A 51988-nucleotide genomic window follows, 5' to 3' on the forward strand; every position below is an offset into this window, starting at 1 on the left:
GTCGTGACGACCGGGCCCCTTCAGGGTTCCCGTGACCTGCGATGGTGCACCGATCGCGGGTCGGCGGAGGCTGACGCGAGGTCAGGCCTTCTTGGTCTCCCAGAAGATCTTGTCGATCTGGGCGATGTAGTCCAGAGCCTTCTGGCCGGTCGCCGGGTCGGTCGACGCCTTGGCGGCCGAGAGGGCCTTGAGGGCGTCGTTGACCAGCTGGTGCAGCTCCGGGTACTTCTCGAAGTGCGGGGGCTTGAAGTAGTCGCTCCAGAGCACGGAAACGTGGTGCTTCGCGAGCTCGGCGCGCTGCTCCTTGATGACCGTGGCACGAGCCTGGAAGTGCGGATCGTCGTTGGCGGCCATCTTCTCCTGCACGGCCTTCACCGACTCCGCCTCGATGCGGGCCTGGGCCGGGTCGTACACACCGCAGGGCAGGTCGCAGTGTGCGCTGACCTTGACCTTGGGGGCAAACAGGCGGGAAAGCATGGAGCATTCCTTCCTCGTGATCGTCTTCTCAGGTGCGACATTACTCCCTGGGAGAGGCGAATTCGCGAGTGCCCCCATGGGCTTAGGACAAAAGTCCGGGGTCAGACTGAGACTGGTGGACGAACGTACCGGGGAGGTGCCGGGGATGCCGGAGCTGTCGCAGGAGACCGAGCGGGGGAGGTCGTTGCTGCCCTTTCTCGGGGTGGCCGAGGTGACCGGGCCGTCGATGGTGCCCACGCTCCAGCACGGGGACCAACTCGTCGTGCACTGGGGGGCCAGGGTCGGGATCGGCGACATCGTGGTCCTCAGGCATCCGTTCCAGCAGGACCTGCTCGTGGTCAAGCGGGCCGTGGAACGCCGCGAGGGCGGCTGGTGGGTGCTCGGCGACAACGCCTTCGCGGGCGGCGACAGCACGGACTACGGCGTCGTACCGGAGGACCTCGTCCTGGGGAAGGCCAGGCTCCGGTACCGGCCGCCGGGGCCCGGTCAGCGCTCGCCGCTGGCCGCCGTGCGCTGGGCGGTGTCCGCGCTGCGCCCGGTCTTCGCCGACCGGTCGGCCTCCAGGCGTTTGCGGGCCCGGTAGGCGGCCACGTTGGCGCGGGTGGCGCAGCGGTCGGAGCAGTAGCGCCGGGAGCGGTTGGTGGAGGTGTCGAGGTAGGCGTTGCGGCAGGGGGCCGCCTCGCACAGGCCGAGCCGGTCCACGCCGTACTCGGTGAGATGGAAGGCGAGACCCATCGCGGCGATGGCCGCGTAGCCCGCCGTCACGTTGGAGGGGTGGTCCGCCAGGTGCATGTGCCACAGCGGGCGGCCGTCGTCGTCCCGGAAGTCGTGCCCGGAGATCTGCGGGCTCACCGGGAACTCCAGGAGCAGTGAGTTCAGCAGGTTCACCGCCAGGGTCTCGTCGCCCTGGTCCGCCGCCTCGAAGACCGCCCGCAGCCGCGCCCGGACCGAGCGGAAGCGGGTCACGTCGGCGTCCGTGGCCCGCCGGCCCGCCTCCTGGCCGGCACCGAACAGATCGCGGACCGCCTCGACGGAGGTCAGGGAGTCCTTGCCGCGGGCCGGGTCCTCGCTGTTGACCAGACGTACGGCGTAGTCCGAGTAATAGGCCAGTTCCACTTGTAGTCCTTACGGAGGCGTTCTATCGTCGCGGTGCGGTCGGGTAACAGCTGATCGTGCTTCCAGGGTATTACGGCAGTGACGGGACAGGGGGCTTTGATGGCGACCGGTGTCGGAACCGACTGGCAGGCCTGGCAGGAGAGCTGGGACCGGCAGCAGGAGTGGTACATGCCGGACCGCGAGGAGCGGTTCCGGGTCATGCTCGACATGGTCGAGGCCCTGGTCGGGCCCGAGCCCCGCGTCCTCGACCTCGCGTGCGGCACCGGCAGCATCACCGCCCGGCTGCTCGCCCGCTTCCCCGACGCGACCAGCACCGGCGTCGACCTCGACCCCGCCCTGCTCGCCATCGCGCGCGGCACCTTCGAGGGCGACGGCCGGGTCACCCTCGTCGAGGCCGACCTGACGGACCAGCACTGGCCCGCGCGGCTGCCGCACCAGTCGTACGACGCGGTCCTCACCGCCACCGCCCTCCACTGGCTGCGCCGCGACCCACTCGCCGCACTCTACGGGCGGATCGCCCAACTCGTCCGCCCGGGAGGCGTGTTCATGAACGCCGACCACATGAGCGACGACAGCACCCCCCGGATCAACGCGGCGGAGCGGGCCCACCGGCACGCGCTCATGGAACGGGCCCGGCGCGAGGGCGCCCTCGACTGGGCGGACTGGTGGCGACTCGCCGCCGCCGACCCGGCCCTCGCCGGCCCCACCGCCCGCCGCTTCGAGATCTACGGCGAACACGCGGAGGGCGACACCCCGTCGGCCGAGTGGCACGCGCGCGTGCTGCGCGAGTCCGGCTTCGACGAGGTCCGCCCGGTGTGGTCGTCGCCTTCGGACACGCTGCTGCTGGCGCTGAAGTAGGCCGGGAGCGCGGCAGGACCGGCCGTGTCGCCGTACGCCAGTCACCCCGCCCTGCGCGAACGCACGACGGGGTGACAGGGGCCGGAGAATCCGGTGGAAGGTCAGAGGACCTTGGAGAGGAAGGACTTGGTCCGGTCGTGCTGGGGGTTCGTCAGGACCTCGCGCGGGTGGCCGGCCTCGACCACCACGCCGTCGTCCATGAAGACCAGTGAATCGCCGACCTCGCGGGCGAAGCCCATCTCGTGGGTGACGACGATCATCGTCATGCCGTCCTCCGCGAGATCCCGCATCACGTCCAGGACCTCGCCGACCAGCTCGGGGTCGAGGGCCGAGGTCGGCTCGTCGAAGAGCATCAGCTTGGGCTCCATCGCCAAAGCCCGGGCGATGGCGACGCGCTGCTGCTGGCCGCCGGAGAGCTGGGCCGGATAGTGGCCCTTCCGGTCGCCCAGGCCCACCCGGCTCAGAAGCCGCGTCGCCCGCTCGCGGGCGACGGCCTTGGACTCGCCCTTGACCTGGACGGGCGCCTCCATGACGTTCTCCAGCGCCGTCATATGAGGAAAGAGGTTGAAGCGCTGGAACACCATGCCGATGTCCCGCCGCTGCGTGGCCACTTCCTTTTCCTTGAGCTCGTAGAGCTTGTCCCCGCTCTGCCGGTAACCGACCAGGCTGCCGTCGACGTACAGCCGGCCGGCGCTGATCTTCTCCAGGTGGTTGATGCACCGCAGGAAGGTGGACTTGCCCGAGCCGGACGGTCCGATCAGGCAGAACACCTCTCGCGGGTTCACCTCCAGGTCGATGCCCTTGAGGATGTGCGCGGTCCCGAAGGACTTGTGCACCCCCTCGGCCCTGACCATCGGGTGTCCGCTCGCGGGCTGGGCGACGTCCTTGCTGATACCGCTCATCGGGCCACCTCCGGGCGGCGGAAGGAACCGAACTGACGGAGGTTCTTCCTCAGGCGCTGCAACGGGGTCGGCGGCAGGCTGCGTGAGGATCCGCGGGCGTAGCGGCGCTCCAGGTAGTACTGGCCGATGCTGAAGACGCTGGTCAGCATCAGGTACCAGATCGAGGCCACGAAGTACATCTCGACGACCGCGAGCGAGGTGCTGGAGATGTCCTGGGCCCGCTTGATGAGTTCGTTGAACTGCACCACGTAGGCCAGGGACGACGTCTTGAGCATGTTGATGTACTCGTTGCCCGTCGGCGGCACGATCACCCGCATCGCCTGCGGGAGGATCACCCGCCGCAGCGTCTTGCCCTGGGTCATGCCCAGGGCGTGCGAGGCCTCCGTCTGGCCCTCGTCGACCGACTGGATGCCGGCCCGGACGATCTCCGACATGTAGGCGGCCTCGTTCAGGCCGAGACCCAGCAGAGCCGCCAGGAACGGCGTCATCACCTGGTTCATCTCGTCCTTGTAGAAGCCCAGGTTGAGGACCGGGAACACGAGGGCGATGTTGTACCAGATGAGCAGCTGGACCAGGACGGGAGTGCCGCGGAAGAACCAGACGTAGAACCAGGCCACCGTGCTGGTGACCGGGTTCGACGACATCCGCATGACCGCGAGGATCACACCCAGGACCAGTCCGAGCACCATGGCGAGCACGGAGATGTACAGCGTGTGCCAGGCGCCGGAGAGGATCGTCCCGTCCGTGATGTAGTCCGGGATGATGCCGTAGTTGATGTCCGCGTTGGAGAACGCGATGCCGATCAGCACGAGGATCGCGATGACCACGGCGCCGGCGACCCAGCGGCCGTAGTGGCGCACCGGGATCGCCTTGATCTGCTCCGGCGGCACCGACGGCGTCGGTACCTTGTCGACGATGTCAGTCACTGTGACTGCCCTTCAGTATTGCTTCAGGCAGGGTCAGGAGCCGCCGTTGACCTTGGCCTCGGTCACCGCACCGTCCGTGACGTTCCACTTCTCCAGGATCTTCTTGTACTCGCCGTTCTCGATGATGGCGTTCAGAGCGGCCTGGAGGGCGTCCCGCAGCTGGGTGCTCTCCTTGCTGACACCGATTCCGTACGGCCCCGCCTCGATCTGCTCGCCGACGACCTCGAAGTCCTTGCCGCCACCCGAGGTCTTCGCGTTGTACGCGGCGACCGGGAAGTCGTTGAGGTCGGCGACGGACGCCCCCTGCTTCAGGCGGAGCAGCGCCTCGGGGTCGGTGTCGAAGGTCTGCAGCTTGATCGCCTTCTTGCCGTCCTTCGTACACTTCTTGCTCTGGTCCTTGGCGATGCCCTCGGACGTGGTGCCCACCTGCAGGGCGACCACCTGGCCGCACAGGTCGTCCAGGGACTTGATCCCCTTGGGGTTGCCCTTCTGGACCAGGATCGAGGTGCCGGCGGTGAAGTAGTCGACGAAGTCGATGCCGTTGCCGACCTTCTTGCCGGTGTCCGAGTCGATGCCGTTCTGGCGGTCCTTCGTGTCGTTCATCGCGGACATGATCACGTTGAACCGCTTCGCCTGAAGACCGACGATGAGCTGCGCGAACTTGCCGTTCTGGAACTCGAACTTCACACCGAGCTGCTTGCCGAGCGCCTCGGCGATGTCCGGGTCGATACCGACGGCCTTGCCGCCCTCCATGTACTCGACCGGCGGGTAGGCGATGTCGGAGCCCACCTTGATGACGCCGGCCTTGCGTACGTCCGCGGGGAGCTTGGCGGCGAGGGGCGCGGACGACGTGGACGACTCCGTGCTGTCGCCGCCCTTGTCCGTCTGGTCGCCGCAGCCGGTGAGAATCAGGGCGCCTGCGACCGCGATCGCACCTACCGCGGCTGTCCTGGTGCGCGCGGTGGTCGTACGACGGGTGGAGCTTGCGGTCATTTTGGGTTCCTCCGGCGGATGGGTGGAGTTGCCGATGGGCGGGGCGGCTGCCGATGGGTTCGGCGAACTGCCTTCATTCCTCAGGTCGACGAGAGCACACGCCTTCGAGTGTCGCGACCTCGTGTGATTACGGCATCTTGCCATTCGGACTGGACCATTCTGGGGGCCGGTCATGTCAAAATCGGATAACGGGTGACCCCCGAACCGCACCATGTCCGTACATGGTGACCGGACCATCTGCGGGAATCTGGCATTCCGGCCGGAAGATCTCCGGCGCGGTTCGCGGTGCGGGTGACCCTCCCCGGGCGGCCCGCGGCCGTCCGAGTGACTCCGATGATCGATGATCGATTTGTGTCGCGGCATGTGACCTTGGACGTATTGGACTCGTCCTCGACGCCGGTCGTCCGGTAAGAAGGTTCTTTACACCCCTCATCCGGGGCTCAGGGCGCGTGTGCGGCGCGCCCGTCGCGTACCGGCCCGTACGCATCAGTGACCAGGGCCGTACGCGGTGCCCGCCCACTTCTCAACCAGGAGTGGCCACCCTCAAACCATGAAGACCTAAGGGGTAAGACAAAGTGGCAGCGGAGATCGTCAATCCTCGCAGCGACAGCGATACGGGCCAGGACGGAGGGGCGGAGCCCCTCGATTCCTTCGACCCCGCGTTCGCGCTGCACCGCGGCGGCAAGATGGCCGTGCAGGCCACCGTGCCGGTCCGTGACAAGGACGACCTGTCCCTCGCGTACACGCCCGGCGTGGCGAAGGTGTGCAGCGCCATCGCCGAGCAGCCGGATCTCGTCCACGACTACACGTGGAAGTCGTCGGTCGTCGCCGTCGTCACCGACGGTACGGCCGTGCTGGGGCTCGGTGACATCGGGCCCGAGGCCTCCCTCCCGGTGATGGAGGGCAAGGCGATCCTGTTCAAGCAGTTCGGCGGGGTGGACGCGGTTCCGCTCGCGCTGGCCTGCACCGACGTCGACGAGATCATCGAGACCGTGGTCCGGCTCGCTCCGTCCTTCGGCGGCGTGAACCTCGAGGACATCTCGGCTCCTCGGTGCTTCGAGATCGAGCGGCGGCTCCAGGAGCGGCTCGACATTCCCGTCTTCCATGACGACCAGCACGGCACGGCCGTCGTGACGCTGGCCGCGCTGCGGAACGCCGCGCGGCTGAGCGGGCGGGCCATCGGGGATCTTCGTGCGGTGATCTCCGGGGCGGGTGCGGCGGGTGTCGCCATCGCGAAGATGCTCGTCGAGGCGGGTATCGGGGATGTCGCCGTCGCCGACCGGCGTGGTGTCGTGTCCGCTGACCGGGACGACCTCACGTCCGTCAAGCGGGAGCTGGCCGGGTTCACGAACAAGGCCGGGCTGACGGGGTCGCTGGAGGACGCGCTGGCCGGTGCCGACGTGTTCATCGGGGTGTCGGGCGGGACGGTGCCGGAGTCCGCGGTCGCCTCCATGGCGGAGGGGGCCTTCGTGTTCGCGATGGCCAACCCGGACCCCGAGGTGCACCCGGATGTCGCGCACAAGTACGCGGCCGTGGTCGCCACCGGGCGGTCCGACTTCCCGAACCAGATCAACAACGTGCTGGCGTTTCCGGGGATCTTCGCGGGGGCGCTCCAGGTGCGGGCCTCGCGGATCACGGAGGGCATGAAGATCGCGGCGGCGGAGGCGTTGGCCTCCGTGGTCGGTGACGATCTGGCGGCGGACTACGTGATTCCGTCGCCGTTCGACGAGCGGGTTGCTCCGGCGGTCACCGCGGCGGTCGCTGCGGCGGCTCGGGCGGAGGGGGTCGCTCGCCGCTGAGTTTGTTGTGGCGTGGGGTGGCCCTGTCCGGGGGTTTTCTTCGGGCGGGGCCATTTTTTTGCCTGGGGGTTGGGCTGATCGGGTGGCGGGGCCGGTTGTTCGTCCACGGCGTGGGTGGGGGCGGGCGTTGTTGCGCAGTTCCCCGCGCCCCTGAGGGGCCTGCGGCGGCCCGTTGCGCTCCGGTGGGGGCGGGCGCGGGCGTCTGACGGCCCCGTCGTGGCGGGCGTGACTGCAACCCACCCAGGGGCGCGAGGAACTGCGCGACAAGCCACAACGGACCCGCAGCCGCCCGACAACAGGACCCGGCACCCCGGTAGGCGCCCGGCCCAAGCCCAGCGCAGCGGGGGCGCGGGGAACTGCGCGACCAGCCACGATGGACCCGCAGCCGCCCGACAACCTGACCCGGCACCTCATAGGCGCCCCAAACCGCAAGAGGGCAAGTGTCACAACGCGCCCCGGTTCCCCGCGTCGCCGACGGACCCTATCGTCAAGGTCATGTTCGCTGTCTACGCCGCCCGAATCGACCGCGACGACCCGCTCTCCGGACTGGAGTTGGGGGAGCGACCGGCTCCCGAGGTCCGGACCGGATGGAGTGTCGTCGATGTCAAGGCCGCTTCCCTCAATCACCATGACCTGTGGTCCCTGCGTGGCGTAGGCCTCGCAGAGGACAAGTTGCCGATGATCCTCGGCTGTGACGCCGCCGGTGTCGACGAGGACGGCAACGAAGTCGTCCTGCACTCCGTCATCGGACAGAGCGGACACGGCGTCGGCCCCAAGGAACCGCGGTCCATCCTCACGGAGCGCTACCAGGGGACGTTCGCGGAGCGTGTCGCCGTGCCGACCTGGAACGTGCTGCCGAAGCCGAAGGAACTGTCCTTCGAGGAGGCCGCCTGTCTGCCCACGGCCTGGCTGACGGCGTACCGGATGCTGTTCACGAACGCGGGCGTACGACCCGGTGACTCCGTGCTGGTGCAGGGCGCCGGCGGTGGTGTCGCCACGGCGGCCATCGTGCTCGGGAAGGCCGCGGGGCTGCGGGTCTTCGCCACCAGCCGGGACGAGGCCAAGCGGAAGCGCGCGCTGGAGCTCGGTGCCGTGGAGGCGGTGGAGTCCGGGGCACGGCTGCCGCAGCGGGTGGACGCCGTCATCGAGACCGTGGGCGCCGCCACCTGGTCGCACTCCGTGAAGTCGCTCAAGCCCGGCGGCACCCTGGTCATCTCGGGTGCCACCAGCGGCGACCGCCCCTCGCACGCTGAGCTGACCCGGATCTTCTTCCTGGAGCTCAAGGTCGTGGGGTCGACCATGGGGACCAAGGACGAGCTGGAGGATCTGCTCGCCTTCTGCGCCGCCACCGGGGTGCGTCCCGTCATCGACGAGGTGCTGCCGATGGACCGTGCCCGTGAGGGCTTCGAACGGGTCGCCTCCGGCGAGCAGTTCGGGAAGGTCGTGCTCACCAACGGTTGATCCTTTCTCGCTCGTGACCGTGGCCGGTTCCTTCGGGGGCCGGCCGTCGGCGTTGTCAACCATTGTTGACAGATGGGTCCTGTCAACGTAAGTTGACGTCATGACCGAAGCAACGGATCTCGCCGAACGCGCGGGCGATCGTGATCCCCGGGTCGGCCTGCGTGCCGTCGCCGCGCTCCGCAGGCTGCTGGAGCAACTGGAGTCGGTACAGGTGCGCAGTGCGCGCAATCAGGGCTGGTCGTGGCAGGAGATCGCCGCCGAACTCGGTGTGAGCAGGCAGGCCGTGCACAAGAAGTACGGGAGGCATTGATGTTCGAGCGGTTCACGAAGGATGCCCGGGCGGTGGTCGTGGGCGCGGTCGAGCACGCCGAGGCGGTGGGAGCGGGGTCCGTGGACGCCGAGCATCTGCTGCTCGCCCTGCTGGACCGGGAGGCCGGCAGGGCCTCCTTCGCCCTCGGCGCCCTTGGGCTCGCGGAGCGCGGGGACGCCGTACGGCAGGCGCTCGGGGAGGCTCGGCGGCGGGCCGGGCTGTCCCAGGCGGACGCCGAGGCGCTGGCCGGGCTCGGCATCGACGTCTCGGAGATCGTCGCCCGCGTGGAAGAAGCGCACGGAGCCGGCGCCATGGCGGACGACCGCGGCGGGCAAAGGCGACGGCCCGGACGGCGGCGCCCCTTCGGCAAGGGGGCCAAGGAGACGCTGGAGAAGGCCCTGCGCATCGCCGTGGCCCGGCGGGACCGGCACATCGGCGACGAGCACATCCTGCTGGCGCTGACGGTCAGGCCGGGGGTGTCCGGTGAGGTTCTCGCCGATCACGGGGTGACCCATGAGTCGGTGACGCGCGTCCTGTACGGCGGGGGCACGGCGAAGGCCGGCTGAAGGGGGCCACCCGCTCCGGCGGCACGCCCCCACCGGCAGCGCCGGAGCCGTCGTACCGCCGGAGTGCGGGCGGCTCACGCCTTCGGTGTCCGCAGCAGTGCTCCTATGTGCGCCGCCGCCGTCGACAGGTGGCGGCGGGCGTCGCGGAGCTGGTCGGCCGTGATGCCGTGGTCGCGGGCCGCGTCGCGGATGTCGTCGCGGAAGCGGTCCAGCAGGCGGTCCAGGTCGCGGGCCGGGCTTCCGGTGGAGTCCTCGTGGGCCCAGGACGGTTCGTGCTCGGCGGGGAAGTCCTCGGGGGTGTGGGAGTACTCCGGGCCGGGTGCCGCGCCCTCGGTCTTCTCGAACCTCTCGGCCTTCTCCGACCTCGCGCCACCCCGGCCGAAGCCGAAGTCCTTCCCGAACTCCTTGCCGTAATCCTTCCCGAACTCGCCGAACTCCTTGGCCAGTTCGGTCAGCCCCTCGCGGACCCCCGTCGGCCAGTCACCGCGCGCGAAGTGGTCCTGCACCTGCTCCTGCACGCGGCGGGCGATGCGCTGCACCTCCTCCTGGGCCTGCTCCCTCGCCCGGTCCTGGGCCTCCTTGGCCTGGCGGCGGGCCCGCTGGGCCTCCTCACGGGCGCGGCGGCTCTCGTCCTTGGCGCGCCGGGCCTGTTCCTTCCACTCCTGCTTGACGCGGCGCATCTCCTCCTTGGCGGCGCGCCACGACTCCTTGTCGGCGTAGTCCGTGAAGTCCCCGAACGGGCCTTCGTGTTCAGCGCCGGAACCCTTGGAGGTGCTGCCGGTGCCCCGGCGGGCCTCGGAGGCGGCCGCCCGCATCTCGCGCCGCAGATCGCCCGCCGCGCCGCGCACATCGGCCCGGATCTCGGCGGCGAGCTCGGCGACGGACTCGCGGATCTCCAGCTCCAGATCGGCCAGTTCGCCACTGCGGTCGGCCAGCTCGGCGCGGCCCGCGTCCGTGATGGCGTACACCTTGCGGCCGCCCTCGGTGGTGTGGGTGACCAGGCCCTCGGCCTCCAGCTTGGCGAGGCGGGGGTAGACGGTGCCCGCCGAGGGGGCGTAGAGCCCCTGGAAACGCTCCTCCAGGAGCCGGATCACCTCGTAGCCGTGACGCGGGGCCTCGTCCAGCAGCTTCAGCAGGTAGAGGCGGAGGCGGCCGTGGGCGAAGACGGGGGGCATGTCAGAGCACCTTCTTGTCGGTCGTGCCGTCGGCCGGGGCGCGGGTGGGGTCGGCGGAGGGGGCGTCGTCCTGGCCGGAAGGAGGATTGTCTCCCGAGGTGCCCCGCTCGCCGTCCACCGGGCCGGTGTCGCCCGCCTTCTCGAAGGGATCCGTCTCCCACGGCTCCTCCTCGTCCTCCCGGGGTGGGCGGCGCAGCAGGGCGATGGAGCCGGAGACGGTGGTCGCCCGGAGCTTTCCGGTGCCGGCGCCCAGCCGGCCGGTGACCTTGTGGGCGCCCCACTGGCCGTGCACCCGCAGGCCCTCGAAGGCGTTGGAGATCGTGCCGCTCGCGGTGTTGGCCTCCACCTCGGCGTCGGCCGGCTGGGGCAGCCGGATGGCGATCTCGCCCGAGACGCTGGTCAGCCGGACGTCGGTGGGGCCCTCCGGGTCGAGGTCCACGATCATCGAGCCGCTGACGGAGTCCGCCCGCACGGAGGGGCCGGAGCCCTCCACGACGGTGAGGTCCCCGGAGACCGAGTTGAAGCGCAGGTCGCCGGTGACGGCCTGGGCCTCCAGATTCCCGGAGACGGTGTCGGCGCGGACGGGGCCGGAGAGGCCGACCAGGGTGGTGTCGCCGTTGACCCCCTTGACCACCGACGGGCCACGTACGCCCGACACCACGGCCCCGGCGCTGACCACGCCCACCTCGACGCGGGTCGCGGCCGGCACCGCCAGCGAGACGACCGCGCTGCGCCGCCAGCCCTTGCGGTCGAGCCACTTGAGGAAGCCCTTCCAGGGCAGGTCCTCATAGGCGACCGTGAGGGTGCCGCCCTCCTGGGTGACGATCAGGGGTGGCCCCTCGATCTCGGAGACCTCCAGGCGGGCGGAACCTTCGTCCGTGCCCACCACGTTCACCGTTCCGTTGACGATGCGTACGTGGAGTTCGCGGACGGGCTCGTCGAAGGTGAGCTTCCTGGGCTCCGTGACGGACCACTCGGACATGGTGCAGACCTCCCCGTAGCAACGCGCCATATCGCGTCTCCTGCAATTCACGATATATCGTGGGCATGGAAAGTCAAGACACTCTTTCCGGTGACCGCGCGACCCGACGGCACACAAAAAGCGGGGCGCCCCAAGGGGGCACCCCGTGCAGAGACGGACGTACGGACTACTCGTCGTCCTCGTCGTCCAGGCGGGCCAGCCAGGTCGCCAACCGCTCCACCGGGACCTCGAAGTCGGGATTGAGGTCGACGAACGTGCGGAGCTGCTCGGCGAGCCACTCGAAGGTGACCTCCTCCTCGCCGCGCCGCTTCTCCAGTTCCTCGATGCCACGGTCAGTGAAGTACATGCCGTCAAGGATAAGTGCGCGAAAACGGCCGGGCCGCACCCCTCGGGAGAGGAGTGCGGCCCGGCTGGGCACAGCGGTTACGCCTCGAACACCTCACGCACCAGCTGCTCCTGCTCGGCCTGGTGCCGCTTCGCGGAACCCACCGCCGGGGACGAGCTGTGCGGGCGCGAGATGCGCCGCAGGCGCTCGCCGTGCGGGACATCCGCGCCGACCGCGAGGTCCAGGTGGTCGATCAGGTTGAGGGCGATGAAGGGCCACGCGCCCTGGTTCGCCGGCTCCTCCTGGGCCCACAGGTACTTCTCGGCGTTCGGGTACTTGGCGATCTCCGCCTGGAGCTCGGCACCCGGGAGCGGGTACAGGCGCTCGATGCGGATGATCGCCGTGTCCGTGATGCCGCGCTTCTGACGCTCGGCCTCCAGGTCGTAGTACAGCTTGCCCGCCACGAAGACGACCTTGCGGACCGCGGCGGCGTCCACCGTCTCGTCGCCGATGACCGGGCGGAACTGACCCGAGGTGAACTCCTCCGTCTTCGACGCGGCGGCCTTCAGGCGCAGCATCGACTTCGGGGTGAAGACCACCAGCGGCTTGTGGTGCGGGTTGTGCACCTGCCACCGCAGGAGGTGGAAGTAGTTCGACGGCAGGGTCGGCATCGCGACCGTCATGTTGTTCTGGGCGCAGAGCTGGAGGAAGCGCTCCACGCGCGCGGAGGAGTGGTCCGGGCCCTGACCCTCGTAGCCGTGGGGGAGGAGGAGCGTGACACCGCTCGTCTGGCCCCACTTCTGCTCGGCCGCCGAGATGTACTCGTCGACGATCGTCTGCGCGCCGTTGACGAAGTCGCCGAACTGCGCCTCCCACAGCACGAGCGCGTCGGGGCGGGCCAGCGAGTAGCCGTACTCGAAGCCCATGACCGCGTACTCGGAGAGCAGGGAGTTGTAGACGTTGTAGCGGGCCTGCTCCTCGGCGAGGTACTGGAGCGGGGTGTACTCCTCGCCCGTCTCCCGGTCGATCAGGACTGCGTGCCGCTGGCCGAAGGTGCCGCGCTGGGAGTCCTGGCCCGACAGGCGGACCGGGGTGCCTTCCAGGAGCAGCGAGCCGACGGCGAGCGTCTCGCCCATGCCCCAGTCGATCGTGCCGTCCTCGACCATCGCCGCGCGGCGCTGCAGCTGCGGCAGCAGACGCGGGTGGACGTGGAAGGTGTCGGGGATGTTGACCTGGGACTCGGCGATCCGCTTGACGGTCTCCGAGGAGATCGCGGTGCTCACGGCGACCGGGAACTCGGCCCGCGGGTCGGAGACGGGACCGGCGGCCGGCTGGGCCGTGACGGCCTCGCGGACCTCGGTGAAGACCTTCTCCAGCTGGCCCTGGTAGTCCTGGAGCGCCTGCTCGGCCTCTTCCAGGGTGATGTCGCCGCGACCGATGAGGGACTCGGTGTACAGCTTGCGCACCGAGCGCTTCTTGTCGATCAGGTCGTACATCAGCGGCTGGGTGAAGGCCGGGTTGTCCGACTCGTTGTGACCGCGGCGGCGGTAGCAGATGAGGTCGATCACGACGTCCTTGTTGAACGCCTGGCGGAACTCGAAGGCCAGGCGGGCAACGCGGACGACGGCCTCGGGGTCGTCGCCGTTCACGTGGAAGATCGGCGCCTCGATCATGCGGGCCACGTCGGTGGCGTACATCGAGGAACGCGACGACTCGGGAGCCGCCGTGAAGCCGACCTGGTTGTTGATGACGATGTGGACCGTGCCGCCGGTGCGGTAGCCCCGCAGCTGCGACATGTTCAGGGTCTCGGCCACCACGCCCTGGCCCGCGAAGGCCGCGTCACCGTGCAGGGCGACCGGCAGGACGGTGAAGTCCGTGCCGCCCTTGTTGATGATGTCCTGCTTGGCGCGGACGATGCCCTCGATGACCGGGTCGACCGTCTCCAGGTGGGAGGGGTTCGCGGCCAGCGAGACCTTGATCTGCTCGCCGTCCAGGCCGGTGAAGGTGCCCTCGGCGCCCAGGTGGTACTTGACGTCGCCGGAGCCGTGCATCGACTTCGGGTCGAGGTTGCCCTCGAACTCGCGGAAGATCTGCGCGTACGACTTGCCGACGATGTTCGCCAGGACGTTCAGGCGGCCGCGGTGGGCCATGCCGATGACGACCTCGTCCAGGCGGGACTCGGCGGCCGAGTCCAGCACCGCGTCCAGCAGCGGGATGACGGACTCGCCGCCCTCCAGGGAGAAGCGCTTCTGGCCGACGTACTTCGTCTGCAGGAAGGTCTCGAAGGCCTCGGCGGCGTTCAGCCGGCGCAGGATGCGCAGCTGCTCCTCGCGCTCCGGCTTGGTGTGCGGGCGCTCGATGCGGTCCTGGATCCACTTGCGCTGCTTGGGGTCCTGGATGTGCATGAACTCGATGCCGGTGGTGCGGCAGTACGAGTCGCGCAGCACGCCGAGGATGTCGCGCAGCTTCATCAGGGACTTGCCGGAGAAGCCGCCGACGGCGAACTCGCGCTCCAGGTCCCACAGGGTGAGGCCGTGCTCGGTGATGTCCAGATCGGGGTGCTTGCGCTGGCGGTACTCCAGCGGGTCGGTGTCGGCCATGACGTGGCCGCGGACCCGGTAGGAGTGGATCAGCTCGAAGACACGCGCGGCCTTGGTGACGTCGTCGTCGTGCGAGGCGTCGATGTCCTTGAGCCAGCGGACCGGCTCGTAGGGGATGCGCAGGGCCTCGAAGATCTCGTCGAAGAAGCCGTTCTCGCCGAGCAGGAGGTTCGCGACGATCCGCAGGAACTCGCCGGAGGCGGCGCCCTGGATGACCCGGTGGTCGTAGGTCGACGTCAGCGTCATGACCTTGGAGATGCCGAGCTTGTTCAGGGTGTCCTGGGAGGTGCCCTGGAACTCCGCCGGGTAGTCCATGGAGCCGACGCCCATGATGACCGACTGGCCGGGCATCAGACGCGGGACCGAGTGGACGGTGCCGAGGCCGCCCGGGTTCGTCAGGGAGACCGTGACGCCCGAGAAGTCGTCCATCGTCAGCTTGCCGTCGCGGGCGCGGCGGACGATGTCCTCGTAGGCCTGCCAGAACTCGAAGAAGTTCAGCGTCTCGGCCTTCTTGATGCCCGCGACGACCAGCTGGCGGTCGCCGTTGGGCTTCACCAGGTCGATGGCGAGGCCGAAGTTGACGTGCGGCGGCTTGACGAGGGTGGGCTTCCCGTCCTTCTCCGCGTAGTGCCAGTTCATCGACGGCATGGCCTTGATGGCCTGCACCATCGCGTAGCCGATCAGGTGCGTGAAGGAGATCTTCCCGCCCCGGGCGCGCTTGAGGTGGTTGTTGATGACGATGCGGTTGTCGAAGAGCAGCTTCACCGGGACCGCGCGCACGGACGTGGCCGTGGGCAGCTCCAGGGAGGCGTTCATGTTCTTCGCGACCGCTGCGGCGGGGCCGCGCAGCGTGATCAGCTCCGGGCCCTCCGGGGAGGCGGCGGCCGGCTTCGCTGCGGCGGGCTTCGCGGCAGCGGCGGCCGGCTTGGCGGCGGGAGCGGCCTGGGCCGGGGCGGGCGCGGCGGCCTTGGCGGGAGCCGGAGCGGCCGCGGGCTTCGCGGCTGCGGGAGCCGGCGCCGGAGCGGCCTGGGCGGCCGGTGCGGGCACCTGGGCCGGGGCGGCGGCCGGAGCCGGGGAGGTGGTCTCTGCGGCCCCCGCGGCCGCAGTACCCGCCGGAGCCGAGGCGGCGGGCGCCCCCGGCTTGTAGTCGGCGAAGAAGTCCCACCAGGCTCGGTCTACCGAATTCGGGTCCTGGAGGTACTGCTGATAGATCTCGTCGACGAGCCACTCGTTCGGGCCGAACGCGGCAGCGGGGTTCTTGCCCGCTTGGTCTGCGTCGGTCGAGATGCTCGAGTTACTGGGGGACTGTGGCGACACGGCGGCAACCGCCCTCTTCCGCTTCACAAGGTGATGGACAGCGGGAATAAAGGCTACGCCTCCAAGACCCCGAAGGTCAGGCCGGGCCCGTCCATCGTCGTGTAAGTCACATCAAAGACCGGGTTTCGGGGGTGGAAATGGCGGGAAACAAGCGGGGTTCCGTTGCGTGAGGACGCGTCCGGGAAGCGCCGAGCGGGGCTCTGCGCGACGACCGCGCGGCCCTCTGCCTGATCACACGTGTCCGTCGGTGCGGAACAGAGATGGATCTTGTGGCTCCGCTTCGAACTTTACGTCAACTTGGCAGAGATGGAAGTCCCGGAAGGGTGACAAGGATCCGGCAGCCCCGCTCGGATTCGGCCACGCCGATCCGGCCGCCGTGCAGATCCACCGCCCAGCGGGCGATCGCGAGCCCGAGCCCGGTGCCGCCGTCGCTGCCCGGACCGTGCGGCCGCGGGACCTGGCCGCGGTTGAACCGCTCGAAGACCCGGTGCCACTCGGAGCGCGGAATGCCGGGGCCCTCGTCGAGAACCTCCAGCTCAAGGGATTCCGGCAGGGCCCCGCGCCGCGCCTTGACGGTCACCCGGCCGTGCGGCGGGCTGTGCTTGACGGCGTTGTCGATCAGGTTGGCGACGACCTGGTGGATGCGCTCCGGATCGGCGTGCGTGGTCAGCTCCGGCGGCGACACGTCCAGGTGCAGATGCACGTCGTTGCGCGTGTGGCTGCCGGATCCGGAGGCGATGCCCGCGCGCGCGGTGGCGACCATGTTGGCCTCCTTCAGCACGCCGGAGAGATACGGCCACACCTCGAAACGGCGCTTCTTCAGCGGTACGACGCCGTTGTCCAGGCGGGACAGGTCCAGCAGGGTCTCCACCAGCCTGCCCAGCCGCTCGGTCTGCTTCAGGGCCGTGCGCATGGTCTCGGGATCGGCCTGGGTGACCCCGTCGACGATGTTCTCCAGCACCGCGCGCAGGCCCGCGATGGGGGTGCGCAGCTCATGGGAGACATTTGCCACAAGTTCCTTGCGCTGGCGTTCCTGGGCCTCCAGGTCGTCCGCCATGCGGTTGATGGTCTGGGCCAGATCGCCCAGTTCGTCGCGGCGGTTCTCGCGGACCCGGCGGGTGTAGTCGCCGTGCGAGATGGACCGGGCGACCGCGTTCATGTCGTCCAGCGGCGCGGTGAGCGAATGCGCCACGAACTGCGTGATGAGCAGTGTGGCGATCATCGAGAAGACCGTGATGAAACGCAGCTCGGTGGCCGTGCGCATCGCGATCATCATCAGCCCGGTGGTGATGAGGACCGCGATGACGACCAGGGCGCCCAGCTTGGTCTTGATCGAGAACGGGCTTACGCCGCCCCACGGCTCCTTGGGGTTTCTCCGGCCGGCCGGACCCTCGCTCATGGCGTCGGCGTCTCCAGGGCGTAGCCCACGCCGTGCACCGTGCGGATCCGCTCGGCGCCGATCTTCCGGCGCAGTGCCTTGATGTGGCTGTCGACCGTGCGGGTGCCGGAGGCGTCCGCCCAGTCCCACACCTCGGCGAGCAGCTGCTCACGGGAGAGCACCGCGCGCGGGGTGTTCGCCAGGCACACCAGGAGGTCGAACTCGGTCGGGGTCAGGTGGACGTCCTCGCTGCGCACCCGGACCCGGCGCTGCGCGTGGTCGATCTCCAGCTCGCCGAGTCGCAGGATGCCGCTTCTGGGGGTCGCGGCGGCCAGCGCGGCCCGCTCGACCCGCCGCAGCAGGACGTGCACGCGTGCGGCCAGCTCACGCATGGAGAAGGGCTTGGTCATGTAGTCGTCGGCGCCCACGCCGAGTCCGACCAGCATGTCGGTCTCGTCGTCACGGGCTGTCAGCATGAGCACCGGCACCGGCCGGGCGGCCTGCACACGCCGGCAGACCTCCAGACCGTCGAAGCCGGGCAGCATGATGTCGAGGATCAGCAGATCGGGCTGCCAGGCCTCGGCCGTGTCGACCGCCGACGGACCGTCGACCGCCGTTTGCACGAGGAATCCCTCGGCGCGCAGGCGGGTCGCGATGGCGTCGACGATCGTCGGATCGTCCTCGACGACCAGGACCCGACGCTGAGCGCCCGGGGTAGTCGTCGTGCCGTTCTGGGAGGTGTGTGTCTGCTCCATCGCCCGCCCCTGGGGAGTGCTTTCCGGAACCATGTGGGGTGATTCCTTGTCTGCGCATGACTGCGATTGACGCTTGAATGATCGGCGTAGGGAAGCAGAGTACGGGGAGTCATCACCCCTTTGCTATCCAGGTCGGACGGCGAGATGTACGACGTCGGGTACGCCCCGGGCAACGGGGATCTCCTCGGTACGTACCTGTTGGAACCCGGCATTTGCTAGGGATCCCTCAAATTCCGCTGAGGGCTGGGCGGACCACACGGCCAGTACCCCGCCCGGCTTCAACACCCTTGCGCAGCTTGTGAGTCCGGTATGCGCGTAGAGCCCGTGGTTGCCGTCCGTGACCGTCCAGTCGGGGCCGTTGTCGATGTCGAGGCACAGCGCGTCAAAAGTGGCGCATGTCTCATTGACGAATCCGACTAGATCCGTTTCCAGAATGTTCGTCCGGGGATCGGCCAGCGCCGCCGCGGAGAGTGCCGAGAGCGGCCCGGAGCGGTGCCAGTCGATGATGGCGGGCTCCCGCTCCACGACCGTGATCCGGCCCCAGCGCGGATTCGCGGCCGCGTGTGCGAGCGAGAACCCGACGCCGAGACCGCCGATCAGGACGTGCGGGTCCGGGCGGTCGTCGAGCGCGCCGAGCGCCGCGTCGACGAGCAGCCGCTCCGAGCGCCCGTCGGAGGTGTCCATCAGGAAGCAGCCGTTGGCGATGATCTGGAGCAACTCGCCGTGGCGCCGCAGGACGACCTCCCCGTGGGGGCCCTCGCGACGGTCCAGGACTTCGGGGATGTCGTACGAGGTGGGCATCGGCCCATCCTGGCAGGGGGGCCGGTGGGTGCCGACTGAATTACGGGTTCTTGAGAAGTCACTGTGAATGAGGCCCGGGGTGGCGCCGGTCACAGACAGCGGGTGGGCCGGGAGCGAAGGCTGGGGCGCAACGGAAGGAGCAGCCCACCTTGGAACGGACCCGTCCGCCAGCTCCTTCCGACGCGCCCGCGCCGACTCCTGCGCCGACCCCGTCGGCCGCGGACGCCTGCTTGCCGGACGCCGCCGTGCTGCTGGACGGTCTGCCCCAGCAGCGGAGCGGAGCGGCGGCGGTCACCGGCGGGTCACCGCAGCAGGCGGCAACGGCCGTCCCCGCCCGCCGGATTCGCGTCCCGCGCGCGTGGCGGCTGCTCCCCACCCCCACCGGAACGCCCTTCACCTTCGGCTACGGCGCGGTCCTGGCCGCCGTCTCGCTCGGCACGGCACATCTGGACCCCGCCCTGGTGCACACCCTGCTCCAGGGCTCCAGTACCGATGTCGTGCACCTGGTGCGCACGCCGGTGCTGGTGCTGCTCACCAGCGCGCTGTGGATCGCGGGCGGCATCCTCTCGCCGTACGCCATCGCCCTGTTGTTCGTCCTCACGGCGCTGGAGCGGCGGATCGGCGGCATGCGCACGGTCGCTGTCTTCCTGCTCGGGCATGTCGGCGCGACCCTGGCGACGGAGGTCCCCACAGGCGTCGCGGTCCTGGCCGGGCACCTCCCCGCCTCCTCACTGCACCGCCTCGACTACGGCGTCAGCTTCGGCGTCACCGCGAGCCTCGGCGCGCTGGCGGGGCTGCTCCGGCCCTGGCTTTGCTGGCCGCTGCTCGCCCTCTTCGGCTGGGTGCTGGTGACCGACCTGATCGCGTTCACCGACCCGCTGACCGACTGGGGCCATCCGATCGCCCTGCTGATCGGTGTCGCGACCTGGCCGCTGATGCGGCGGTGGTACCGGGACCGGCGGCCCGTCGCCGCCAGGTAGACCCGACGTCCCCGTGGTCCCGTGTCAGCGGGTCGGTGGTGTCCAGACGTAAGGCGTCGTCGTGGTCACCGCGTGGAAGCCGAGCCGGCGCAGGATGGGGCGCTGTCGTCCGAGGCGTCCACGTGCAGATAGGTGACCCCACGGGAGACGGCGAGAGCCGCGCGAACGGCCACCAGGGCGCGGTAGATGCCCCGGCCGCGCCACTCGGCGAGCGTGGAGCCGCCCCACAGGCTCGCGAACTCGGTGCCCGCGCGGAACGCCAGCCAGGCCGCGCACACCACCTCGCCGTCCGCCTCGGCGACGTAGACCGCGATCTCCTCCGGCGCGGAGGAGACCCTCCCGATGAGGTCCTCGGCGAGCCAGCTCCAGTCCTGGCCCCACACCTCGGACTCCATCGCGGCGATCCGGCGCATGTCCGCGTCGGCCGTGACCCGACGCAGGGTCACACCGTCCGGCAGTGCGGGCTCTCCTACGGCCATCTCGGCGGCCCGGCCGATCAGCACCGTCTCCCGTTCCTCGGGCACGAAACCGGCCGCGCGCAGCCGCTCGGTGAGGTCGGCCGGGGTGTCGCGGGCCGGGTCTTCCACTCCAGCGCCTCGCCGCGCGCCGCGAAGAAGTCACGCTGGCGGGTGATGAGTTCGTCGAGCGCGTCACCCTCGACGCCGAGGTCGCGCGGGCCGCTCACGAAGCCGCGGAACTGCCCGACGATCCGCAGCAGCGGCCCGTCCTGCTCGTAGGTCACCCCGGTGGGCGGGGTCGGGGGAGCGCCGCGCATCTGGTCGTCGTAGGCGGCGAGGAGGGTCTGTATGTCCGCGGTGGTCATGGTGGGTCGTCCCCGTGTTCTCTTGGTCCGTCGTGCCCCGGGCACCGGTCACCGGGTCCCGCCGCCGGGAAGAGCCGGCGTCGACCGGATGTTGTCCGTCATGCGGCCGGCGAGGAGCCCCGGAGGTGCCGGGGCGATCACCGGCGCAGCATGACAGAGGCCGTCCCGGGCCGCCTCCGGGTTTCCCGCGGGCGGTGACGGACAGTCACGCGACGTCCGGTCCGACGAACTTCGCACTGGTGAGCGGAGCTTCCACATGCCAGCCCAGGGACTCGTACAGCCCCCGGCCCGCGGGCGTCCCCGCCAGGACACCGGTCCTCGCGCCCGTGGCGGCCGCCGCGGTCTGGAGCGTGCGCATGACGACGCTGCCCAGGCCTCGCCGCTGATGCGCCGTCACGGTCTCGATCTGGTCGAAGACGGCGGTCGCGCCGGTCGGGGCCACCTGGCCGCGAGCGGCGAGGGAGCCGTCGGGCGCGGCGACGAGCACGCGCGTGACGCCGCCGACGGACCACACGCGCGTGCGGTAACTGTCCGGCACGTCGGCTTCCGCTCGCCCGTCCGCCAGCGGGACCGTCATCAGATACCCGGGCTCGGGATCCACCCACCAGCCCTCGCCCAGCCACTTCCCGACGATCTCCGGGTCGTGGAACACCTTCAGCCACACCCCGGCGCCCGTCACCGCGTCCGCGACCTTGCGCACGGCGCCCTCGTCCACGCCGTCGCCCAGCGCCTCGAAGACATGCCGCGAGACGTGCGCGATCTGCCCCACGTCCACGGTGAACCCCCACGCCTCACGCTGCGGCGGCGCGGCCCCGCGGGACACGACCCAGCCGTCCACCCACGCCTGCACGATGTCGTTCACCGGACCCCCTGTAATGGTCTCTGCTGTCGCTCACCTATTACGGGCGTCACGATAGGCGCCGGGTGCCGGTCGCGACGGCGGTGATCGCCCACAGCGAACAGGGAAGGGGGTGGGGAACATTCGAAGGCTCATGTGCATTGAGTCGGCATAGCTCAACTTGACTGCCGAAGGGGAGATCATGGCTTCGACGTCCACACCGCTCACTCTGCCTGTGCTGCCGCTCGACGACGAGGTCGTGCTGCCCGGAATGGTGGTGCCGCTGGACCTGAACGACGCCGACGTCCGCGCCGCGGTGGAGGCCGCCCAGGCCGCCGCCCGTTCGGAACCCGGCAAGCCCAAGGTCCTGCTGGTGCCGCGGATCGACGGGACCTACGCGAGCACCGGTGTGCTCGGCACCGTCGAGCAGGTCGGCCGGCTGGCCGACGGCGACCCGGGTGCCCTCATCCGCGGCCGGGGCAGGGTGAAGATCGGTGCGGGGACCACCGGCCCGGGCGCCGCCCTGTGGGTCGAGGGGACCACGGTCGAGCAGACCGTCCCCGAACCGCTGCCCGGTCATGTCGCCGACCTGGTCAAGGAGTACAAGGCCCTCGCCACCGCCTGGCTGCGCAAGCGCGGCGCCTGGCAGGTCGTGGACCGCGTGCAGGCCATCGACGACGTGTCCGCCCTCGCCGACAACTCCGGTTACTCACCCTTCCTGACCACCGAGCAGAAGGTCGAGCTGCTGGAGACCGCCGACCCGGTCGCCCGCCTCAAGCTCGCCACCCAGCAGCTGCGCGACCACCTCGCCGAGCAGGACGTCGCCGAGACCATCGCGAAGGACGTCCAGGAGGGCGTCGACAAGCAGCAGCGGGAGTTCCTGCTCCGCCGTCAGCTGGAAGCCGTACGCAAGGAACTGCGCGAGCTCAACGGCGAGCAGGAGGGCGAGGAGTCCGACGACTACCGCGCCCGCGTGGAGGCCGCCGACCTGCCGGAGAAGGTGCGGGAGGCCGCACTCAAGGAGGTCGACAAGCTGGAGCGGTCCAGCGACCAGTCGCCCGAGGGATCGTGGATCCGCACCTGGCTGGACACCGTTCTCGAACTGCCGTGGAACGAACGGACCGAGGACGCGTACGACATCCAGGGCGCCAAGGCGGTCCTGGACGCCGAGCACGCCGGCCTTGAGGACGTGAAGGAGCGGATCACCGAGTACCTGGCGGTGCGCAAGCGTCGCAGCGACCGGGGCCTCGGGGTCATCGGCGGGCGGCGCGGCGGTGCCGTGCTGGCCCTCGTCGGCCCGCCCGGCGTCGGCAAGACCTCGCTGGGCGAGTCCGTCGCGCACGCCATGGGCCGCAAGTTCGTCCGGGTCGCCCTCGGTGGCGTCCGGGACGAGGCCGAGATCCGCGGCCACCGCCGTACGTACGTCGGCGCGCTGCCCGGCCGGATCGTGCGGGCCATCAAGGAGGCCGGTTCGATGAACCCGGTCGTCCTGCTCGACGAGATCGACAAGGTGGGCTCCGACTTCCGCGGCGACCCCGCGGCGGCCCTCCTGGAGGTCCTGGACCCGGCGCAGAACCACACCTTCCGCGACCACTACCTGGAGGTCGAACTCGACCTCTCCGACGTGGTGTTCCTCGCCACGGCGAACGTCCTGGAGGCCATCCCCGAGGCCCTGCTCGACCGCATGGAGCTGGTCCGCCTCGACGGCTACACCGAGGACGAGAAGATCGTCATCGCCCGGGACCACCTGCTCCCGCGCCAGCTGGAGCGGGCGGGCATCGAGAAGGACGAGGTCACGCTGGAGGAGAGCGCGCTGCGCAAGCTGGCCGGGGAGTACACCCGCGAGGCGGGCGTGCGCACCCTGGAGCGCTCGATCGCCCGGCTGCTCCGCAAGGTCGCGGCCCAGCACGAACTGGGCGAGCGGGAGCTGCCGTTCACCATCGGCGCGGACGACCTGCGCGCGCTGATCGGCCGCCCGCACCACGTGCCCGAGTCGGCCCAGGACCCGGCGGAGCGCCGTACGGCCGTCCCGGGTGTGGCGACCGGACTCGCGGTCACCGGAGCGGGTGGGGACGTCCTCTACGTGGAGGCGTCGCTGGCCGACCCGGAAACGGGCGCGGCCGGGCTGACCCTGACCGGCCAACTGGGTGACGTGATGAAGGAGAGCGCGCAGATCGCGCTGAGCTTCCTCAGGTCGCACGGCGCCGAGCTGGAGCTGCCCGTCGCCGACCTCAAGGACCGGGGCGTGCACATCCACTTCCCGGCGGGCGCGGTGCCGAAGGACGGCCCGAGCGCGGGCGTCACGATGACGACGGCACTGGCGTCGCTGCTCAGCGGCCGCCTGGTCCGCACGGACGTGGCGATGACCGGCGAGGTCTCCCTGACCGGCCGGGTCCTGCCGATCGGCGGGGTGAAGCAGAAGCTGCTCGCCGCGCACCGCGCCGGGGTGAGCACCGTCATCATCCCCAAGCGCAACGAGGCCGATCTGGACGACGTCCCGGTGGAGGTGCTGGACAAGCTCGACGTCCATGCCGTCACCGACGTCCGCCAGGTCCTGGAGCTGGCGCTGTCCCCGGCTGTGAACGGGGCGGCGCCGGAGGTTCCGGTGGCGGCGTGACGGACGCCTCCGGATGAGGTGAAGGCCCGGGTTCTCGTGAGGGAGGCCCGGGCCTTCGCCGTGTCAGGGAGCGCGTCAGCCCCTGGCGAGCGCCTGGACGCGGTCCAGGGCGCCGTTGAACTTGTCGTGGTCGCCGACCGTCGGCCCGGACGAGGTGTACTGCCACATCGTGTAGCTGCTCCACCCCGCCGGCAGCGTGCCCGCGGTCGAGGCGTAGCGGGCGACCCACAGCGGGTTGGCGGAGAAGCCGGCGTAGTTGCCGGTGCACTGGGACCACCAGCTGGTGGAGGTGTAGATGACGGCGCTGCGGCCGGTGCGGGCCTTGTACTGGTTCAGGAAGTCACGGATCCAGCTGACCATCCCGCTCGCGCTCTTGCCGTAGCAGGAGTCGCCGTACGGGTTCCACTCGATGTCGAGGGTGCCGGGCAGGGTCCTGCCGTCGGCGGACCAGCCGCCCCCGTGGTCGACGAAGTAGTTGGCCTGCGTTGCGCCGCTCGTGGTGTCCGGCGTGGCGAAGTGGTAGGCGCCGCGGATCATGCCGACGCCGTAGGAGCCGGTGTACTGCTGGGAGAAGTAGGGGTTCGTGTAGTACGTCCCCTCGCTCGCCTTGTTGTAGGACCAGCGGACGCCGCTGTTCCACAGGGTCGTCCAGGAGACGTTGCCCTGGTAGCTGGCCACGTCGACGCCCTCGGTCTGGGCGGCGCGGGTGCCGGTGGGCAGGCCGCCCTGGCCGTCGTGGGCGACGACGCCCATGCCCATGCGGGCGGTGCCGCGGGCGGGGGTGGCGGGGGTGGCGGGGGCGCTGGTGGTGGCGGGCGCGGTGGTGGTCGCGGTGGCGGTGGCGTCGGGCGGTTCCGCGGCCGACGCCGGGGTTATGGGTATCAGCGCGCATACGGCTATGAGGGCGCCGGTGAGGAACAGGTGCCGTGGGCGGGGGGATCCGGGTCTGTGCGCGGGCATGGCGGGCCTCCGAAGGGCTCGGTGATGCTCGGTGGGGGACACCCGGCCGGGGTGTATGGCGTGGGCATGCCAGACATCGCCTGGTCAAGAAGCTACGCACGGGTGCGAGCTGCTGGGAAGAGGGACCGGTTGCTGCCGTTGGTCTAGCCCTGCGAAATACTTACGGAGCTGCGGCAACCGCGCAATTTGGCGGAAACTTTCAGGACCGGGAAATCCGAGGCAGGGGCTGACGTGCACGAAGACGGAAACGGCGGCGCGGGCCGGGGCGGGGCGGACGCTCCGCCGAGCGGTGTGGACCAGCCCGGATTCCTCGCACTCGAACGTGAGTTGACCGTTCTGCTGCGGCGCGCCCGGGCCAACCAGGGGGAGATGGCCCGCGAGGTCCACCCCGACCTGGAGTCGGCGGCCTACGGTCTGCTGGTCCGTCTGGATGAATGCGGCCGTCAGCGCGCCACCGAACTGGCGGGCTACATCGGCGTCGGCAAGGCCACGATGTCCCGTCAGCTGCGGGCGCTGGAGGAACTGGGCCTGGTCGCCCGCGAACCGGACCCCGCCGACGGCCGCGCCTGGCTGGTCGACCTCACCGAGGAGGGCCGCACCCGGGTCCAACGAGTCCGAGACGCCCGCCGCGCCCGCTACGCGGGCCGCCTGGCCCACTGGAACCCGAAAGAGGTCACGGAACTGGCCCGCCTCCTGCACCAACTGAACCGGGGCATGGAGAAGTAACCCGCGGTGTGCCGGTGGGACGGGCGTCCCATGCCGGCCGACCGGGGCGTGTGGTGGGGGCCGGTCGGGTGGCTCGGGGTTGCCCGGGCAGGTCGTCCGCTTCGGCCGGACGGGTGGCTCGGTGTGGGCTGTTCGGGGCATCCGGGGGCGGTGGGTCGGGCTGTTCTGTGTCGGTTCGAGTGGGGCGTCCGGCTTCGGTCAGGTCGCTCGGCGTCGGTTGGTCGGGCTGCTCGGTGCCGGCCGGTCGGGTCGCCGGTGTCGGCTGGTCAGTCGGTCGTCCGTCGGCGGTCGGTCGGGACGTGCGGCGCCGGTTGATGTCGGGTCGCCCGCGTCGGCCGGTCGGGGCGCGTGGTGTCGGCCTGTCGGTCGCTCCGCGTTGCCTGGGCGGGTTGCTCGGCGGTGGCGGTCGGTCGAGTCGGCCGCCGCACTACCTGTCGCGGTGCCGCTCGCCATCCTGCGGGGGCGCCGATCAGCTCGCCCTCTTGAAGGGCGCCGGTTGCCGCGCCCGTCGAGCCGCCCGGCCCCAGCGGCTCCCGCCGGCGCTCGCCGCGCCTGGTCGAGTCGTCCGGCCCCTGCGACTCCCGCCGGCGCCCTCCGCGCCTGGTCGAGTCGTGCGGCCCCTGTGGCTCCCGCCGGCGCTCGCCGCGCCCGATTCAGACGCCCGGCCCCAGGGCCGCCGCACCCCTCCGCGCCGCCCGGCCTCAGCGCCCGCCGCCGTCGGCCCGCCCCGCCGCCCCCGCCGCAGGCCTCACAGTTCCGCGTACACCACCGTCGCGTCGTCGTGGGTCTTGCTTCGGTGGAGATATGTTCGCGACTCCGCGTCTGCCTGTTCCAGGTCTCGGACGCGGTTCACCAGGGCCTGCGCCCCCCGCTTGTGGACGAACGTGAAGCAGTCGGTCCAGTTGCCCTCCTCGAAGCGCTCCACCCAGCGCGCCGCCCCGTCCGTGAGTGCCACCAGGGTGCGGACCTGGGCGCGGTCCAGGGAACCCGTCACCGAACGCCCCGCCACCGAAGGATCCGCCGCCGCCGTGAAGAAGCCGCCCTCCTTGTTGCGGAGGTTGGCGTCGATCAGCGCGTCCGTGGCCAGCGCGGCGCGCGGGAGCCGGGCCAGCCGGTCGTCCAGCACCGGCGTCACCACCCCGTCCGGGGACTCCACCAGCAACACCGAGTCGGACAGCACCAGGTACTCCACCGTCGCCGGCGACCACCGCGCCAGCACCACCGTCGCCTGAGGCGTGCGCGGGTGAGAAAGGTCACAACCTTCACCATGTGACCGAGCTGTGCGCGCGATGGCCCCCGACAGCACCTCCACCAGCGGAACATCCATGAGCGAAACGGCCAGTTCGGTCAGCGCCCCACCGAGCCGCGCCGTGAACCAGGGAACCGAATGCAGACACCCCGTCCCGCTCCGCGGCGGCGTGACCCCGTCGAGCGCGACCAGTACTCCGCCCCGCCCCGACGCGGGCAGGGCGACACTCGCGAAGTCCTCGTTGGGCCGTTGGACATCGCCGGGTTCCGAGACAAGTTCCGTACGCATCCGGCCAGTCTGCACGACCCCTTCACAAGCTTCGCCAAAGCCCGCCAACGGTCGCGGAATTGACGCAGTCGCGCAGGTCAGACGCCAGATTTAGGGGGGAATGGCGCACTCCGGGACGGCGTGGTGGCGAATCCTGCCACCGGTTCTCCCCGGCGTCCAACCGGCCCGCCACACCCGACACGCGCGCGTGCCTCAGGAACTTGCCCGCCAACTCCCCAACGGGGTTCACTCCTTCGGGTGGCGGCTCAGGTGATGCTCGCCCACCGCCCACCGGCGCTGGGAGGGTCGGGAATCGCACCCCGGTGTGCACACCAGTTGACGGAGCGTCACTCCGGGCCCATGGGTATCACGAGTTCAGGAATGCGAGCAGCGGTGCAGAAGACGCGGCCTCGTCGCACAGGCAAGCAGACGGCCTCCGGCCACGGCACGGAGCCCACGTCCGGCGCCCCCGAGACCCCCGTCGGCAAGGGCCGCCCCACCCACGTCCGCACCCGGCTGATCGTCGCCGTCGCCGTCGTGGCCGCCGCGATCGCCGGGGCCGGCGCCCCCTCCCTCGTCACCGCGTCCGCGGACCTCCACGAGTCCCAGGACCTGGTGACGCTCGCCGAGCAGACCCAGGACGCCCTCGACCTCGCCCACGCGCTCGCCGACGAACGCGACGAGGTCACCCCCTACATCGCGGCCGGCCGCCCCAAGTCCAAGGCCCCCGGCGAACAGTCCAGCGCCCGCGTCGACCGCCAGGTCGAGGAACTGCGCGCCGACACCGACCTCTCCCCGGCCCTGCGCGGCGACCTCGACGACATCGCCGCCGTACGACGCTCCGCGCTCACCGGGAAGTCCACCGCGCTCGAAGCGCACAACGCCTACTCGGCCGCCATCACCGAGCTGCACCGCCTCGCCGAGGAACTCGCCGCGAAGACCCCGCCCCGCGCGGGCTCCGGCGGCTACGCCCTCGCCGAGCTCGACTCCGCCGTACAGCAGGCCGCCGCCACCCGCGGACTGCTGCTCGCGGCCCTCAGCGTGCCCACCACGACCCAGAGCGTCTACGACCCGATCACCGGCCTGACCACCGCCAAGAAGGTCACCTCGGCCGCCGACGCCAAGCAGCGCGCCGCGCTCAGCGCCGCCGCCCAGCAGGCCCGGCTGCGCTCCGACGCGGCCCTCGCCGACTTCCAGGAGTCCGCGCCCGCGGCCGCCAAGAGCAGCTACGACTCCACGGTCACCGGCCCCGAAGTCAACTCCGCCGACGAGTACCTCGCGGCCCTCACCTCCCAGCCCACCCTCTCCAGCGGCGAGCTCGGCACCAGCACCACCAAGCTCGACGCCGCGCTCTCCGCCCGCGTCGACCTGATGCGCGGCGCCGAGTCGGCCCTCTTCGACCGCCGGGTCAAGACGCTGGAGCAGCTGCGCGACGACGACGTCACCGCGCTGGAGCTGCGGGTCGCGGTCCTCGGCGCGCTGATGCTGCTCGCCGTCGGCATCGCCACCGCCATGGCCCGCACCCTCACCCGGCCGCTGTCCGTGCTGCGCCGCGGCTCCGCGCGGCTCGCCGGGGCCGAGGACCCCACCACCGAGGAAGCGGTCTCCTTCACCGGCCGCAACGACGAGTTCGCCCAGGTCGTCCGCTCCGTCAACGCCCTGCACGCGCACACCGTCGCGCTCACCGAGCGGATCACCACGCTGGAGGCCGACCGCAAGCACCTGGTCGGCCAGCGCCAGAAGATGGCCGACGCCCGCGAGCAGCTCAAGGGCGAACTGGCCGAGTCCGCGGCCCAGTTGGCGCGTCTGCGGGAGACGATCGGTGCCACCTTCGTCAACCTCGCGCTGCGCACCCTCGGCCTCGTCGAGCGGCAACTCGCCGTCATCGAGCACCTGGAGGAGCGCGAGCAGGACCCCGAGCGCCTCTCGACCCTCTTCAAGCTCGACCACTTCGCCACGGTCATGCGCCGCCACAGCGAGAACCTCCTCGTCCTGGCCGGCACCGAGCACGTCCAGCAGAGCGCGGGCCCGGTCCCGCTGGTCGACGTCGTCCGCGCCGCCGTCAGCGAGATCGAGCGCTACGAGCGGGTCCGGATCGCCGCCCTGCCGCCGCACGCCCATGTCGTGGGGTTCGCCGCGGACGACCTCTCCCACCTGCTGGCCGAACTGATGGAGAACGCCACCGCGTTCTGCCCGCCCGACCTGCCCGTCGAGGTCTCCGGCTGGCTCCTGGAGAGCGGCGAGGTCATGCTCTCCGTCCAGGACGAGGGCATCGGCATGACCGCCGAGCGCATGACGGCCCTCAACTCCCGCCTGGCCGACTTCGATCCCGAGGCCGCCTACGAGTCGTACGACGAGGGCGGGGAGGGACTGGGTCTCGGCCTGTACGTCGTGGCCCGCCTGGCGCACCGGCACGGCGTCCGCGTGCAGCTGCGCGAGCAGAAGCAGGGCGGGGTGGCCGCGGTCGTCGTCCTCCCCGGGGCCCTGCTCACCGCCGCGCCCGCCTCCGCCGTACCGGCCGCCGACGCCCCGGGCACCGACGCCGGCCACTCCTTCGCCCTCCCGGGCGCGGACGCCGAGGTCAACTCCAACGTCCTGAGCGGCCGTTCCCAGGGCGACCCCCTGGTCACCCTGGCCGAGCAGGCCGTACGCGAGCAGGCGGGGGAGACCGCGGCCGAGCACGCCGTACGCGAGCAGCCCGCGGAGACCCCGGCCGAGCACGCCGTACCGGAGCAGGCGGCGGAGTCCCCGGCCGAGCACGCCGTACGCGAGCAGCCCGCGGAGTCCCCGGCCGAGACGACCATGGAGCTGCTGGCACCCGTACCGGCACAGGAACAGCCGGAACCGGTGACGCAGGACCCTGCACCAGCACCCGCCCCGCACGACCCGCAGCCGCACGAACCCGCGGCCGAGGTCGAGGCCGAGACGGAACACACCCGCGCCGACGACGAGCCCCTCACCGACAAGGGCCTGCCCAAGCGCACCCCCAGGATCACCGCACCCACCGCCCCGGCCCCGCGCCGGCGCAACACGTCCGTGGACGCCGAGGCACTGCGCCGCAGGCTGGGCGGCTTCCGTCGGGGGGCGGAGGCCGGTCACCGGGACGTGGAGGCCGAGATCAAGGAACAGACCGGCGAGACCGCGCTGCCGGCCGCAGAACACCGCACCGCATCCGAAGAAGCCACGGGGGGCACAGTCGAGGAGGCAAGCAGTTGACCGCGCCCAGTACCTTCGGACTGAGTCGTGAGGCCCGCAATCTCCACTTCCTGCTGACCAACCTGGTGGAGGAGGTCCCCGGCGTCCAGTCCGTCGCCGTCGTCTCCTCCGACGGCCTGCTCCTGCTCTCCTCGGACGCCGAGCGCAACGCGCAGGCGCGCGAGGCCCGGGAGGGGAAACCCAGCGGCCCGCGCGGCTCGTCCGCCGACCTCGCGACCATCGTCTCCGGCATCGGCAGCCTCACCCTCGGCGCCGCCAAGCTCATGGACTTCGGCTCCACGAAGCACACCATGATCGCGATGGACGAGGGCAGTCTGTTCGTGATGTCGATCAGCGACGGCTCGCTGCTCGGAGTCCACGGCTCCGCGGACTGCGACATGAGCGTGGTGGCGTACCACATGGCCCTGTTCGTCGGCCGCGCCGGACACGTCCTGACCCCCGAACTCCGCAGCGAGCTGCGGCAGTCGCTGGAGAACGAGGGGACGGGGAGCGCCCGATGACGAACCGGCCCGACCTCCCCGTCCGCGGCGGCGAGCGCAAACCGGCCCGCGTCCGCCCGTACTCCCTCACCGGCGGCCGCACCCGCTTCGGTCACATCCTCCTGGTGGAGACCTTCGTGGCGGCTCTCGAAGCCCCGGAGGAGCGCAAGGAGTTGACCAACGGCTCGCTGAAGTCGGTCATGCCGGAGCTGCGGGCCATCGTCGAACTGTGCCGCCGGATGCGCACGGTGGCCGAGATCGCCGCGCTGCTGAAGATGCCGCTCGGCGTGGTCCGGGTGCTCCTCAGCGACCTCGCGGACCAGGGAAAGATCCGTGTGTACGGCACCGGTACCGCTCACGGTACGGGCCGTCCCGACCGCGCTCTGCTGGAAAGGGTGCTGAGTGGACTCCGTCGCCTTTAGGGACCTCGCTGTCGAGGACACCGACGACAACCTCAAGTCCTGGCAGACGGACCGCACCCGGGCGCCCGTCGCCACCAAGATAGTCGTGGCCGGCGGCTTCGGCGTCGGCAAGACCACCCTCGTCGGCACCGTCTCGGAGATCGAGCCCCTCCAGACGGAGGCGCTGATGACCGAGGCCAGCGAGCAGGTGGACGACCTCACCGGCACCCCGGAGAAGGTCACCACCACCGTGGCCATGGACTACGGCCGCATCACGCTCGACGACGACCTGGTCCTGTACCTCTTCGGCACCCCGGGCCAGGAGCGGTTCTGGTTCATGTGGGACGACCTGGTGCGGGGCGCGATAGGCGCCGTCGTCCTGGCCGACACCCGGCGCCTCAAGGACTCCTTCCCCGCCCTCGACTACTTCGAGAGCTGCGGACTGCCGTACGTCGTCGCGGTCAACCACTTCGACGGCAGCGAGCTGTTCGACCCGCAGGACGTGCGGGAGGCGCTCACGGTGCCCGCGCACATACCTGTCATGATCATGGACGCGCGGCGGAGGATCTCGGTGATCGAGACGCTCCTGTCCCTCGTCGGGCACGCGCTGGACGTCACCCCCGAGTAGCACCGGTTAAGGAGCCATCACCCGCATGCGGAAGATACTCGTCGTCGGAGCCGGCCAGTCCGGACTCCAGCTCGCCCTCGGCCTTCAGTCGCACGGCTACGAGGTCACCCTGATGTCCAACCGGACGGCGGACGAGATCCGGGCCGGCCGGGTCATGTCGACGCAGTGCATGTTCCACACGGCACTCCAGCACGAGCGCGACCTCCAGCTGAACTTCTGGGAGTCCCAGGCCCCGAAGATCGAGGGGCTCGGCGTCTCGGTGGCGGCCCCCGGCTCGTTCGACCCGGGGCCCTCGCAGCGTGCGATCGACTGGCTGGGCAGGCTCGACGGGTACGCGCAGTCGGTCGACCAGCGGGTGAAGATGGCCGGCTGGATGGAGACCTTCGCCCAGCGCGGCGGCCAGCTCGTCATCCACGGCGCGGCCGTCGGCGACCTCGACTACTTCTCCCGTACGTACGACCTGGTGCTGGTCTCGGCGGGCAAGGGTGAGCTGGTCTCGATGTTCGCCCGCGACCCCGAGCGCTCCCCGTACACCGAGCCGCAGCGCGCCCTCGCCGTCTCCTACGTCCACGGACTGGGCCCGCGCCCCGAGCACCCGGACACCGAGGCGGTCCGCTGCAACCTGGTCCCGGGCGTGGGCGAGCTGTTCGTCATGCCGACGCTCACGACCTCCGGCCGGGCCGACATCCTGTTCTGGGAGGGCGTGCCCGGCGGCCCGCTCGACGTCTTCAACGGCGTGAAGGACCCGGCCCGGCACCTCTCCCTGACCCTGGAACTGATGGAGAAGTTCCTGCCCTGGGAGTACGCGCGCGCCACCAAGGTCGAACTGACGGACGCCGGTGGCACGTTGGCCGGCCGCTACGCGCCCACCGTGCGCAACCCGATAGGCCGCCTGCCCGGTGGGGGACTGGTCCTGGGCGTGGCCGACGTCGTCGTCGCCAACGACCCGATCACCGGGCAGGGCTCCAACTCCGCGTCCAAGTGCGCGGCCTCGTATCTCGCGTCGATCCTGGAACACGGGGAGAAGGAGTTCGACGAGGAGTGGATGCGGGGGACGTTCGAGCGGTACTGGGACACGGCTCAGCACGTCACCAAGTGGACCAACGCGATGCTGGCCCCGCCGCCGGAGCACATCCTCAACCTCATCGGCGCGGCAGGCCAGTTGCAGCCGGTGGCGGACCGTTTCGCCAACGGCTTCGACAACCCGGCGGACTTCGAGAACTTCTTCTACGAGCCGGAGAAGACGGGGGCCTACCTGGCTTCGGTCGCCGGGGCCTGACCGGCACCGTCCGGACGTACGGCTCCGAGGATCGGGTGGGACGCGATCGGGGAGATCTTCACCTTCTCGCCCGTCCTCGGGGCCTCGATGACCTGGCCCTTCCCCATGTACATCGCCACGTGCGTGGCCTTCGGGAAGTAGATCACCAGGTCTCCCGGGCGCAGTTCCTTCAGCTCGATCCTCGGCAGCCGGGCCCACTGCTCCTGGCTGGTCCGGGGGATCGGGGTGCCGGCGTGTGACCAGGCCTCGGACGTCAGACCCGAGCAGTCGTACGTCCTCGGGCCCTCCGCGCCCCATTCGTACGGTTTCCCGAGCTGGCGCCGGGCGTACTCCAGGGCCTTCCCGCCCACCGCGGTCGGCCTGCGTTCCGCCTCGCCCAGCGCGCCTGAGGTGGTCAGCTCCTCCTGCGCCTTCGCCACCCCCTTCTCCTCGAACTCGGCCAGCCGGGCGAGCTGTTCGGCGGTGAGGGAGGCGAGGAGCTCCTCCACGTCGGCGAGCTTCCTGCGTACGTCGTCCCGGTCCTTCTTCTGCCGGGCCGCGAGGGTGAGTTGGTCGTCCAGGGCCTTGCGGGCCACGCGGGCGAGGGCGTCGGCCCGGTGCTCGGTGCCGGTGAGGCGGCCCACCGTCTTCGCCCGCTCCCTGGCCAACTGGCCGATGACATGGCCCTGTTCGAGCGCGTGCTGGGGGTCGCGGGCGAGCAGGAGGCGGACGTAGGGGGAGATGCCGGTGACGCTCTGGTACTGCTGGCGGGCCAGCCGCCCCGCGGCACCCCGGCTGTCGTGGAGGGAGAGCCGAGCCCGGGAGAGCGCGGTGTCCAGGCGGGTCACCTCGGCGCGCTTCTCCCGCAGCTTCTCCTCGGTGGCGTTGTAGGTCTCGGTGGCCTGCTCGGCCTCCTGATACAGCCGCTGAAGATCCGTCAGCAGCTCGGCGACGGTCCGCTCACCCGGCTCCGTCACGCTCCGCTCACCGGGCTCGGCATCGGTCCCGCCCGGCTCGGCATCGGTCCGCTCCCGCGGCTCGGCCACGGTCCGCTCGCTGGGCTCCGGCACGGGTGCGGCCGCCGCCGGCAGTGGTGCGAGGACCGTGCCGGCCGCCACGGCCGCCGTACACACCAGACGCAGAAGCCTTCCTGACACGTCATCACCTCCCGTGCGGAGCAGCCCCTCTGTTCCGCACGGCGAGCATCAGGCGGTGCTCAGTTCTTCGCGCGCCGGGTGTGGGCGGTTCGGCGCAACCTCGTCACCCGTCGGTGTCGGCCGGCTTGTCGGGCTTGCCTGGGTCACCGGGCTTGCCGGGCTTGCCGGGCTTGGACCAGGGCCACTTCAGCCCGCCGTCCGCATCGCCCTCGGGTGCGTACGCGTACTTCCACCCCTTCTGGATCCCCAGTTTGGTGTGCCCCCTCGGCACCCGGTGGTACACCAGCACGGTGGGCGGGCCGCCGGCCGCGTCGGGGACTGGGATGCGGTACGTCTTCGGGGGGTGGCCCGTCGGTCCCAGCAGCACGGGCAGCACCCGGCCGTCCATGGGGCCGCCCTCGAAGGGGGTGTCTTCGCTCTTCACGGCACCAGTGTCAGCCATCCGCCGCGAGGGCCGTGACCAGCGCGGCGGTCTGCGGGTCACGGTTCGCGGTCACGGAGAGCACGGCGACGAACTGCTCGACCAGCCAGTCCCGCAGCTCCGCCACGGGGGGCTGCTTGCCCTCGTCGAGCCAGATCAGCGAGGCCGCCTCCACCGCGGTGATCCACATCCGTACGGTCATGCGGAGCCTGAGGCCGGGCTCGGCGACGCCTAGGTGGCTGAGGATGTGCTCGGCGGCGGCCCGTCGTACGCCGTCCACGATGGCCGTGGTCCGGGACGTCTCGACGACGCTGCCGCCCTGGAGCAGGGCGCTGAAACCGGCGTCGTGCTCGTCGACGAAGGCGACATAGCGGTCGAGGGCGCGGGACAGGCGGACGAGGAGGGGCCCTTCACGGGGTTCGTCGAAGCACTGCTCCAGCTCCTCGGCGGCGGACCTCAGCGCGGCCTCGTAGAGCTGCTGCTTGCCGCCGGGGAAGTACCGGTAGACCAGCGGCCGGGAGACTCCGGCCGCTTCCGCCACGTCGTCCAGGGACACGTCCTCGGGGGCGCGGTGCGCGAAGAGGCCGAGGGCGGCCTCCAGAAGCTGACTGCGTCGCTCCTCGACACTGAGACGGCGGTAGGCGGGCGCGGCAGGGGTCATGGATGCAGCGTAGTCCGGCGTCCGCGGGCGCGTCGTGGCTGGTCGTGACCGCGCTGGAAACCCGGTGGCTCCGGCGGCGGCCGCCTGAGTAGGGTCGGCCGGTGCCCGAACTGAGGCGGCTGCATGCCCGTCACGCCCCGGCGGTCCTGGCCTTCGAGCTGGCGAACCGCGCCTACTTCGCGGCCTCGATCACCGACCGGGGTGACGCCTTCTTCGAGCACTTCACCGACCGCTTCGACGCGCTGCTGGCCGAGCAGGAGGCCGGGGTCTGCGCCTTCCACGTCCTCCTCGACGAGGACGGCTCGGTGCTCGGCAGGTTCAACCTGCTCGACATGGAGGACGGTACGGCGGTGCTCGGCTACCGGGTCGCCCAGCACGCGGCGGGCCGGGGCGTGGCGACGGCGACCGTACGGGACCTGTGCCGGCTGGCACCGGCCCGGTACGGCCTGCGCACCCTGCGGGCGGCCGTCGCCCACCAGAACCCCGCGTCCCGGAAGGTCCTGACCCGCGCCGGCTTCCTCCCGACGGGCCCGGCCGGCCCGGCGGACCTCGGCGGCAAGCAGGGCACCTGGTACCGACGCGAGCTGACACTCCCGGCGGAGGAGCGGGAGGACGACAACCCTCACTGACCGGGAGCTCAGGCGCTCAGGCCAGCAATCCCGACGACCGCCACAACCGCCGCCCCGCACCCCGCAGCACGCCGATGTCGTCCAGGAAGTCGGTCAGCCGCTTCGCGCCGGTCTGCATGACCTCCTTGCGGTGGCCGCTCGCCTTCACCTGGGCCAGCGCCTCCCGCCGGTTGAGGCCCACGTTCGTGTAGACCTCGGGGTTCACGAAGGCCACCGAGAACACCCGGGCGAACTCACCGGAGGTGACCCGGGTGAACTCCTGCGACCACCGCGGGGCGGTCAGCATCTGGCGCCGCAGCTCCTCGCGGGCGTACCGCACATGGCGGGCCTCCTCCACGACATGGATCCGCGTCACGCCCCGGACCAGCGACTGCACCCGCTCGTCGGGGAAGGTCAGCCGCTGCATCCAGTCGAGGACCTCCTCGCCGAGCAGTGTCGCGGTGAAGGACCCCGGGGTCGTGGAGATCGTCTTGAACAGCCGCCCCAGCTGCTGGTGGGCCCGGCTCACCGGATACCAGGGCGTCCCGCCGCGCGAGATCAGCCGCGCGAACATCTTGGAGTGCCGGCACTCGTCCTCGATCTCGGTGAGCGCGTACCGCACATGCGCGCTCGTGGCCGCCTTGTCGTAGATGTGACGGCACAGCAGCTGCATGAGGATGATCTCGAACCAGATCCCGAGCGAGGCCAGCGCCGCCGCCTCGTGCTGGGAGAGCAGGATGCGCTGCTCCTCGCTCATCCGCTTCCACATCGGGGTGTCATAGAGCGAGACCAGTTCCGGGGGCCAGAACCACTTGCCCTCCTCGAAGGGCGCGTCCCAGTCCAGCTCCTCGTCCGGGTCGAAGGAGTGCTTCGCGGAAGAGTCGAGCAGCCGCTCGGCCACCTGCTCCCGGTCCTTGAGCAGACCGAGCGCGTCACGCAGCCCTGCGAGCGCGTCGACTTCTGTCAGACTCGTCATGGCCTTTATGAGACTGGATGTCAGCAAGGCCGTCAATCCCTTGCGCAGGACTTGTTGACCCGGCGTCTACAAAGGGGCAGCCTGCGGGACATGCCGACTTTCGACCTGTACACCACGGATCCCGGGGACCCCCACTGGCAGGTACCGGCGACGGGCCAGGCCCGTTTCAGCTGGGAGTACGACGACGGCCGCGACCGCCTGCTGGCTCTGTACCAGAAGGGCAAGGACAAGCAGTGGGACGGTCAGAAGCGCATCGACTGGGAGCTGGAGGTCGATCCCCACGACCCCCTCGGCACCCCCGACGAGTCCATCTCCCTTTACGGCACCAAGTACTGGGCGAAGTTCACCGAGAAGGACAAGGGCGAGCTCCGCAAGCACCTCGCCTCCTGGCAGTTCAGCCAGTTCCTGCACGGCGAGCAGGGCGCGATGGTGTGCGCCGCGCGGATCGTGGAGTCCGTGCCCGACCTCGACGCCAAGCTCTACTCGGCGACCCAGGTGATGGACGAGGCCCGGCACGCGGAGATCTACGGCCGCTTCCTGCACGAGAAGATCGGGATGCTGTACCCGATCAACGACAACCTCCAGTCGCTGCTCGGCGACACCCTCCGGGACTCCCGCTGGGACATGCCGTACCTCGGCATGCAGGTCCTCATCGAGGGCCTGGCGCTGGCCGCGTTCGGCATGATCCGCGACACCACCGACAAGCCGCTGCCGAAGCAGATCCTCGCGTACGTCATGCAGGACGAGGCCCGGCACGTGGCCTTCGGGCGGATGGCGCTGCGGGACTACTACCGGCAGCTCTCCGACGCCGAACTGCGCGAGCGCGAGGAGTTCGTCATCGAGGGCTGCTACCTGATGCGCGACCGGCTGCGCGGGGTCGAGGTCCTGGAGAACTTCGGCATCCCCACGGCCGAGGCCGAGGAGTACGCCGAGCGCTCCGAGTTCCTCGCCCTCTTCCGCCGGTTGCTCTTCTCCCGGATCGTCCCCTGCGTCAAGGACATCGGCCTGTGGGGCAAGCGCCTCCAGCAGGCCTACGTCGACATGGGCGTCTTCGAGATGGGCGACTCCAACCTCGACCTCCTCATGGCCCAGGACGAGGAGATCGCCGAGAAGCTGGACGCGGAGCGGTTCGCGGCGGAGGAGCGGCAGCGGGTCGCGGAGGTGCGGGAGGCGATCGAGGCGGGGGCGAGCGAGTGAGACGGGCGAGTGAGACGGGCGGCGAGTGCGACGGGCCGAAGGTCAGCGCCAGTCGTAGGCCTTGACCGGCGGTTCCAGCGGCCCGCTCTTCCTGCCGACCCACAACAGGCGGTCGCCGTGCAGGTGGAGCGTGTACGGCTCGTCCTCCTTCACCCGCAGCCTGCGCCGCGCCACCCGACGGCCGTCGGCGGGGTCGAGCACCTCGACCTCGCACCGCCACGCGACGGCCTCCTCGTGCTCGTGCTTGTAGTGCCTGAGCGCCACCACATGGCCGCGGTGGGAGGTGAGCGCGTCCAGGCCCCAGCCGTCGTCCCACGTCCACAGGTGCCGTCCCGTCGACAGCGAGAAACCCGCCGGTCGGGACAGGTGTTCGGTCGACGGCACGCTGACGAGCGTCACCAGGGTGTCCCCGGCCCAGGTGGCCCACGGCCGGCCGTCGGCGATGCGCCAGGACCCGCCCGCCACGACCGTGGAGCCGTCTCCCGCCGACGAGAACTCCGCGACCGTGTTCCCGTCCGCGTCCAGCCGGACCAGACAGTCCGTGCCCCGGCGTCCCTCGCCCTCGACGGAGACCAGCAGAGGGTCGGCGCGGACGAGATCCGCCTTCTCCACGGGACCGTCGACGGCCAGCGGCCTCTTCCAGAGCACGCTGCCGTCGGCGACGGAGACCGCCCGCACGGTCGCGGCCCCCGCGCGCAGGGTGACCACGAAGAGCCGCTCTCCCGCGGCCCGGATCCGCACGTGGTGGTCGTGGCCGGGCTGCATGACCCACACCTGTCGTCCGGTACGGCGGTCCAGCGCGACGACGGCCTCCCCCGTGGCGACCATCGCCAGCTCACCGGAGAGGGCGACAGAGCCGGGCCGGAGTCCGGAGCGGTGGTGCCAGAGCTCGTCGAGGTTCCGTGGGACCGTCCACAGCGCCTGGCCGGACGTCAGGTCGAGAGCGGTGACGCGGGCCTGCTTCTGCCCCCCGTGGGTGTCCGGCCAGTGGACCAGCAGGCCGACGCCGTCGACCGCCTCGTCGGTCATGGCCGCCAGCACGTCCCGCCCCGGCACCACCCAGCTCCAGCGCTCCTGGCCGGTCCCGATGTCGAAGGCCCGCAGCCGGTCGAAGGTGGCCCTGACCACGAGCCCCTCGTGCAGCAGGCTGCCCAGCGCCTCGGCGTCCGCCCGGCCGGTGTGCGCGGCCTGCCACACCGGCTTCAGCTTCCGCCACCGCCGCTTGGGAAGCCACACCGACTCCGGCGCCCTGTCCTCGTACACGCGTCCCCCACCCCAGAAGAACCGATGCCGAGGGCAGCGTACGGGGCCTGGTCTAGGCCGGGCAGCCCAGGTCGTCCGGGAGCTCCAGGGCCACGGCCGGCTCGGCCCCCTGCGCCGGGAACGGCGTCCGCAGGGTGAAGGCGTACGGCGTCGGGCCGTTGGTGCGCAGGTGCAGCAGGCGGGACTCGGCCTCGGCGACCGTGGGGCGGTGGCCCGCCGGGACCCACCACAGGGCCACCATGGCCTCCTGGACCCGCTCGAAGAACTCCCGGCGGCGGGCGAGCATCTCGCGGTGCCGCCCCTGGTACATGTAGGCCGTCAGCGCCTCGGCGTCCCGCCACACCGACATGTTGATGATCAGCCACTCGTCGCCGAACACGGCGATGTCCGTGGCGTCGCCCTCCTCGCTCTGCAACCGCCACACGAACCCGTCGGCGGCGTCCGCGTCGGCGTTCACGGGGTCGAGGTTGTCGACGAAGGGCTTCAACTGCGCTGAGTCCAGCGGGGCTCTGAGTCGGCCGATGTTCACCTGGGCGAGTTGGTAAGAGGCGGTTCCAGTCATGGACCGAACGTTAGGTCGGTGCGCCCGACCGCCTCAAGCCCCGTCTCACTCCTTGGAGTTGAGCACCGCCTCCATCACCGCCCGGGCGATCGGGGCCGCCACCCCGCCCCCGGTGATGTCCCCCCGGTCGGCCGCCGCGTCCTCCACCACCACGGCCACCGCCACCGCGGGCTCCACGTCCCGGTCGCCCTGCGCCCAGGAGACGAACCAGGCGTACGGCGTCCCCGCGTTGCCGATGCCGTGCTGGGCGGTGCCGGTCTTGCCGCCGACGGTGGCGCCCGGGATGGCGGCATTGGTGCCGGTGCCCTCCGTGACCACCTGCGTCATGAGCTCCCTCAGCTGTGCGGCGGTCGACGGGTACATCGCCTGCCGCGCCGGCCGCGGGCCCGCCGTCGCCACCGTGGAGCCGCCGGCCGTCGTGGTCCGCTCCACCAGGTACGGCGTGCGGATCTGGCCGCCGTTGGCGACCGCCGCCGAGACCATCGCCATCTGGAGCGGGGTCGCCCGGGTGTTGTACTGGCCGATCGACGACAGGGCCAACTGCGCCTTGTCGACGGCCGGGTCGAAGGTGGACCGGGCCACCGAGAAGGGGATCCGCAGCGCGTAGTCGTTGAAGCCGAACGCGTGCGCGGTGGCCGTCATGTCACCAACCCCCACGTCCACCCCCAGCTTCGCGAACACCGTGTTGCACGACCACCGGAACGCCTCCCGCAGCGAGAGGTCCTCACAGCCCTCGGACTCGTTGGTCAGCGAGGTCCGGGTACCCGGCAGGGTGTACGGCGCGGGCGAGTCCGTCGGCTCGTCCAGATCCGTCACGACACCCGCGTCCAGGGCGGCGGCCGCGGTGACCACCTTGAACGTCGAACCCGGCGGATAGGTCTGCCGTACCGCCCGGTTGAGCATCGGCTTGTCCCGGTCCGCGTTGAGCCGGGCCCAGGACCGGCCCACCCCCGGGTCGTTGCCCGACAGCACCTCCGGGTCGTACGACGGCGAGGACACCAGGGCCAGGATCCGGCCCGTCGCCGGCTCCACGGCCGCCACCGCGCCCTTGCGCCCGGCGAGCCCGCGGAAGGCCGCCTGCTGCGCGGCCCCGTTGATGGTGGTGACGACGTCCCCGCCCGGGTTGCGCCGCCGCGTGAAGTCGTTCCACAGCGGGAACGGCGTCAGCAGCGGGTCCGAGCCGGAGAGGACCCCGTCCTCGGTGTGCTCCAGCAGGGTCGTGCCGTACTCCTGCGAGGCGAAGCCGGTCACCGGGGCGAACAACGGCCCGTTCGCGTACGTCCGTTCGTAGCGCAGCTGCTCCCCGGTGTCCCGGGATCCGGTGACCGGCCGCCCGTCGACCAGGATGTCGCCGCGCCGCAGCCCGTAGCGGGCGATGTTCTCGCGGCGGTTGGCCGGGTTCTCGTCGTGGGCGCCGGCCTCGAAGACCTGGACCCGGGCGGCGTTGACCAGCAGCGCGATCAGCAGCAGGGCGCTGAAGCAGGCCGCGTGCCGGATGTAGCGGGTCATGCCGGGACCGCTCGCGCTCATGGGGCCTCCGTCCCGTCGTACTGGCCGCGGGCCGAGTCGCTCACCCGGATCAGCAGGGCGACGATCGCCCAGTTGGTGACGACCGACGAGCCGCCCTGCGCGAGGAACGGCATCGCCATGCCGGTGAGCGGGATCAGCCCGCCCACCCCGCCCGCGATCACGAACACCTGGAGCGCCACGATCGAGGCCAGCCCGGTCGCCAGCAGCCGCCCGAACGGGTCGCGCAGGGACAGGCCGGCCCGGTAGCCGCGCTCCACGAGCAGGGCGTACAGCAGGAAGATCGCGGACAGGCCGGCCAGCCCGAGCTCCTCGCCGGCCGTGGCCAGGATGAAGTCCGACTTCGCCGCGAAGCCGATCAGGACGGAGTGGCCGAGCCCGAGCCCGGTGCCGAGGATCCCGCCCGCCGCGAAGGAGAACAGCGACTGGGCGAGCTGGTTGGGGCCCAGGCCCGCCTCGATCGACGCGAACGGGTGCAGCCAGTCCTCCACCCGGCTGTGCACATGCGGCTCCAGCCAGCCCACGGCGAAGGCGCCGACGGCGGCCAGCAGCAGCCCCAGCGCGATCCAGCCGGTGAGCCCGGTGGCGACGTACAGCAGCACCACGAACAGTCCGAAGAACAGCAGCGAGGTCCCGAGGTCCCGCTCGAGGACCAGGACGCCCACGCTGATCAGCCAGATGGCGAGCAGCGGGCCGAGGACCCGCCCGGTGGGCAGCTGGAGCCCCCACAGCCGGCGCCCCGCGAACGCCAGCGCGTTGCGGTTCGCGGCCAGGTAGGCGGCGAAGAACACCGCGAGCAGCACCTTCGCGAACTCGCCGGGCTGGATGGAGAATCCGGCGATCCTGATCCAGATGCGGGCGCCGTTCACGGACGGGAAGAGGATCGGCAGGATCAGCAGGACCAGCGCGGCGGCCACACAGACGTACGCGTACCGCTGGAGCACCCGGTGGTCGCGCAGCGCCAGCACGACCACGATGAACAGGGCCACCCCCACCGTGGACCACACCAGCTGGGTGGGGGCCGCGCGGTCGCCGGGCGTCTCCAGGTCGAGCCGGTAGATCAGCACCAGGCCCAGGCCGTTGAGCAGCACCCCGATGGGCAGCAGCAGCGGATCGGCGTCCGGGGCCCGCAGGCGTACGGCGAGATGCGCGAGGAGCGCGAGCACGCCGAGCCCGGCGCCGTAACCGGCGGCGCCGGGCGGGAGGGTGCCCTGCCGGGCGAGGCCGACCGCGCAGTAGCCGTACACGCAGAGCAGGACGGCGAGGACGATGAGGGCCAGTTCGATGCCACGGCGCCGGGGCAGGCGTACCGCGGAAGCGGGGGTGTCCGCGGGGGCCACGGTGGTTCCGGCCTTGGTCATGTCCGGAACTTACCCAAATATCATGGGTTGTCTGCGCTGTTTCCGGGTGGTGTCAGCACCGGCGTGGCGAGGGCCCGAGGTCCCTGATGTACCGGGCCGAACCCCAGGCCCAGGTGCCGTCGGTGAGCAGGTACCACTGGCGGTTGCCCTGGACGCTCTGGCCGTCGGTCCGGCAGAAGATCGAGACGACCTCTCCCCGCTGGGCGAACCGGATGATCTGTCCGCCCCGGTTGGGCGCGCTGCGCAGGGCGAGCGAACTGGCCGTCACGACGCCTCGGTACAGCCGCTGGTTGCTGTTCTGGGGCCAGCTCTGGTTCTGGCTCTGGTTCTGGTGGCTCGCCGAGTCGCCCCGGGGGTCGCCGTCCCACTCGTCGGCCATGGCGGCGGGCACGGCGAGGGCCGAGACGGCGAGGGCGCCGGCGGTGACGGCTATGGAGAAACGAGAGCGCAGGGACATGGGGGACCTCCGTGGGAGGGGCGACAAACCTGACTGTTCGCCACGTTAGGAGGCGTGCATCCAGGCCGCCTTTCCAACTGGGCCATAGGTGAAGCGCCCCTGAAGGGGCGCGGGGAACGGCGCGAGAAGCCCCACCAGCCGTAAGCCCGCCAACTACCGCAGCACCAACGTCGCGACCGCCCCACCGTCCACCGCGTTCGAGAACGAAAGCCGCGCCCCCAACACCTCCGCCTGCCCCACCGCGATGGTCAACCCCAGCCCGTGCCCCCGAGCCCCACCCTCCGTCCGGAACCGCTGCGGCCCATGCGCGACCAGATACTCCGGAAACCCGTCCCCGTGATCCCGCACGCTCACCACAGGCCCGTCCACCGTCAAGGACACCGGCCCTCGGCCATGACGATGGGCATTCGCGACGAGATTCCCCAGCACCCGCTCCAACCGCCGCCGATCCGTCTCCACCACGACATCCCGCAGTACGACGACCTCGGTCTCCGTCCCCGACGCACGCACCACCCGCTTGGCCAGTGCCCCCAACGGCTCGGTATCGAGCTCGACCGTCTCCCGCCCGGTGTCGAGGCGCGAGATCTCCAGCAGATCCTCCGTCAGCGTCCGCAACGCCCCCACCCGGTCCCGCACCAGCTCCGTGGGCCGCCCCGGCGGCAGCAGCTCGGCGGCCGCGTGCAGTCCAGTGAGCGGCGTGCGCAACTCGTGCGCCACGTCCGCGGTGAACCGCTGCTCGCTCAGCAGCTTGCCCTGGAGGGACGCCGCCATGGAGTCCAGCGCGGCGGCCACCGCGGCCACCTCGTCCTGCGGCCGCGACGGATCCTGCGTCCGGGGGTCGTCGACCCGCGCGTCGAGGTCGCCGGCAGTGATCCGCCGGGCCACCCGGGCGGTCGTGTGCAGCCGCCGCGTCACCCGGGTGACCGCGAACGCCCCCACCATCAGCGTCGCCGTGATCGCCAGCCCCGACGACCACAGGATCGCCCGGTCCAGGCCCGCGATCGTGCGCGCACCCTGCGAGTAGTCGACCTCCACGGCCAGCGCCCGGTCGCCGTCCGCCGGACCGGCCGCCCACATCGTGGGGCGCCCGCGGTGCTCGCCGACCATCGTGCCGCGGTCCCCGGCGACCGCCAGCGCCCGCAGCGACCCGGGAAGGTCCGGCGGATCCACCCCGGCGTCCCACTTCAGCGTGTCCCCGGCCTCGTACGCCGCTGTCGCGTCCCGGAGCCGGCCGAGCGCCAGGTCACGGGCCTCGCCGACGGTCTGGTTGGTCACCGAGACATGCACCAGGACACCGAGCAGCGCGGCGAGGGCGCAGCACATCACGGTGATGAAGACGGCCGCCTTCACGGCGAGCGTGCCGGACCAGCGGGGGAGTCTCATCGCGCGCTCGCGGAAGGACCGGGGGAACGCCCCTCCAGCCCCGAGCGCAACATCTCGTCGTGCGTCAGGAGCATCGACTTCTGCTGCTGGTCCCAGGTCCACTGGAGCCGGTACTCGTATCCGGCCACCTCGGACGGCGAGCGGATGATCACGGACCGTCCGGCCAGCTCGACCCCGCTGACCGCGTCCTCCCAGCGCATGACCCGCACGAGCCGGTGCTTCTGCACGGTGTAGACGCGTACGGCGGTGACGTTCCCGGGCAGCTGCCGGAAGCCCAGCGTCAGGTCGGTGTGCCCGTCACCGGTCAGGTCGCGGTAGTACGGCTCCAGGACGGGACACCGTTTCCCGGCCGCGCCCTTCCTGCCGCAGTCCGCCATTCGCCGCAGCGTCTCGACGTACCCCCCGTTCTCGTAGTCGCTAGCGTCCTCCTTGATCTCGGCGCGTACGACGGCGACCGGGTCCACCCGGCGGATGTCGTCGTGGGGCACGGCGATGCCGGCCACGACCTCCGACTCCACCTCCCCGACCTCGAAGGCGGGACTGGCGGCGGGCGTCAGCTGCGGCCACAGCCGGTCCGGGCTGATCGCGGTCGGCGTCGAGCCCGCCCCCACCAGACCGCCCGCGTCGCCACAGCCCGCCACGGCCGCGAGCAGCAGGGCTGTGACGGCGGCGGCACGGGTCGTACGGGACGCGCGGCGGGCGGGTGGCACTGTGCTCCAGGGTGGTTCGGGGCGGTTCGGTTCGAGGCGGGGCGAGACGGGGCGGGGCGGGGTGTCGGACGCGGGGGTGTCGGGCGCGGGGGGTGTCGGCGCCCGACCACTTTATTCGTGTGGAAGTCCTTTTTGCGTCCCGGCCCGGGCGGCGCTACTCGGTCAGCTCCTCCAGCAGCCGGGCCGTCGACAGCCCTGCCTGGAGGTACTCGACGAACAGTTCGTTGTGCAGCGCCCAGGGCGAGCGGCGGCCCCGGATCAGCCGGATCGCCTCGTCGACCGCATGCCCCCTGCGGACCAGGGCGTGTGCGACGACCAGCCCCGAGCGGTTGTAGCCGTGGTAACAGCGGACGAGGACCTTGCGGCCCTCGTCCAGTGCGTCGTTCGCGGCCTGCGCCAGCCGCATCACGCCCGCGAGCTGGGTGCCGTCCAATGGGCCGTCCGGAATCGGCCACACATGGTGCTCCACGCCGGGATCGGGACCGTGCCCCGGCAGCCTGAGCAGCGTCTGCACGACATCGAACTCGTCCCGTACGACGGCGAACTCCCGCTGTCCGGACAGGCCCTGGAACTCGTGGCCGCCCATCCACAGCCCGGGCACGATCTCGTTCCACGCCCGCTCCGGAGCCGGTACATCGGGTTGCTTCCTGCGGGTCCGCAACAGCGCCTCCCCAAGCCCCTGCGCCAAGCCCTGCATCTCACGGCAACTCATTACGACTCACCCCAAAGGTAACCGGCTTCTTGCCTGCGCAGCACCCCGCCTGTTCCCATGGTCCGTGGGGTGATGGTGCATGAGCGGACTGCGCGTCGTACCGACCTGGCGCCATGGTCAGGAGCGGCTCTACGTCTGCCTCACGGATGGCAGGAACATCGCCTGGTACGACCGTGAGGCGGCCCGGATCAACCTGCTGAGCGAGGACCGCAGAGAGGATGTGCTGGACGTCCTCGGGCCCTTCCTCACCGGCCCGGTGGCGGTGGGTCCGCCCCCGGTGCCGACGCCCGCCGAACTGGCCCGGCTCACCCTCCACCCGGACGACGACCTCGCGCCGAACCGCCCCGGAGAGGCCCTCCAGATCGCCCTGGACCGCGACCCCGGGCCCGGGCACCGGATCCGCCGCGACCCGCGCCGGCGCGCCCTGGAGGCCGAACAGACGGTGGGCGAGGCGCTGGACCGTCTCGACGGGGCGGGCTGGCACACCCTGCACTCCGTGCCGCTGCCGGGCGGCGACCGCGTCCACCACCTGGTGATCGGTCCCGGCGGTCTGTACGCCGTCCACGCCCTGTACGCCCGCAAGCAGCGGGTGACCGTCGCCGACCCGATGGTCTCCCTGGGCCGCCGGGACCCCCACCCCCTGCTCCGCCGAGTCCGAGCCGACGCCGACCGAGCCTCCTACGCCCTCACAGCCGAGGTCCACCCGGTCCTGGCCCTGGTAGCCCCCTCCGACATCACCCTCCCCCTCCCACCCCGAGACCTCCAGATCCTCCCGGACACGGCCCTCGATTCCCTCTCCCGCCAGGGCGGAGTCCTGAAACCGGCGGACGTGGAGGCGCTGCACGCGATGGCAAGAGACCGCCACACGTGGGCAAAGGTCTGACGCAGGCGCCTCCGCGGCCGGAGCCGAGCCTCGAACTCGGGCTGGGGGTGAGGTGCGTGGGCGGGCTTGGGGGTGGAATGGTCTGGGCCGGGCGTAAAAGCGGGCTGGGATTGGGGCTGGACCGCGCGTGAAGGTGCAACCGGTCCGGACACAGGGGCCGGACATGAAGCGCGAGGGCCTGGGCTGTGGGCTGTGGGCTGTGGGCCTGGAGCGTGAGGGGCTGGGCTCTGGTCTGGGCTTGAGCGGGGGGCCTGGGGCTGGGCTGCGTTGGGCGTGAAAACGCGCGGGGCCCGGGGCTGGGCTGCGTTGGGAGGGAAACCGCGCGGGGGCTTGGGCCTGGGCTGCGTTGGAAAGCGCACGGAGGGGGCTTGGGGTCGGGGCTGGGGCGGGCGGGCGGGCACCTGCGCGTGTGCCTAGGGCTGGCCTGAAACTCGGGCCGGGCGTGGCGGTGCACCTGGGCATCCGGGCGTGGGCCGTGGGCCGAGGCGCCCACATCCCGACTCACGCCCCCCGCAACCCCCTAGGGGCGCGGGGAACTGCGCGACAAGCCCCCACCAACCCGCACCCGCCCACGATCCGAACCCGGCACCCCCCGTAGGCCCCGGCTCAAGCCCAGCGCAGCTGCCCGCGGGGAACTGCGCGACAAGCCCCCACCAACCCGCACCCGCCCACGAAACCGAACCCGCCACCCCCGTAGGCACTGTCACAACGGCAACCGAGAAGCCCGCCCACCATCCAGCAACGGAGCCAACAGGTCCCCGTAGTCCTGAACCCGAGGCGCCACGTCCCCCGCCTGAAAGGCCAGCCGCCCAGGCGCCCCGCACCCCTCGACCTCGCCCCACGTGACCGGCGCAGACACCAACGGCTCCGCCCGCGCCCGCAGGGTGTACGGCGTCGCCGTCGTCTTCCGCGCAGCGTTCTGGCTCCAGTCCACGAACACCTTCCCCGGCCGCAGATTGCGCGTCATCCGATGCAGAGCAAGCCGCGGCAGCGCCCGCTCCGCCTCAACGGCCAGCCGCTTCGCGTACTCCGACACCTGATCGGACGACGCCCCCCGCACCGCCGCCAGCAGATGCAGCCCCTTCGACCCCGCCGTCTTCGGGTACGCCTCGATCCCGTCCGCAGCCAACCGCTCCCGAAGCCACAGCGCGACCTCACAGCACTCGACGATCGTCGCCGGCGCCCCCGGATCGAGGTCGAGGATCAGCCGGTCGGCCTCCTCGGGCGCATCGACCAGCCACTGATGCGTGTGGAACTCGGTGACCAGGTTCGCCGCCCACATCAGGCTCGCCAGATCCTGGACCAGCACCATCCGCGCCGGCCCCTCGGAGCGGGGCACCTCCGCCGTGGTGACCCAGTCGGGCGTACCCGGAGGGACGTTCTTGGTGAAGAACACCTGCCCCTCGGGCCCGTCCGGATAGCGCAGGAAGGAGACGGCACGGTCACGCAGATGGGGGAGCAGGACCTCGGCGGTGGTGGCGTAGTAGTGGAGCAGCTCGCCCTTGGTGAAGCCGGTGGCCGGATACAGCACCTTCTCCAGATTGCTGAGCGCGAGCCGTCGCCCCTCCACCTCTGTGATCGGCGTCATACGATGAGAATCTCACGCATACAGGCCCAAAACGCCTCAATCCCCCAGGAAGGGTGCTGCTGGTGAGATCCATATGGAACGGCGCCATCTCGTTCGGCCTGGTCAGCATCCCCATCAAGCTGGTCAACGCCACCGAGAGCCACTCGATCTCCTTCCGCCAGATCCACACCGAGGACGGCGGACGGGTCCGCTACCGCAAGGTCTGCGAACTGGAGGACCGGGAGATCACCCAGTCGGAGATCGGCAAGGGCTACGAGGACGCGGACGGCACGATCATCCCGATCACCGACGAGGACCTGGCCCACCTGCCGCTCCCGACGGCGAAGACGATCGAGATCGTCGCCTTCGTGCCGGCCGACCGGATCGACCCGCTCCAGATGGACGCCTCGTACTACCTCCAGGCGGGCGGCGCCCCCGCGGCCAAGCCGTACACCCTGCTCCGGGAGGCCCTCAAGCGCAGCAACAAGGTCGCCATCGCCAAGTTCGCGCTGCGCGGCCGGGAGCGCCTCGGGATGCTGCGCGTGGTGGAGGACGCCATCGCGCTGCACGGACTGCTGTGGCCGGACGAGGTCCGCGCGCCCGAGGGACTCGCCCCCGACACCAAGGTCACGGTCAGCGACAAGGAACTCGACCTGGCCGACGCCCTGATGGACACCCTCGGCGAGATCGACCTGGACGACCTGCACGACGAGTACCGCGAGGCCCTGGAGGAGGTCGTCGCCGCGAAGGCCGCGGGCGAGGCCCCACCGGAGGCCCCGGAACCGGCCCGCAGCGGCAAGGTGCTCGACCTCATGGCCGCGCTGGAGAAGAGCGTGCGGGAGGCGAAGGAGTCGCGGGGCGAGGAGCCGGGCGAGGTCAGACAGCTGCCGCAGCGGAAGTCGGCGAGGACGGCACCGAAGCAGACCGGCGGCAAGAAGTCGACCGCGAAGGCCACCCCCGCGAAGAAGACGGCCGCGGCCAAGAGGTCGACGGCGAAGTCGACGGCGAAGTCGACGGCCGGGTCCGCCCAGGGGACGAAGAAGACGGCGTCGGCGAAGAAGGCGACGAGCGCCAAGAAGACGGCGACGAAGAAGACGACCGCCCGGAAACGGACCGCCTGACCTGCACAGTGCCGTCGGCATTGCGCAGGCCAGGCCGGCCTCGACAGCCGTCGGTCAGTCGACGACCTTCGCGGACTCGATGATCACCGGCTGCGTCGGCACGTCACCGTGACCGCGGCTGCTGCCGGTCCGTACGCCCTTGATCTGGTCGACGACGTCCTGGCCCTCGACGACCTTGCCGAACACGGTGTAGCCCCAGCCGTTCGGGCTCTTGGCCGTGAAGTTGAGGAACTCGTTGTCCGAGACGTTGATGAAGAACTGGGCGGTCGCCGAGTGCGGGTCGCTGGTGCGCGCCATCGCCACGGTGTACGCCGCGTTCTTCAGACCGTTGTCGGCCTCGTTCGGAACCGGCGCGAGGGTGGGCTTCTGCACCATGTCCGCGGTGAAGCCACCGCCCTGGACCATGAAACCGTTGATCACCCGGTGGAAGATCGTGCCGTCGTAGTGCCCGTTGCCGACGTACTTCAGGAAGTTCTCGACGGTCTTGGGTGCCTCGGCGTCGGCCAGCTCGAGGACGATGCGGCCGAAGTTTGTGGTCAGCTCGACCCTGGACATGGGAATCGTCCCTTTCTGGTGGGGCATGACCGAAGCATCTTGTCACACGGCCCCGCGAGGCCGGCGACCTCAGGGAACGCTCCCGGCCGGGGGGAGGCCCGACGGTGTCGGGACGGTCGTCTGCTTGGAGGGGGCCGTCGACGGCACCGGCGACACCGGGCCGGCGCTGCCGCTCGGAGAACTGCTCGGCGGATCGCTCGGGGAACCGCTCGGGCGGCCGCTCGACGGCGCCATCGGCACCGAGGAGCGGTCGGGACCCGTACCGGGCAACGCCGCCATGACTCCCGCCGCGACGACGGCCGCCACCAGGGCCCCCACGGCGCCCGAGACCGCCGTACGACGGCGTCGGATCCGTCGGCCGCCCACGACCGCCGCGTCGATGACGCTGGGGAAGGCCGGCTCCCGCGAACCGTCGAGGATGACCTCGAAGGCGCCGCGCACGACGTCGTTCTCCTCGTCCGCGCCGTGCCTTCCGTGCCTGCCGTACCCGTCGGACATCTCCCCCCTCACCTCCCGCTCGTCTCGCCGGCCAGGCCCTCGACGAGCCCGCGCAGCCGGACCAGCCCGCGCGCGCTCTGGCTCTTGACCGTGCCCGGGGTCACGCGCAGCGCATCGGCGGTCTGCTCCACGCTCCAGTCCTCCCAGAACCGCAGTACCAGCACCGCCCGGTAGCGGGGCGGCAGTTCCATCAGCGCCGCCTGCATCACCAGCCGCAGCTCCGGCGTCACCGGCTCGGCGGAGGCGGGCTCGGGCACCTCGTCCACCGGCTCCTCCCGCCAACTCCGCTTGCGGTACTGGTCGATGAAGGCGCGGGTGAGGATCGTACGGGCGTATGCCTCGACATTGCCGTCGCGGCGGACCCGGCCCCAGGAGGCGTAGAGCTTCATCAGGGTCGTCTGGGTCAGGTCCTGGGCCTGGTGCCAGTCCCCGCACAGCAGGTACGCGCTGCGTCTGAGCTGCCCCTGCCTGGCCTCGGCGAACTCCCGGAACTCCCGCTCCCGGACTGCTTCGCGCACCCGCCGCCCCTCCGCCGTACCGATCACACCTGTCCTTCAGAGGTACGGCGAAGGGCTCGGCGAGGTTGCACGGCGAGGGAGGAAAACTTTCCGGGCCGACGCGTGCAACCCGCCCCGGCCGGTGCCCCGTACTCCTCTCACGCAACCGACCCGACCACCGAGGAGCACTCTTGACGAACCGTCATGGCATCCGACCCACCCGCCGTCTCCTGATCGCTGTCGTCGCCGGAGGTGCCGTGGCCGTTGCGGGCTGGGCAGCCGTCGCGGGCGCGGCGACCGGCTCACCCACGACGAAGCCGACGGCGGTGCCGTCCGCCGCGCCGTCCGCGGCGCCGTCCAAGGTCCCGTCCGCGGCACCCTCCGCCGTGCCGTCCGCGGAGCCCTCCGCTGTGCCGTCCGTGGCGCCCTCCACCGTGCCGTCCCCGGTGCCGTCACCCGTGGCGACCAAGCGGCCGTCGCAGCCGAGTCCGGTGCCGTCCGTACCGGCGACCGAGCCGAGTCCGGTGCCGTCCGTCCCGGGGAGCGGGCCGAGCACAGTGCCGACGGCGGTGCCGAGCCAGAAGCCCTCGACCGCCCCGAGCCCCGTCCCCACGATCACCAAGCGGCCCTCGAAGTAGGCCGCGGCGGAGCGAAGGACCCGACCGGCCGGCCCAGGCCGTCTTCCTGGG

49 protein-coding genes and 2 pseudogenes are annotated in these 51988 nt (G+C 71.0%); 18 read left to right on the forward strand and 33 right to left on the reverse strand.

What is annotated here, in order from left to right; all coding sequences use genetic code 11:
* Positions 1–81 precede the first annotated feature (81 nt).
* A complete protein-coding gene (gene sodN, locus ACFULQ_RS31440; protein ID WP_020123534.1) occupies positions 82–477 on the reverse strand; it encodes a superoxide dismutase, Ni in 396 nt (131 codons plus the stop codon).
* Positions 478–622: 145 nt separating this feature from the next.
* On the opposite strand from sodN, the gene sodX reads away from it, so the two are divergent.
* Entirely contained in the window at positions 623–1060 is a 438-nt protein-coding gene (gene sodX / locus ACFULQ_RS31445; RefSeq protein ID WP_383550554.1) for a nickel-type superoxide dismutase maturation protease, read from the forward strand.
* Here the strand turns inward: sodX and ACFULQ_RS31450 are convergent.
* Positions 964–1593, reverse strand: coding sequence for a CGNR zinc finger domain-containing protein (locus ACFULQ_RS31450; protein WP_383550472.1), 630 nt, complete (start codon positions 1591–1593; stop codon positions 964–966). The two genes, sodX and ACFULQ_RS31450, sit on opposite strands and share 97 nt — an antisense overlap.
* 99 nt (positions 1594–1692) lie before the next feature.
* On the opposite strand from ACFULQ_RS31450, the gene ACFULQ_RS31455 reads away from it, so the two are divergent.
* Positions 1693–2451, forward strand: coding sequence for a methyltransferase domain-containing protein (locus ACFULQ_RS31455; protein ID WP_383550474.1), 759 nt, complete (start codon positions 1693–1695; stop codon positions 2449–2451).
* 101 nt (positions 2452–2552) lie between these two features.
* Here the strand turns inward: ACFULQ_RS31455 and ACFULQ_RS31460 are convergent, their stop codons facing one another.
* From ACFULQ_RS31460 to ACFULQ_RS31470, 3 genes are read right to left on the reverse strand one after another with little or no spacing between them, the layout of a single operon-like run.
* The gene (locus ACFULQ_RS31460) at positions 2553–3353 is read right to left on the reverse strand and encodes an amino acid ABC transporter ATP-binding protein (RefSeq protein WP_383550476.1); all 801 of its coding nucleotides are present in this window, start codon (positions 3351–3353) and stop codon (positions 2553–2555) included.
* Positions 3350–4279: an amino acid ABC transporter permease gene (locus ACFULQ_RS31465; RefSeq protein WP_383550478.1), complete on the reverse strand. Its 930-nt coding sequence runs from the start codon at positions 4277–4279 to the stop codon at positions 3350–3352. Before ACFULQ_RS31465 ends, ACFULQ_RS31460 begins: the two co-directional genes overlap by 4 nt.
* Before the next feature lie 33 nt (positions 4280–4312).
* A complete protein-coding gene (locus ACFULQ_RS31470) occupies positions 4313–5272 on the reverse strand; it encodes an ABC transporter substrate-binding protein (protein WP_383550480.1) in 960 nt (319 codons plus the stop codon).
* Between the two features lie 575 nt (positions 5273–5847).
* On the opposite strand from ACFULQ_RS31470, the gene ACFULQ_RS31475 reads away from it, so the two are divergent.
* The 4 genes from ACFULQ_RS31475 (at position 5848) to ACFULQ_RS31490 (ending at position 9408) form a co-directional block, all read left to right on the forward strand.
* On the forward strand, positions 5848–7071 hold the full coding sequence (locus tag ACFULQ_RS31475; RefSeq protein ID WP_383550482.1) for an NADP-dependent malic enzyme: 1224 nt from the start codon (positions 5848–5850) through the stop codon (positions 7069–7071).
* 495 nt (positions 7072–7566) lie between these two features.
* Complete coding sequence (locus ACFULQ_RS31480; protein ID WP_383550483.1) at positions 7567–8532, forward strand: zinc-binding dehydrogenase; 966 nt, start codon at positions 7567–7569, stop codon at positions 8530–8532.
* A 100-nt stretch (positions 8533–8632) separates the two neighbouring features.
* Positions 8633–8842 (forward strand): helix-turn-helix domain-containing protein, encoded by a 210-nt coding sequence (locus ACFULQ_RS31485; protein ID WP_007384656.1) that lies wholly within the window; start codon positions 8633–8635, stop codon positions 8840–8842.
* Positions 8842–9408, forward strand: a complete 567-nt coding sequence (locus ACFULQ_RS31490; RefSeq protein ID WP_383550485.1) for a Clp protease N-terminal domain-containing protein — start codon at positions 8842–8844, stop codon at positions 9406–9408. The genes ACFULQ_RS31485 and ACFULQ_RS31490 overlap by 1 nt, the downstream gene beginning before the upstream one ends.
* A gap of 74 nt (positions 9409–9482) precedes the next feature.
* Here the strand turns inward: ACFULQ_RS31490 and ACFULQ_RS31495 are convergent, their stop codons facing one another.
* The 7 genes from ACFULQ_RS31495 to ACFULQ_RS31525 form a co-directional block, all read right to left on the reverse strand.
* Entirely contained in the window at positions 9483–10583 is a 1101-nt protein-coding gene (locus ACFULQ_RS31495; RefSeq protein ID WP_383550487.1) for a helix-turn-helix transcriptional regulator, read from the reverse strand.
* A 1-nt stretch (position 10584) separates the two neighbouring features.
* Positions 10585–11565 (reverse strand): DUF4097 domain-containing protein, encoded by a 981-nt coding sequence (locus ACFULQ_RS31500; protein WP_383550489.1) that lies wholly within the window; start codon positions 11563–11565, stop codon positions 10585–10587.
* Between the two features lie 166 nt (positions 11566–11731).
* Positions 11732–11911, reverse strand: a complete 180-nt coding sequence (locus tag ACFULQ_RS31505; protein ID WP_003992906.1) for a DUF6104 family protein — start codon at positions 11909–11911, stop codon at positions 11732–11734.
* A gap of 77 nt (positions 11912–11988) precedes the next feature.
* Positions 11989–15807, reverse strand: coding sequence for a multifunctional oxoglutarate decarboxylase/oxoglutarate dehydrogenase thiamine pyrophosphate-binding subunit/dihydrolipoyllysine-residue succinyltransferase subunit (locus ACFULQ_RS31510; RefSeq protein ID WP_383550491.1), 3819 nt, complete (start codon positions 15805–15807; stop codon positions 11989–11991).
* 292 nt (positions 15808–16099) lie between these two features.
* Positions 16100–17206 (reverse strand): ATP-binding protein, encoded by a 1107-nt coding sequence (locus ACFULQ_RS31515; protein WP_383550493.1) that lies wholly within the window; start codon positions 17204–17206, stop codon positions 16100–16102.
* Positions 17203–17940: a response regulator transcription factor gene (locus ACFULQ_RS31520; RefSeq protein WP_383550495.1), complete on the reverse strand. Its 738-nt coding sequence runs from the start codon at positions 17938–17940 to the stop codon at positions 17203–17205. Before ACFULQ_RS31520 ends, ACFULQ_RS31515 begins: the two co-directional genes overlap by 4 nt.
* A gap of 123 nt (positions 17941–18063) precedes the next feature.
* On the reverse strand, positions 18064–18741 hold the full coding sequence (locus ACFULQ_RS31525; RefSeq protein WP_383550497.1) for a spermidine synthase: 678 nt from the start codon (positions 18739–18741) through the stop codon (positions 18064–18066).
* Positions 18742–18890: 149 nt separating this feature from the next.
* Here ACFULQ_RS31525 and ACFULQ_RS31530 point away from each other — a divergent pair, with 149 nt between their 5' ends.
* Positions 18891–19721, forward strand: a complete 831-nt coding sequence (locus tag ACFULQ_RS31530; RefSeq protein ID WP_383550499.1) for a rhomboid-like protein — start codon at positions 18891–18893, stop codon at positions 19719–19721.
* Between the two features lie 24 nt (positions 19722–19745).
* On the opposite strand, the pseudogene ACFULQ_RS31535 reads toward ACFULQ_RS31530, so the two are convergent.
* Positions 19746–20544: pseudogene (locus ACFULQ_RS31535) on the reverse strand (GNAT family N-acetyltransferase).
* Between the two features lie 205 nt (positions 20545–20749).
* A complete protein-coding gene (locus tag ACFULQ_RS31540; RefSeq protein WP_383550501.1) occupies positions 20750–21406 on the reverse strand; it encodes a GNAT family N-acetyltransferase in 657 nt (218 codons plus the stop codon).
* A gap of 178 nt (positions 21407–21584) precedes the next feature.
* Between ACFULQ_RS31540 and lon the strand changes: the two genes are divergently transcribed.
* The gene (gene lon, locus ACFULQ_RS31545; protein WP_383550503.1) at positions 21585–23999 is read left to right on the forward strand and encodes an endopeptidase La; all 2415 of its coding nucleotides are present in this window, start codon (positions 21585–21587) and stop codon (positions 23997–23999) included.
* A 75-nt stretch (positions 24000–24074) separates the two neighbouring features.
* Here lon and ACFULQ_RS31550 read toward each other — a convergent pair whose 3' ends face one another.
* The gene (locus ACFULQ_RS31550) at positions 24075–24959 is read right to left on the reverse strand and encodes a lysozyme (protein WP_383550505.1); all 885 of its coding nucleotides are present in this window, start codon (positions 24957–24959) and stop codon (positions 24075–24077) included.
* Between the two features lie 231 nt (positions 24960–25190).
* On the opposite strand from ACFULQ_RS31550, the gene ACFULQ_RS31555 reads away from it, so the two are divergent.
* Positions 25191–25685, forward strand: a complete 495-nt coding sequence (locus ACFULQ_RS31555) for a MarR family winged helix-turn-helix transcriptional regulator (protein ID WP_383550507.1) — start codon at positions 25191–25193, stop codon at positions 25683–25685.
* Positions 25686–26433: 748 nt separating this feature from the next.
* On the opposite strand, the gene ACFULQ_RS31560 is transcribed toward ACFULQ_RS31555, so the two are convergent.
* Entirely contained in the window at positions 26434–27222 is a 789-nt protein-coding gene (locus ACFULQ_RS31560; protein ID WP_383550509.1) for a protein phosphatase 2C domain-containing protein, read from the reverse strand.
* Between the two features lie 372 nt (positions 27223–27594).
* Between ACFULQ_RS31560 and ACFULQ_RS31565 the strand changes: the two genes are divergently transcribed.
* The 5 genes from ACFULQ_RS31565 to ACFULQ_RS31585 are packed head-to-tail and all read left to right on the forward strand — an operon-like array spanning position 27595 to position 33204.
* A complete protein-coding gene (locus ACFULQ_RS31565) occupies positions 27595–30417 on the forward strand; it encodes a nitrate- and nitrite sensing domain-containing protein (protein WP_383550511.1) in 2823 nt (940 codons plus the stop codon).
* Positions 30414–30917 (forward strand): roadblock/LC7 domain-containing protein, encoded by a 504-nt coding sequence (locus ACFULQ_RS31570; protein ID WP_383550513.1) that lies wholly within the window; start codon positions 30414–30416, stop codon positions 30915–30917. Before ACFULQ_RS31565 ends, ACFULQ_RS31570 begins: the two co-directional genes overlap by 4 nt.
* Positions 30914–31318 (forward strand): DUF742 domain-containing protein, encoded by a 405-nt coding sequence (locus tag ACFULQ_RS31575; protein WP_383550515.1) that lies wholly within the window; start codon positions 30914–30916, stop codon positions 31316–31318. Before ACFULQ_RS31570 ends, ACFULQ_RS31575 begins: the two co-directional genes overlap by 4 nt.
* Entirely contained in the window at positions 31299–31925 is a 627-nt protein-coding gene (locus tag ACFULQ_RS31580) for an ATP/GTP-binding protein (RefSeq protein ID WP_383550517.1), read from the forward strand. The genes ACFULQ_RS31575 and ACFULQ_RS31580 overlap by 20 nt, the downstream gene beginning before the upstream one ends.
* 25 nt (positions 31926–31950) lie before the next feature.
* Positions 31951–33204 (forward strand): styrene monooxygenase/indole monooxygenase family protein, encoded by a 1254-nt coding sequence (locus tag ACFULQ_RS31585; protein WP_383550519.1) that lies wholly within the window; start codon positions 31951–31953, stop codon positions 33202–33204.
* Here the strand turns inward: ACFULQ_RS31585 and ACFULQ_RS31590 are convergent.
* The 3 genes from ACFULQ_RS31590 to ACFULQ_RS31600 all read right to left on the reverse strand — a co-directional run bounded on the left by ACFULQ_RS31590 (position 33177) and on the right by ACFULQ_RS31600 (position 35422).
* The gene (locus ACFULQ_RS31590) at positions 33177–34340 is read right to left on the reverse strand and encodes an NlpC/P60 family protein (protein ID WP_383550521.1); all 1164 of its coding nucleotides are present in this window, start codon (positions 34338–34340) and stop codon (positions 33177–33179) included. The genes ACFULQ_RS31585 and ACFULQ_RS31590 overlap by 28 nt on opposite strands.
* 103 nt (positions 34341–34443) lie before the next feature.
* Complete coding sequence (locus tag ACFULQ_RS31595) at positions 34444–34782, reverse strand: hypothetical protein (RefSeq protein WP_383550523.1); 339 nt, start codon at positions 34780–34782, stop codon at positions 34444–34446.
* Positions 34775–35422 (reverse strand): TetR/AcrR family transcriptional regulator, encoded by a 648-nt coding sequence (locus ACFULQ_RS31600; RefSeq protein WP_383550525.1) that lies wholly within the window; start codon positions 35420–35422, stop codon positions 34775–34777. Before ACFULQ_RS31600 ends, ACFULQ_RS31595 begins: the two co-directional genes overlap by 8 nt.
* Positions 35423–35523: 101 nt before the next feature.
* Here ACFULQ_RS31600 and ACFULQ_RS31605 point away from each other — a divergent pair, with 101 nt between their 5' ends.
* Positions 35524–36051, forward strand: a complete 528-nt coding sequence (locus ACFULQ_RS31605; protein WP_383550527.1) for a GNAT family N-acetyltransferase — start codon at positions 35524–35526, stop codon at positions 36049–36051.
* A 16-nt stretch (positions 36052–36067) separates the two neighbouring features.
* On the opposite strand, the gene ACFULQ_RS31610 is transcribed toward ACFULQ_RS31605, so the two are convergent.
* Positions 36068–37006, reverse strand: a complete 939-nt coding sequence (locus tag ACFULQ_RS31610; RefSeq protein ID WP_383550529.1) for a diiron oxygenase — start codon at positions 37004–37006, stop codon at positions 36068–36070.
* Between the two features lie 90 nt (positions 37007–37096).
* Here ACFULQ_RS31610 and ACFULQ_RS31615 point away from each other — a divergent pair, with 90 nt between their 5' ends.
* Positions 37097–38203 (forward strand): ferritin-like domain-containing protein, encoded by a 1107-nt coding sequence (locus tag ACFULQ_RS31615; protein WP_383550531.1) that lies wholly within the window; start codon positions 37097–37099, stop codon positions 38201–38203.
* A gap of 42 nt (positions 38204–38245) precedes the next feature.
* Here ACFULQ_RS31615 and ACFULQ_RS31620 read toward each other — a convergent pair whose 3' ends face one another.
* The 8 genes from ACFULQ_RS31620 to ACFULQ_RS31655 all read right to left on the reverse strand — a co-directional run bounded on the left by ACFULQ_RS31620 (position 38246) and on the right by ACFULQ_RS31655 (position 46127).
* A complete protein-coding gene (locus ACFULQ_RS31620) occupies positions 38246–39466 on the reverse strand; it encodes a PQQ-binding-like beta-propeller repeat protein (RefSeq protein ID WP_383550533.1) in 1221 nt (406 codons plus the stop codon).
* 52 nt (positions 39467–39518) lie between these two features.
* Entirely contained in the window at positions 39519–40028 is a 510-nt protein-coding gene (locus tag ACFULQ_RS31625; RefSeq protein WP_383550535.1) for a DUF3291 domain-containing protein, read from the reverse strand.
* 45 nt (positions 40029–40073) lie between these two features.
* Positions 40074–41537, reverse strand: coding sequence for a peptidoglycan D,D-transpeptidase FtsI family protein (locus ACFULQ_RS31630; RefSeq protein WP_383550556.1), 1464 nt, complete (start codon positions 41535–41537; stop codon positions 40074–40076).
* A gap of 17 nt (positions 41538–41554) precedes the next feature.
* Positions 41555–42916 carry an FtsW/RodA/SpoVE family cell cycle protein gene (locus ACFULQ_RS31635; protein ID WP_383550537.1) on the reverse strand — a complete coding sequence of 454 codons (1362 nt, stop codon included), beginning with the start codon at positions 42914–42916 and terminating at the stop codon, positions 41555–41557.
* A 52-nt stretch (positions 42917–42968) separates the two neighbouring features.
* Positions 42969–43373, reverse strand: coding sequence for an SH3 domain-containing protein (locus ACFULQ_RS31640; RefSeq protein ID WP_383550538.1), 405 nt, complete (start codon positions 43371–43373; stop codon positions 42969–42971).
* 153 nt (positions 43374–43526) lie between these two features.
* Positions 43527–44756 (reverse strand): ATP-binding protein, encoded by a 1230-nt coding sequence (locus ACFULQ_RS31645; protein WP_383550540.1) that lies wholly within the window; start codon positions 44754–44756, stop codon positions 43527–43529.
* Positions 44753–45466, reverse strand: coding sequence for a hypothetical protein (locus tag ACFULQ_RS31650; RefSeq protein ID WP_383550542.1), 714 nt, complete (start codon positions 45464–45466; stop codon positions 44753–44755). Before ACFULQ_RS31650 ends, ACFULQ_RS31645 begins: the two co-directional genes overlap by 4 nt.
* Positions 45467–45620: 154 nt before the next feature.
* Positions 45621–46127 (reverse strand): dual specificity protein phosphatase family protein, encoded by a 507-nt coding sequence (locus ACFULQ_RS31655; RefSeq protein ID WP_383550558.1) that lies wholly within the window; start codon positions 46125–46127, stop codon positions 45621–45623.
* A 130-nt stretch (positions 46128–46257) separates the two neighbouring features.
* Here ACFULQ_RS31655 and ACFULQ_RS31660 point away from each other — a divergent pair, with 130 nt between their 5' ends.
* Positions 46258–47061, forward strand: coding sequence for a nuclease-related domain-containing protein (locus ACFULQ_RS31660; RefSeq protein WP_383550544.1), 804 nt, complete (start codon positions 46258–46260; stop codon positions 47059–47061).
* A gap of 703 nt (positions 47062–47764) precedes the next feature.
* Here the strand turns inward: ACFULQ_RS31660 and ligD are convergent.
* Positions 47765–48649: a non-homologous end-joining DNA ligase gene (gene ligD / locus ACFULQ_RS31665; RefSeq protein WP_383550546.1), complete on the reverse strand. Its 885-nt coding sequence runs from the start codon at positions 48647–48649 to the stop codon at positions 47765–47767.
* 53 nt (positions 48650–48702) lie between these two features.
* Between ligD and ACFULQ_RS31670 the strand changes: the two genes are divergently transcribed.
* Positions 48703–49749: a Ku protein gene (locus ACFULQ_RS31670; protein WP_383550548.1), complete on the forward strand. Its 1047-nt coding sequence runs from the start codon at positions 48703–48705 to the stop codon at positions 49747–49749.
* Positions 49750–49803: 54 nt separating this feature from the next.
* Here the strand turns inward: ACFULQ_RS31670 and ACFULQ_RS31675 are convergent, their stop codons facing one another.
* The 4 genes and pseudogenes from ACFULQ_RS31675 to ACFULQ_RS31690 all read right to left on the reverse strand — a co-directional run.
* Positions 49804–50304 (reverse strand): peptidylprolyl isomerase, encoded by a 501-nt coding sequence (locus tag ACFULQ_RS31675; RefSeq protein WP_383550550.1) that lies wholly within the window; start codon positions 50302–50304, stop codon positions 49804–49806.
* Positions 50305–50373: 69 nt separating this feature from the next.
* A complete protein-coding gene (locus ACFULQ_RS31680) occupies positions 50374–50802 on the reverse strand; it encodes a hypothetical protein (protein ID WP_383550551.1) in 429 nt (142 codons plus the stop codon).
* An 8-nt stretch (positions 50803–50810) separates the two neighbouring features.
* Entirely contained in the window at positions 50811–51320 is a 510-nt protein-coding gene (locus ACFULQ_RS31685) for a SigE family RNA polymerase sigma factor (protein ID WP_383550552.1), read from the reverse strand.
* A 181-nt stretch (positions 51321–51501) separates the two neighbouring features.
* Positions 51502–51988 (reverse strand): annotated as a pseudogene (locus ACFULQ_RS31690) (hypothetical protein); the annotation flags it as partial.

It is taken from the genome of Streptomyces sp. NPDC057253 (assembly GCF_042669125.1).
Taxonomy (GTDB): domain Bacteria; phylum Actinomycetota; class Actinomycetes; order Streptomycetales; family Streptomycetaceae; genus Streptomyces.

What these genes read in the sequence shown, in the direction of transcription:
- ACFULQ_RS31595 (WP_383550523.1), bottom strand. Translation starts at nt 34,782, where the DNA reads ATGGCTGACACTGGTGCCGTGAAGAGCGAAGACACCCCCTTCGAGGGC.
- ACFULQ_RS31635 (WP_383550537.1), bottom strand. Translation starts at nt 42,916, where the DNA reads ATGACCAAGGCCGGAACCACCGTGGCCCCCGCGGACACCCCCGCTTCC.
- ACFULQ_RS31490 (WP_383550485.1), top strand. Translation starts at nt 8,842, where the DNA reads ATGTTCGAGCGGTTCACGAAGGATGCCCGGGCGGTGGTCGTGGGCGCG.
- ACFULQ_RS31500 (WP_383550489.1), bottom strand. Translation starts at nt 11,565, where the DNA reads ATGTCCGAGTGGTCCGTCACGGAGCCCAGGAAGCTCACCTTCGACGAG.
- ligD (WP_383550546.1), bottom strand. Translation starts at nt 48,649, where the DNA reads ATGACGCCGATCACAGAGGTGGAGGGGCGACGGCTCGCGCTCAGCAAT.
- ACFULQ_RS31585 (WP_383550519.1), top strand. Translation starts at nt 31,951, where the DNA reads ATGCGGAAGATACTCGTCGTCGGAGCCGGCCAGTCCGGACTCCAGCTC.
- lon (WP_383550503.1), top strand. Translation starts at nt 21,585, where the DNA reads ATGGCTTCGACGTCCACACCGCTCACTCTGCCTGTGCTGCCGCTCGAC.
- ACFULQ_RS31560 (WP_383550509.1), bottom strand. Translation starts at nt 27,222, where the DNA reads ATGCGTACGGAACTTGTCTCGGAACCCGGCGATGTCCAACGGCCCAAC.
- ACFULQ_RS31680 (WP_383550551.1), bottom strand. Translation starts at nt 50,802, where the DNA reads ATGTCCGACGGGTACGGCAGGCACGGAAGGCACGGCGCGGACGAGGAG.
- ACFULQ_RS31675 (WP_383550550.1), bottom strand. Translation starts at nt 50,304, where the DNA reads ATGTCCAGGGTCGAGCTGACCACAAACTTCGGCCGCATCGTCCTCGAG.
- ACFULQ_RS31525 (WP_383550497.1), bottom strand. Translation starts at nt 18,741, where the DNA reads ATGCCCACCTCGTACGACATCCCCGAAGTCCTGGACCGTCGCGAGGGC.
- ACFULQ_RS31660 (WP_383550544.1), top strand. Translation starts at nt 46,258, where the DNA reads ATGAGCGGACTGCGCGTCGTACCGACCTGGCGCCATGGTCAGGAGCGG.
- ACFULQ_RS31625 (WP_383550535.1), bottom strand. Translation starts at nt 40,028, where the DNA reads ATGACTGGAACCGCCTCTTACCAACTCGCCCAGGTGAACATCGGCCGA.
- ACFULQ_RS31640 (WP_383550538.1), bottom strand. Translation starts at nt 43,373, where the DNA reads ATGTCCCTGCGCTCTCGTTTCTCCATAGCCGTCACCGCCGGCGCCCTC.
- ACFULQ_RS31470 (WP_383550480.1), bottom strand. Translation starts at nt 5,272, where the DNA reads ATGACCGCAAGCTCCACCCGTCGTACGACCACCGCGCGCACCAGGACA.
- ACFULQ_RS31495 (WP_383550487.1), bottom strand. Translation starts at nt 10,583, where the DNA reads ATGCCCCCCGTCTTCGCCCACGGCCGCCTCCGCCTCTACCTGCTGAAG.
- ACFULQ_RS31480 (WP_383550483.1), top strand. Translation starts at nt 7,567, where the DNA reads ATGTTCGCTGTCTACGCCGCCCGAATCGACCGCGACGACCCGCTCTCC.
- sodN (WP_020123534.1), bottom strand. Translation starts at nt 477, where the DNA reads ATGCTTTCCCGCCTGTTTGCCCCCAAGGTCAAGGTCAGCGCACACTGC.
- ACFULQ_RS31600 (WP_383550525.1), bottom strand. Translation starts at nt 35,422, where the DNA reads ATGACCCCTGCCGCGCCCGCCTACCGCCGTCTCAGTGTCGAGGAGCGA.
- ACFULQ_RS31615 (WP_383550531.1), top strand. Translation starts at nt 37,097, where the DNA reads ATGCCGACTTTCGACCTGTACACCACGGATCCCGGGGACCCCCACTGG.
- ACFULQ_RS31645 (WP_383550540.1), bottom strand. Translation starts at nt 44,756, where the DNA reads ATGAGACTCCCCCGCTGGTCCGGCACGCTCGCCGTGAAGGCGGCCGTC.
- ACFULQ_RS31550 (WP_383550505.1), bottom strand. Translation starts at nt 24,959, where the DNA reads ATGCCCGCGCACAGACCCGGATCCCCCCGCCCACGGCACCTGTTCCTC.
- ACFULQ_RS31610 (WP_383550529.1), bottom strand. Translation starts at nt 37,006, where the DNA reads ATGACGAGTCTGACAGAAGTCGACGCGCTCGCAGGGCTGCGTGACGCG.
- ACFULQ_RS31520 (WP_383550495.1), bottom strand. Translation starts at nt 17,940, where the DNA reads ATGGAGCAGACACACACCTCCCAGAACGGCACGACGACTACCCCGGGC.
- sodX (WP_383550554.1), top strand. Translation starts at nt 623, where the DNA reads ATGCCGGAGCTGTCGCAGGAGACCGAGCGGGGGAGGTCGTTGCTGCCC.
- ACFULQ_RS31460 (WP_383550476.1), bottom strand. Translation starts at nt 3,353, where the DNA reads ATGAGCGGTATCAGCAAGGACGTCGCCCAGCCCGCGAGCGGACACCCG.
- ACFULQ_RS31485 (WP_007384656.1), top strand. Translation starts at nt 8,633, where the DNA reads ATGACCGAAGCAACGGATCTCGCCGAACGCGCGGGCGATCGTGATCCC.
- ACFULQ_RS31575 (WP_383550515.1), top strand. Translation starts at nt 30,914, where the DNA reads ATGACGAACCGGCCCGACCTCCCCGTCCGCGGCGGCGAGCGCAAACCG.
- ACFULQ_RS31515 (WP_383550493.1), bottom strand. Translation starts at nt 17,206, where the DNA reads ATGAGCGAGGGTCCGGCCGGCCGGAGAAACCCCAAGGAGCCGTGGGGC.
- ACFULQ_RS31630 (WP_383550556.1), bottom strand. Translation starts at nt 41,537, where the DNA reads ATGACCCGCTACATCCGGCACGCGGCCTGCTTCAGCGCCCTGCTGCTG.
- ACFULQ_RS31455 (WP_383550474.1), top strand. Translation starts at nt 1,693, where the DNA reads ATGGCGACCGGTGTCGGAACCGACTGGCAGGCCTGGCAGGAGAGCTGG.
- ACFULQ_RS31505 (WP_003992906.1), bottom strand. Translation starts at nt 11,911, where the DNA reads ATGTACTTCACTGACCGTGGCATCGAGGAACTGGAGAAGCGGCGCGGC.